At 72.8% G+C, this 55366-nt stretch carries 53 protein-coding genes, 1 tRNA gene and 1 pseudogene (2 of these 55 cut by a window edge); 25 read left to right on the plus strand and 30 right to left on the minus strand.

Annotated features, from left to right (window positions below; genetic code table 11):
* Positions 1-591, plus strand: the 3' portion of a protein-coding gene (locus tag ACFVXG_RS32550) for a hypothetical protein (protein WP_387932667.1). The gene continues 504 nt to the left of window position 1, outside the view; 591 of the gene's 1095 nt are visible here — the last part of the coding sequence; its start codon lies beyond the left edge, outside the window; its stop codon occupies positions 589-591.
* Between the two features lie 15 nt (positions 592-606).
* Here the strand turns inward: ACFVXG_RS32550 and ACFVXG_RS32555 are convergent, their stop codons facing one another.
* Positions 607-1128 carry an SRPBCC family protein gene (locus tag ACFVXG_RS32555; protein ID WP_387932669.1) on the minus strand — a complete coding sequence of 174 codons (522 nt, stop codon included), beginning with the start codon at positions 1126-1128 and terminating at the stop codon, positions 607-609.
* Between the two features lie 351 nt (positions 1129-1479).
* On the opposite strand from ACFVXG_RS32555, the gene ACFVXG_RS32560 reads away from it, so the two are divergent.
* Positions 1480-2433, plus strand: coding sequence for a PAC2 family protein (locus ACFVXG_RS32560; protein ID WP_387932671.1), 954 nt, complete (start codon positions 1480-1482; stop codon positions 2431-2433).
* Between the two features lie 104 nt (positions 2434-2537).
* Here ACFVXG_RS32560 and mshC read toward each other — a convergent pair whose 3' ends face one another.
* The 6 genes from mshC to ACFVXG_RS32590 form a co-directional block, all read right to left on the minus strand.
* Positions 2538-3767 (minus strand): cysteine--1-D-myo-inosityl 2-amino-2-deoxy-alpha-D-glucopyranoside ligase, encoded by a 1230-nt coding sequence (mshC, locus tag ACFVXG_RS32565; RefSeq protein WP_387932673.1) that lies wholly within the window; start codon positions 3765-3767, stop codon positions 2538-2540.
* Between the two features lie 216 nt (positions 3768-3983).
* Complete coding sequence (locus tag ACFVXG_RS32570; RefSeq protein ID WP_387932675.1) at positions 3984-4826, minus strand: carbohydrate-binding protein; 843 nt, start codon at positions 4824-4826, stop codon at positions 3984-3986.
* A gap of 127 nt (positions 4827-4953) precedes the next feature.
* Positions 4954-5883, minus strand: a complete 930-nt coding sequence (locus tag ACFVXG_RS32575; protein WP_387932677.1) for an AraC family transcriptional regulator — start codon at positions 5881-5883, stop codon at positions 4954-4956.
* A gap of 83 nt (positions 5884-5966) precedes the next feature.
* Positions 5967-6839 (minus strand): SCO1664 family protein, encoded by an 873-nt coding sequence (locus ACFVXG_RS32580; protein ID WP_387932679.1) that lies wholly within the window; start codon positions 6837-6839, stop codon positions 5967-5969.
* On the minus strand, positions 6809-7378 hold the full coding sequence (locus ACFVXG_RS32585; RefSeq protein ID WP_387932681.1) for a DUF3090 domain-containing protein: 570 nt from the start codon (positions 7376-7378) through the stop codon (positions 6809-6811). Before ACFVXG_RS32585 ends, ACFVXG_RS32580 begins: the two co-directional genes overlap by 31 nt.
* A gap of 266 nt (positions 7379-7644) precedes the next feature.
* Positions 7645-8337, minus strand: a complete 693-nt coding sequence (locus ACFVXG_RS32590; RefSeq protein ID WP_350507068.1) for an MSMEG_4193 family putative phosphomutase — start codon at positions 8335-8337, stop codon at positions 7645-7647.
* A 170-nt stretch (positions 8338-8507) separates the two neighbouring features.
* Here ACFVXG_RS32590 and ACFVXG_RS32595 point away from each other — a divergent pair, with 170 nt between their 5' ends.
* Positions 8508-9497, plus strand: a complete 990-nt coding sequence (locus ACFVXG_RS32595; RefSeq protein WP_387932683.1) for a magnesium and cobalt transport protein CorA — start codon at positions 8508-8510, stop codon at positions 9495-9497.
* A 52-nt stretch (positions 9498-9549) separates the two neighbouring features.
* Here the strand turns inward: ACFVXG_RS32595 and ACFVXG_RS32600 are convergent, their stop codons facing one another.
* Positions 9550-10596 carry an LLM class F420-dependent oxidoreductase gene (locus ACFVXG_RS32600; protein WP_387932685.1) on the minus strand — a complete coding sequence of 349 codons (1047 nt, stop codon included), beginning with the start codon at positions 10594-10596 and terminating at the stop codon, positions 9550-9552.
* Between the two features lie 305 nt (positions 10597-10901).
* Between ACFVXG_RS32600 and ACFVXG_RS32605 the strand changes: the two genes are divergently transcribed.
* Together ACFVXG_RS32605 and ACFVXG_RS32610 are read left to right on the plus strand one after the other, a co-directional pair.
* Positions 10902-11882 carry an aldo/keto reductase gene (locus ACFVXG_RS32605; RefSeq protein WP_387932687.1) on the plus strand — a complete coding sequence of 327 codons (981 nt, stop codon included), beginning with the start codon at positions 10902-10904 and terminating at the stop codon, positions 11880-11882.
* A 101-nt stretch (positions 11883-11983) separates the two neighbouring features.
* Positions 11984-14161, plus strand: coding sequence for a helix-hairpin-helix domain-containing protein (locus ACFVXG_RS32610; RefSeq protein WP_387932688.1), 2178 nt, complete (start codon positions 11984-11986; stop codon positions 14159-14161).
* Between the two features lie 73 nt (positions 14162-14234).
* Here the strand turns inward: ACFVXG_RS32610 and ACFVXG_RS32615 are convergent, their stop codons facing one another.
* Complete coding sequence (locus ACFVXG_RS32615; protein ID WP_387932690.1) at positions 14235-14834, minus strand: hypothetical protein; 600 nt, start codon at positions 14832-14834, stop codon at positions 14235-14237.
* A gap of 363 nt (positions 14835-15197) precedes the next feature.
* On the opposite strand from ACFVXG_RS32615, the gene ACFVXG_RS32620 reads away from it, so the two are divergent.
* Entirely contained in the window at positions 15198-15407 is a 210-nt protein-coding gene (locus ACFVXG_RS32620; protein ID WP_033350848.1) for a DUF5703 family protein, read from the plus strand.
* 234 nt (positions 15408-15641) lie between these two features.
* On the opposite strand, the gene ACFVXG_RS32625 is transcribed toward ACFVXG_RS32620, so the two are convergent.
* From ACFVXG_RS32625 to ACFVXG_RS32635, 3 genes are all read right to left on the minus strand, one after another.
* Positions 15642-16496 (minus strand): chaplin family protein, encoded by an 855-nt coding sequence (locus ACFVXG_RS32625; protein WP_387932692.1) that lies wholly within the window; start codon positions 16494-16496, stop codon positions 15642-15644.
* 343 nt (positions 16497-16839) lie between these two features.
* Positions 16840-17082, minus strand: a complete 243-nt coding sequence (locus ACFVXG_RS32630) for a chaplin (RefSeq protein ID WP_387932693.1) — start codon at positions 17080-17082, stop codon at positions 16840-16842.
* Between the two features lie 268 nt (positions 17083-17350).
* Positions 17351-18682 carry a M20/M25/M40 family metallo-hydrolase gene (locus tag ACFVXG_RS32635; RefSeq protein ID WP_350507060.1) on the minus strand — a complete coding sequence of 444 codons (1332 nt, stop codon included), beginning with the start codon at positions 18680-18682 and terminating at the stop codon, positions 17351-17353.
* 291 nt (positions 18683-18973) lie between these two features.
* On the opposite strand from ACFVXG_RS32635, the gene ACFVXG_RS32640 reads away from it, so the two are divergent.
* Positions 18974-19058, plus strand: a tRNA-Leu gene (locus tag ACFVXG_RS32640).
* Between the two features lie 144 nt (positions 19059-19202).
* On the opposite strand, the gene ACFVXG_RS32645 is transcribed toward ACFVXG_RS32640, so the two are convergent.
* From ACFVXG_RS32645 to ACFVXG_RS32655, 3 genes are all read right to left on the minus strand, one after another.
* Complete coding sequence (locus ACFVXG_RS32645) at positions 19203-19871, minus strand: ScbR family autoregulator-binding transcription factor (protein WP_387932696.1); 669 nt, start codon at positions 19869-19871, stop codon at positions 19203-19205.
* Positions 19872-20167: 296 nt separating this feature from the next.
* The gene (locus ACFVXG_RS32650; protein WP_387932797.1) at positions 20168-20854 is read right to left on the minus strand and encodes a TetR family transcriptional regulator; all 687 of its coding nucleotides are present in this window, start codon (positions 20852-20854) and stop codon (positions 20168-20170) included.
* A 144-nt stretch (positions 20855-20998) separates the two neighbouring features.
* Positions 20999-22150 carry an acyl-CoA dehydrogenase family protein gene (locus ACFVXG_RS32655; RefSeq protein ID WP_387932698.1) on the minus strand — a complete coding sequence of 384 codons (1152 nt, stop codon included), beginning with the start codon at positions 22148-22150 and terminating at the stop codon, positions 20999-21001.
* Between the two features lie 227 nt (positions 22151-22377).
* Between ACFVXG_RS32655 and ACFVXG_RS32660 the strand changes: the two genes are divergently transcribed.
* Positions 22378-22812: a hypothetical protein gene (locus ACFVXG_RS32660; protein WP_387932700.1), complete on the plus strand. Its 435-nt coding sequence runs from the start codon at positions 22378-22380 to the stop codon at positions 22810-22812.
* A gap of 180 nt (positions 22813-22992) precedes the next feature.
* Here the strand turns inward: ACFVXG_RS32660 and ACFVXG_RS32665 are convergent, their stop codons facing one another.
* Both ACFVXG_RS32665 and ACFVXG_RS32670 read right to left on the minus strand, forming a co-directional pair.
* Complete coding sequence (locus tag ACFVXG_RS32665; RefSeq protein ID WP_387932702.1) at positions 22993-23955, minus strand: electron transfer flavoprotein subunit alpha/FixB family protein; 963 nt, start codon at positions 23953-23955, stop codon at positions 22993-22995.
* Positions 23956-23994: 39 nt separating this feature from the next.
* Entirely contained in the window at positions 23995-24780 is a 786-nt protein-coding gene (locus ACFVXG_RS32670; protein ID WP_387713836.1) for an electron transfer flavoprotein subunit beta/FixA family protein, read from the minus strand.
* Positions 24781-25153: 373 nt separating this feature from the next.
* On the opposite strand from ACFVXG_RS32670, the gene ACFVXG_RS32675 reads away from it, so the two are divergent.
* Entirely contained in the window at positions 25154-26422 is a 1269-nt protein-coding gene (locus ACFVXG_RS32675) for a hypothetical protein (protein ID WP_387932704.1), read from the plus strand.
* Positions 26419-26982: a hypothetical protein gene (locus ACFVXG_RS32680; protein ID WP_387932706.1), complete on the plus strand. Its 564-nt coding sequence runs from the start codon at positions 26419-26421 to the stop codon at positions 26980-26982. The genes ACFVXG_RS32675 and ACFVXG_RS32680 overlap by 4 nt, the downstream gene beginning before the upstream one ends.
* Here ACFVXG_RS32680 and ACFVXG_RS32685 read toward each other — a convergent pair.
* Positions 26939-29077 (minus strand): tetratricopeptide repeat protein, encoded by a 2139-nt coding sequence (locus ACFVXG_RS32685; RefSeq protein ID WP_387932708.1) that lies wholly within the window; start codon positions 29075-29077, stop codon positions 26939-26941. The two genes, ACFVXG_RS32680 and ACFVXG_RS32685, sit on opposite strands and share 44 nt — an antisense overlap.
* Positions 29078-29371: 294 nt before the next feature.
* On the opposite strand from ACFVXG_RS32685, the gene ACFVXG_RS32690 reads away from it, so the two are divergent.
* Complete coding sequence (locus ACFVXG_RS32690; protein ID WP_387932710.1) at positions 29372-32446, plus strand: BTAD domain-containing putative transcriptional regulator; 3075 nt, start codon at positions 29372-29374, stop codon at positions 32444-32446.
* A 314-nt stretch (positions 32447-32760) separates the two neighbouring features.
* Here the strand turns inward: ACFVXG_RS32690 and ACFVXG_RS32695 are convergent, their stop codons facing one another.
* The 3 genes from ACFVXG_RS32695 to ACFVXG_RS32705 form a co-directional block, all read right to left on the minus strand.
* Entirely contained in the window at positions 32761-33771 is a 1011-nt protein-coding gene (locus ACFVXG_RS32695) for a Dyp-type peroxidase (RefSeq protein WP_387932711.1), read from the minus strand.
* Between the two features lie 167 nt (positions 33772-33938).
* Positions 33939-34565 carry an FMN reductase gene (locus ACFVXG_RS32700; RefSeq protein ID WP_387932713.1) on the minus strand — a complete coding sequence of 209 codons (627 nt, stop codon included), beginning with the start codon at positions 34563-34565 and terminating at the stop codon, positions 33939-33941.
* On the minus strand, positions 34562-35659 hold the full coding sequence (locus tag ACFVXG_RS32705; RefSeq protein WP_387932715.1) for an LLM class flavin-dependent oxidoreductase: 1098 nt from the start codon (positions 35657-35659) through the stop codon (positions 34562-34564). The genes ACFVXG_RS32700 and ACFVXG_RS32705 overlap by 4 nt, the downstream gene beginning before the upstream one ends.
* Before the next feature lie 175 nt (positions 35660-35834).
* Between ACFVXG_RS32705 and ACFVXG_RS32710 the strand changes: the two genes are divergently transcribed.
* Complete coding sequence (locus tag ACFVXG_RS32710) at positions 35835-36611, plus strand: PP2C family protein-serine/threonine phosphatase (RefSeq protein WP_387932717.1); 777 nt, start codon at positions 35835-35837, stop codon at positions 36609-36611.
* A gap of 88 nt (positions 36612-36699) precedes the next feature.
* On the opposite strand, the pseudogene ACFVXG_RS32715 reads toward ACFVXG_RS32710, so the two are convergent.
* A pseudogene (locus ACFVXG_RS32715) lies at positions 36700-38979 on the minus strand (collagenase).
* A gap of 318 nt (positions 38980-39297) precedes the next feature.
* Positions 39298-39879 (minus strand): DoxX family protein, encoded by a 582-nt coding sequence (locus ACFVXG_RS32720; protein ID WP_387932719.1) that lies wholly within the window; start codon positions 39877-39879, stop codon positions 39298-39300.
* A gap of 220 nt (positions 39880-40099) precedes the next feature.
* On the opposite strand from ACFVXG_RS32720, the gene ACFVXG_RS32725 reads away from it, so the two are divergent.
* Both ACFVXG_RS32725 and ACFVXG_RS32730 read left to right on the plus strand, forming a co-directional pair.
* The gene (locus tag ACFVXG_RS32725; RefSeq protein ID WP_387932720.1) at positions 40100-40696 is read left to right on the plus strand and encodes a TIGR03086 family metal-binding protein; all 597 of its coding nucleotides are present in this window, start codon (positions 40100-40102) and stop codon (positions 40694-40696) included.
* A gap of 131 nt (positions 40697-40827) precedes the next feature.
* Positions 40828-41304, plus strand: coding sequence for a hemerythrin domain-containing protein (locus tag ACFVXG_RS32730; RefSeq protein WP_387932722.1), 477 nt, complete (start codon positions 40828-40830; stop codon positions 41302-41304).
* Positions 41305-41358: 54 nt separating this feature from the next.
* Here ACFVXG_RS32730 and ACFVXG_RS32735 read toward each other — a convergent pair whose 3' ends face one another.
* Positions 41359-42147 (minus strand): VOC family protein, encoded by a 789-nt coding sequence (locus tag ACFVXG_RS32735; RefSeq protein ID WP_387932724.1) that lies wholly within the window; start codon positions 42145-42147, stop codon positions 41359-41361.
* A 291-nt stretch (positions 42148-42438) separates the two neighbouring features.
* Here ACFVXG_RS32735 and ACFVXG_RS32740 point away from each other — a divergent pair, with 291 nt between their 5' ends.
* The 4 genes from ACFVXG_RS32740 (at position 42439) to ACFVXG_RS32755 (ending at position 47144) form a co-directional block, all read left to right on the plus strand.
* Positions 42439-43119, plus strand: coding sequence for a TetR/AcrR family transcriptional regulator (locus ACFVXG_RS32740; protein WP_387932726.1), 681 nt, complete (start codon positions 42439-42441; stop codon positions 43117-43119).
* Positions 43120-43304: 185 nt separating this feature from the next.
* Complete coding sequence (locus tag ACFVXG_RS32745) at positions 43305-44846, plus strand: MFS transporter (protein WP_387932728.1); 1542 nt, start codon at positions 43305-43307, stop codon at positions 44844-44846.
* A gap of 199 nt (positions 44847-45045) precedes the next feature.
* A complete protein-coding gene (locus tag ACFVXG_RS32750) occupies positions 45046-46674 on the plus strand; it encodes a cytochrome bc complex cytochrome b subunit (protein ID WP_387932730.1) in 1629 nt (542 codons plus the stop codon).
* Positions 46675-46703: 29 nt separating this feature from the next.
* Complete coding sequence (locus tag ACFVXG_RS32755; protein WP_387932732.1) at positions 46704-47144, plus strand: PPOX class F420-dependent oxidoreductase; 441 nt, start codon at positions 46704-46706, stop codon at positions 47142-47144.
* 160 nt (positions 47145-47304) lie between these two features.
* On the opposite strand, the gene ACFVXG_RS32760 is transcribed toward ACFVXG_RS32755, so the two are convergent.
* Together ACFVXG_RS32760 and ACFVXG_RS32765 are read right to left on the minus strand one after the other, a co-directional pair.
* Complete coding sequence (locus tag ACFVXG_RS32760; RefSeq protein WP_387932734.1) at positions 47305-47508, minus strand: hypothetical protein; 204 nt, start codon at positions 47506-47508, stop codon at positions 47305-47307.
* Positions 47505-47774: a DUF1876 domain-containing protein gene (locus ACFVXG_RS32765; RefSeq protein ID WP_387932736.1), complete on the minus strand. Its 270-nt coding sequence runs from the start codon at positions 47772-47774 to the stop codon at positions 47505-47507. The genes ACFVXG_RS32760 and ACFVXG_RS32765 overlap by 4 nt, the downstream gene beginning before the upstream one ends.
* Before the next feature lie 157 nt (positions 47775-47931).
* Between ACFVXG_RS32765 and ACFVXG_RS32770 the strand changes: the two genes are divergently transcribed.
* Genes ACFVXG_RS32770 through ACFVXG_RS32785 form a run of 4 tightly spaced genes read left to right on the plus strand, consistent with a single transcriptional unit; the run spans position 47932 to position 50665 of the window.
* Positions 47932-48774, plus strand: a complete 843-nt coding sequence (locus ACFVXG_RS32770; protein WP_387932737.1) for a YndJ family protein — start codon at positions 47932-47934, stop codon at positions 48772-48774.
* Positions 48771-49301, plus strand: coding sequence for a DUF1990 domain-containing protein (locus ACFVXG_RS32775; RefSeq protein ID WP_387932739.1), 531 nt, complete (start codon positions 48771-48773; stop codon positions 49299-49301). The genes ACFVXG_RS32770 and ACFVXG_RS32775 overlap by 4 nt, the downstream gene beginning before the upstream one ends.
* A 51-nt stretch (positions 49302-49352) precedes the next feature.
* Positions 49353-49961, plus strand: coding sequence for a hypothetical protein (locus ACFVXG_RS32780; RefSeq protein ID WP_387932798.1), 609 nt, complete (start codon positions 49353-49355; stop codon positions 49959-49961).
* Entirely contained in the window at positions 49958-50665 is a 708-nt protein-coding gene (locus tag ACFVXG_RS32785; RefSeq protein ID WP_387932741.1) for a hypothetical protein, read from the plus strand. The genes ACFVXG_RS32780 and ACFVXG_RS32785 overlap by 4 nt, the downstream gene beginning before the upstream one ends.
* A 12-nt stretch (positions 50666-50677) precedes the next feature.
* Here ACFVXG_RS32785 and ACFVXG_RS32790 read toward each other — a convergent pair whose 3' ends face one another.
* From ACFVXG_RS32790 to ACFVXG_RS32800, 3 genes are all read right to left on the minus strand, one after another.
* A complete protein-coding gene (locus tag ACFVXG_RS32790; protein WP_387932743.1) occupies positions 50678-51418 on the minus strand; it encodes a zf-HC2 domain-containing protein in 741 nt (246 codons plus the stop codon).
* The gene (locus tag ACFVXG_RS32795) at positions 51415-51969 is read right to left on the minus strand and encodes a sigma-70 family RNA polymerase sigma factor (protein ID WP_387932800.1); all 555 of its coding nucleotides are present in this window, start codon (positions 51967-51969) and stop codon (positions 51415-51417) included. Before ACFVXG_RS32795 ends, ACFVXG_RS32790 begins: the two co-directional genes overlap by 4 nt.
* A gap of 100 nt (positions 51970-52069) precedes the next feature.
* Entirely contained in the window at positions 52070-52687 is a 618-nt protein-coding gene (locus ACFVXG_RS32800; protein ID WP_387932745.1) for a hypothetical protein, read from the minus strand.
* A 160-nt stretch (positions 52688-52847) separates the two neighbouring features.
* Here ACFVXG_RS32800 and ACFVXG_RS32805 point away from each other — a divergent pair, with 160 nt between their 5' ends.
* A complete protein-coding gene (locus tag ACFVXG_RS32805; RefSeq protein WP_387932747.1) occupies positions 52848-53237 on the plus strand; it encodes a thioredoxin family protein in 390 nt (129 codons plus the stop codon).
* Between the two features lie 71 nt (positions 53238-53308).
* On the opposite strand, the gene ACFVXG_RS32810 is transcribed toward ACFVXG_RS32805, so the two are convergent.
* Positions 53309-54310, minus strand: coding sequence for a helix-turn-helix transcriptional regulator (locus ACFVXG_RS32810; RefSeq protein ID WP_387932749.1), 1002 nt, complete (start codon positions 54308-54310; stop codon positions 53309-53311).
* Positions 54311-54410: 100 nt separating this feature from the next.
* Between ACFVXG_RS32810 and ACFVXG_RS32815 the strand changes: the two genes are divergently transcribed.
* Together ACFVXG_RS32815 and ACFVXG_RS32820 are read left to right on the plus strand one after the other, a co-directional pair.
* On the plus strand, positions 54411-55145 hold the full coding sequence (locus tag ACFVXG_RS32815; protein ID WP_387932751.1) for an alpha/beta fold hydrolase: 735 nt from the start codon (positions 54411-54413) through the stop codon (positions 55143-55145).
* A gap of 129 nt (positions 55146-55274) precedes the next feature.
* Positions 55275-55366: the 5' portion of a dihydrolipoyl dehydrogenase family protein gene (locus ACFVXG_RS32820; RefSeq protein WP_387932753.1), read on the plus strand. 1354 nt of this gene lie beyond the right edge of the window; only the first 92 of its 1446 coding nucleotides appear in the window; it begins with the start codon at positions 55275-55277; the stop codon falls past the right edge of the window.

The raw sequence follows: 55366 nt of genomic DNA on the forward strand, positions 1-55366 counted from the left end.
GACCGGATCACCGCCGCCGCCGGCCAGGTGCTGGACCAGGGCTTCGACGGCGTGCACTTCGACATGGAGCCGATCCGCCCGGGCAACGCCGGCTGGCTGGCCCTGCTCGACCAGGTCCGCCCGGTGACGGCCGCCCGCGGCGCGAAGCTGTCGGTCGCCGCCCCGCAGATCGACCCGGTGCCCGGCCTGCACACGGCCGGCATCCTGCTCACCGGCCACGGCAAGTGGTGGGACCAGGAGTACTTCCGCGCCACCGCCCGCCGGGTCGACCAGATCGCGGTGATGACCTACGACACCTCGATGCCGACCGAGCCGCTGTACGGCGGCTACGTCGCCCAGCAGACCGAACTGGCCCTGGAGGCCACCCCGGCGGACGTCGACCTGCTGATCGGGCTGCCGTTCTTCTGGGACGACAAGCCCGGCCACCACGGCGACGCCGAGACCGTCCCGGCGGCCGTCCGCGGCGTCCGGCTGGGCCTGGGCCGCCAGGACCTGAACCGGGCCGACTTCGGGGTCGCGCTGTACGTGGACTTCGCCGCGACGCCGGAGAACTGGGCAGCGTACCGCCGGGGCTGGGTGGACGCCTCGTAGGCCCTGCTGGGGCGCTCAGGCGGCCATCCGGTGGGCCAGGGCGCCCAGGTAGCGGTGCACGGTGGCGTCCTCGCCGGACAGGTAGTGGGCGACGGCCCGGTACAGCGGCTTGCGGACCTCGCCGTGCTCGGTGACGGTCAGCGAGCAGCCGGGCCCCGCCGGGGTGAGCCGGTACGTCCAGGTGCCGCCGTAGGGCAGGTCCGGGTCGGCAATGCCGGTCACCAGGCGGTGCGGGGCCTCGCTGGCCACCACCTCGTAGGTGGTGTGCCCGTGCCGGTCGTACTCGCGCCAGCGCGGTCGGCCGCCGGCCCCGGCGGGCAGCCGCTCGACGTGGGTGAGGCCCGGGCGCCAGGCCGGGTACAGGTCGATGTCGGTCAGCACCTCCCAGACCGCGCCGGGCGGCTGGGCGAGTTCCAGCCCGCCCTCGGTGACGTGCTCGACCGGCAGCCGGCGCCCGGCCCGGTCCGCCGCCAGCAGCGCGGTCCCGGCCAGCGCCGCCGCGCCCGCACCCGCGCCGATCCACAGCCATCGGTTCATCGGTCGGCCCCTTCCGCCCGGCCCCCGCCCCCATCATCGCGCCGCCGCGCCCGGCACGCCCCCTGACCCTGCGTGCCCGGTCAGGCACCGTGGGTCCGCCCCGGGCCGCCTGACGCTCGGTCAGCCGTCGCGGGCCGGATATCCGCTGGATCATGGCGGCCCGCTCCCCCAGACTGTCCCGGTGCCCGGCCGCCATGCGCATCAAAGCCCGTAGGCTGGGCAGGTAGGGACCATGGAGCGAGCCGTTCCATGGGAGACGAGAGGTTCGACAGGCGGGTGCCGGCCCGTCGTTGCCCCGGCAGGCCAGCCGAGGCGGTGCCGGTCCGACCGCCGACCGGAGGGAGACGCTGGGTGATCGAGTTGGAAGATGTTCCCGAGTTGATCGACCCGGTGATGGTCTGCGCCTTCGAGGGGTGGAACGACGCGGGCGACGCCGCCTCCGCGGCCCTGGCGCACCTGGACGACACCTGGGGCGGCAAGGTGTTCGCCGCCCTGGACGCCGAGGACTACTACGACTTCCAGGTCAACCGTCCGACGGTCTGGCTGGACGGCGGCGTCCGCCGGATCACCTGGCCGACCACCAGGCTCTCGGTGGTCCGGGTGACCGAGCCGGTGACCAGGGACGTGGTGCTGGTCCGCGGGATCGAGCCCAGCATGCGCTGGCGCTCCTTCTGCAACGAGCTGCTCGGCTTCGCCCACGAGCTGGGCGTCGAGCTGGTGGTGATCCTGGGCGCACTGCTCGGCGACACCCCGCACAGCCGCCCGGTGCCGGTCAGCGGGGTCACCTCGGACCCGGACCTGGCCCGTCGGCTGGACTTGGAGGAGAGCCGCTACGAGGGCCCGACCGGGATCGTCGGGGTGCTGCAGGAGGCCTGCACCCACGCCGGGGTGCCGGCCGTGACGCTGTGGGCCGCGGTGCCGCACTACGTCGCCCAGCCGCCCAACCCCAAGGCCACGCTGGCGCTGCTCAACAAGCTGGAGGACCTGCTGGACCTGCGCATCCCGCCGGGCGAGCTCGGCGAGGACGCCCGGGCCTGGCAGTTGGGCGTGGACCAGCTGGCCGCCGAGGACAGCGAGGTGGCCGAGTACGTCCAGCAGCTGGAGGAGGCGCAGGACACCGCGGAGCTGCCGGAGGCCTCCGGGGACGCGATCGCGCGCGAGTTCGAGCGCTATCTGCGCCGCCGGGAGAACGTCGGCCCGACCGGCGAGAAGCCGGTGTCCGGGCACGCGACGGCGGAGCGGCCGGCCGAGCCGGAGGGACCGGGCACGACCCGGGAGAGCCAGGAGGGGGCCGAGGAGGAGTAGTCCTCACCGACTCCGCCCCCGGCCCTCGCGGGCCGGGGAACGCCGAAGGGGCGCCGGGACTCGAAGTCCCGGCGCCCCTTCGGCGTTGCTGTGCTCGACCCGACCTACAGCGCGACGCCGAGCAGGGCGTCCACCGTGCGGGACACCAGGCCGGGCGCGCCGATGTCGGTGCCGCCCGCGGTCTCCTGCTGGGCGGCCCAGCGGTCGACGGCGGCCAGCGCGGCGGGCGCGTCCAGGTCGTCCGCCAGCGCCGTGCGGATCTCGGCGAGCAGCTGCTCGGCGGCCGGGCCGTCCGGCCGGGAGACGGCGGCCCGCCAGCGGGCGAGGCGCTCGACGGCCTCGTCCAGGACGGCCTTGGTCCACTCCCAGTCCGCGCGGTAGTGGTGCGAGAGCAGCGCCAGGCGGATCGCCGCCGGGTCGACGCCCTCGCGGCGCAGGGCCGAGACGAAGACCAGGTTGCCGCGGGACTTGGACATCTTCTGGCCGTCCAGCGCGACCATGCCGGCGTGCACGTACGCCTTGGCGTACGGGTGCGAGCCGGTGGCGGTCTGGGCGTGCGAGGCGCCCATCTCGTGGTGCGGGAAGGACAGGTCGCTGCCGCCGCCCTGGATGTCGAAGGTCATGCCCAGGTACTGCAGGGCGATGGCGACGCACTCGATGTGCCAGCCGGGGCGGCCGTGGCCGAGCTCGGTGTCCCAGGCGGGCTCGCCCGGGCGGGCGGCCAGCCAGAGCAGGGCGTCCAGCGGGTTGCGCTTGCCGGGGCGGTCCGGGTCGCCGCCGCGCTCGGCGAAGACCGGGCGCATGGCCTCGCGGGTGAGGCCGGAGACCTCGCCGAAGTGCGGGTCGGCGTCGACCGAGAAGTAGATGTCCTCGTCCACCTTGTAGGCGGCGCCGGAGGCCAGCAGCTTCTGGACGATCGGGACGATCCACGGGATCGACTCGACGGCGCCGACGTAGTGGGCCGGCGGGAGCAGCCGCAGGGCGGTCATGTCCTCGCGGAACAGGGCCGTCTCGCGCTCGGCGAGGGCCACCCAGTCCTGGCCGGTCTCGACGGCACGCTGCAGCAGCGGATCGTCCACGTCGGTCACGTTCTGGATGTAGAGGACGTCGTGGCCGGCGTCCTTCCAGACCCGCTGCACCAGGTCGAAGGCGTTGTAGGTGGCGGCGTGGCCCATGTGGGTCGCGTCGTAGGGAGTGATGCCGCAGACGTAGATCCGGGCGGTGCCGTCCTGCGGCACCACCTCGCGGACCGTACCCGCTGCGGTGTCGAAGATACGGAGGGGAAGCCCCTGACCAGGCAGGGCGGGAACCTCGGAGGCGGGCCAGGCATGCATGGGATCGACTTTAACCTTGAGAACATTTGAAAGCCTAACCAGTAACAAAGATCGACTGGATTCGCTTCCTGTCATTGCCCGACCGCTTCCCGACTGATAAAGCGCGTTCCGTTCCGGGCTTATGACTCGATCTGTTCGTTTGCGGACACGGGTGAGCGCCCGGTCGACCCTGCCGCCGACCGGGCGCCCGGCTCCCCTGGCAAACGACCGGAGCCGCTACGACCGCTGCCAGAGGGCCGGCACGTTCGGCGGCTCCCAGCCCGCCATGGCGGTGTGCGCCTGGAGGCAGACGTAGGAGGCGCCGGAGTAGGTGACGCGGTCGCCCGCGTTGTACGCCCGGCCGGCCGTCCAACTGCCGCCCGGCGGCGTGCTGGGCCCGCCGGTCGGGGTGGCGGTGGGCGTGGGCGTGGGCGTCGGGCTCGGGGTGCCCGGGGTCTGGGGCACGTCCAGGACGAAGTCGTAGGTGGCGGTCTCGCCGGGCCCGTTCTGCTGGACGTTCATCAGCAGCCGGGCGTCGAAGATGGTGTCGGTGTTGTTGCGCGGCTCGCCCGGGAAGTAGAGCTGGGTGGTCAGGATCGGGCGGCCGGGGGCCTGGAGCTTGACGTGCAGGTGCCGGGTGCGGCCCGGGTAGAGGCCGGGGGCGATGGTGTCCAGCCGGTACGCGCCGTTGGCGTCGGTGAACTGGTGGCCGCGGAAGGTGTAGCCGGCGTTGTCGTAGTTCCCGCCGTCGTCGGCCTGCCAGAAGTCCAGCAGCACACCGGAGATGGGCCGACAGGCGCGGCCGAAGACGTAGCCGCTGACGCTCAGCCGGGTGCCCGGGCCGTCGTCCACCATCGAGCTGCGCAGCGGGGAGTCGGGTTTGAAGTACGGCCCCTCGGTCTGCTCGATGGTGGGGTCGTCTCCGTCGTGGCACTCGGGGGTCAGGCCGGGGGTGCGGCCGGTGCCGGCCTGCTCCCGGGCCAGGGCGACTCCGCCGCCGACCAGCAGCGGCGCGACTCCGAGCGCGGCGGCGGCCTTCAGGACGGTCTTGCGGCTGATCATGCCGTCGGACGGGGGCATGCGCCGTCTCCTTCCGGTGGATCCTTCGCTGGGGGTGGGGGTGGCCCTTGCCTTGGTGGGGGCATGACAAGGGCCGAACCGGCCGCCGTCCGCGCGCTGGCCCGACCGCCGGTGGCCAGTAGTGACGTTACGGACCGTCCGGAGCGACGGCGATGGACATGATCCGGGGATCGTGGTGATTTCCGTCGACCCGGGCCCGGAACTCCCCCGGGGTCATCCCGGTCTCCCGCCGGAAGAAGCGGCAGAAGTACGCCGGGTCCGCGAAGCCCGCCTCCTTGGCGACCTGACGTATCGTCAAATCCGTGCAGGCGAGCAGCCGTTTGGCCTCCAAGGTCTGCTGCCGGCGGATCAGTCCGCCCGGGGTGCGGCCGGTCGCCTGCTTGACCAGGGTCTGCAAGTGCCCCGGGGAGACGCCGAGTTCCTGGGCGGTGGAGGCGACCGAGTGCCGCACTCCGCCCGGCTTGGCGATCAACCGGGTGAAGGCGGCGGCCAGTTCGGCCGGCCGGGTCGGGACCGCGGGCCGGTCGTCCGGGGTGCAGGCGCGCAGCGCCCGGACGATCAGGATGTGCAGACTGGCCCGCAGCACGCCCTGGTAGCCGGGCGCCCTCGTCAGGTACTCCTGCTCCATGTCGGCGAGCAACCCGGCGATGGCACCGGCCTGTTCGCCGAGCACGATGGCGGGGCGGGTGGCCAGGGCGCGCAGCGCGGCGAGGTCCTGCGGGTGGCCCAGCAGGAAGTCCTCGTTGAACAGGACGACCCGGCCGGCGAGCCCTTCCAGGTCCGCCCAGTGGTGCACCTGGCCGGGTGTGATCACGCACAACTGCGGTGGCGCCAGCGGCCGGTGGACCAGGTCCAGGACGTGGGCGCCGTGGCCGCCGGTGACCAGGACGATCTCGTGGAAGGAGTGGCGGTGGGGGAAGGTGGCCCGGGAGAGCGGGCCGATCGCGTCGAAACTGCCGATCGCGAAGGGCAGTACGTGGGGCAGTGGGACCTGCAGGCGGTGCAACGGCAGGTCCGGCGCGGTTCGGGGGGTGGGGGTGGTCCGTCGCACGTCCATCGGAGCAGTGTGCGACCTGTTCCGGCGACAGGTCCAGACCACCGGCCGCCGTGCCGTCCTGCACCGCCCCGTCGGAACCTCTGTCACACCGGCGGCCAGGGGATCGCGGGCCAGTCCTGCGACGGCAGCGGGTGCCGGCCCGAACCGCGCAGCCCGGCCACCCGGGCGCGGGTGGCGTCCAGTTCGGCGGCGGTCAGGTGCGGGGCCAGCCGCTCGGCCAGCGCCCCCTCCAGCTGCTCGGCCAGCCCGGCCAGCACCTCCAGCGCCTCGGCGGGCAGCGGGTCGCCCGCCCAACCCCAGAGCAGGGTCCGCAGTTTGCCCTCGGTGTTGAAGGTGACGCCGTGGTCGATGCCGTACACCCGGCCGTCGGCGGCCGGAATCAGGTGGCCGCCCTTGCGGTCGGCGTTGTTGAGCACCGCGTCCAGTACGGCGAGGCGGCGCAGCCGCCGGTCGTCGTGGTGCACCAGCAGCGCGGTGCGGCCGCCCTCGACCTCGGCCCGGACGATCGGCAGCCAGCCCTCCTCCGGGCCCGCCGGGTCCTGGAGCGCCAGCAGCGGCTCGGCCTCCGGGTCCGGCTCGACCCACAGCTGCACCATGCCCGGCCCGTGCGGCCCGTCGCGCAGCACGGTCGGCGGGATCAGCCCCCAGCCGGTCGCCGCGGACACCTCGTACGCGGCGACCTCGCGCCCGGCCAGCGTGCCGTCCGGGAAGTCCCACAGCGGGCGCTCCCCGGCCACCGGCTTGTAGACGGCCTGGGCGCTCAGCCCGTCGTGCTCGACGGTGCAGTACAGCGCGGCGTTGGAGGCCTCGGTGAGGCGGCCGTGCACGGTCAGCCCGCCCCGGCGCAGCAGGGCGAGGGCGGTGGGCACGTCGGCGGCGAGGGCGGCGGCCGCGGCCGGGTCGGCCTGCGGCGGGGTCTCGGTGTTCAGCGCCGGTAGCCGTTCGCGCGCGGGCACAGGTGGCCCTCCGGGTCGAGCGGCAGGTTGCAGAACGGGCAGGGCTTGCGGCCGGCCGCGACCAGGTCCAGCGCACGCTTGGCGAACACCCGGGCCATCGCGCCGGAGAGCCGCACCCGCAGCATGTCCGGGCCGTTCTCGTCGTCCTGGAAGACCGGCTCCTCGCCGTCCTCCTCCTCGTCCGCCTCCACCAGCGCCTGGGCCTCGACCACCAGGCAGGCGTCCACGCTGTCCCAGGCCAGGGCCATGGTGCCGACCCGGAACTCCTGCTCCAGCGGGAGGTCCAGCGGGGCGGTGTCGAGCAGGTCCTTGGGCGCGGCGGCCGGGATGGCGGAGTCGCCCCCGCTGCGCCGCAGCGCCTCGTCCAGGACCTCCTCGATCCGCTCGGCGAGGGCGGCGACCTGGTTCTTCTCCAGCAGCACGCTGGTGATCCGGCCCCGGGCGCTGGCCTGCAGGTAGAACGCCCGGGCGCCGGGCTGGCCGACGGTGCCGGCCACGAACCGTTCGGGCTGGTCGTAGAAGAAGACCTGACGGGGCACGCTCTAGCTCCGGATCGTGTCGGTCGGTGCGGATCCGCCATGGGGGATCGCGGGGTTGTCCAGCTGGGCGGGTGGTCGAGCGGGTGGTCCAACTGCGGGGCACTCACCAGTCACCCTACGACCTCCGGGCCCCGGTCGGGGAGCCGAGCCGGGGGCCGCGGACGGGGTGGCACCCGCGGGCCCGGGCGGTGTCGCGCGCCGTCCGGGCGGGGTGTGCGGGGCGGTCCGGGGGTGCCGGGCGGGGCGTGCCCGGCGGGCGGCGCCGCTCAGGCCGTGCCGCCGACCACCGCATCGCCGGCCGGGGTGGCCGGGGCGGCGGAGGGCTTGGGGGCCAGCGAGGAGAGGTCGCCGGTGTCGCCCATTCTGAGCACGAAGGGCCGGTGCGGGGTGTAGCGGATCGCGGTGACCGAGCAGGGCTCGACGCTGATCCGCTGGAAGTGGTCCAGGTGCAGGCCGAGCGCGTCGGCCACCACCGCCTTGATCACGTCCCCGTGCGAGCAGGCCAGCCAGACCGCGTCCTCGCCGTGCTCGGCGGCGATCTTCGCGTTCCACTCCCGGACCGCGTCGACCGTACGGTGGCTCAGTTCGCGCAGCGACTCGCCGCCCGGGAAGGCCGCCCCGGCGGCGTGGTCCTGCACCGTGCGCCAGAGCGGCTCCTTGGCCAGCTCGGCCAGCGGGCGGCCGGTCCACTCGCCGTAGTGGCACTCCCCCAGCCGCTCGTCCTCGGCGGGTGCGCCCAGCTCGGGGCGGGCGGCGAGCAGCGGCTCCAGGGTCTGCCGGCAGCGCTCCAGCGGACTGCTGACGGCGCGTGCCAGCGGGACCCCGGCCAGCCGCCCGGCCAGCGCGGCGGCCTGCGCGCGCCCGGTGTCGTCCAGGTCCACGCCGGGGGTCCAACCGGCCAGGATCCCGGCGGTGTTCGCGGTCGAGCGGCCGTGACGGACGAGCAGCAGGGTGGGCATGGGGCTTAGCCTACGGCCTCCGGAGTCCGCCGTGGAGTGCGGTTGGGCGACCGGTGGCCGGGGTCCGTACGCGGGGTTCGTCGCGCGAAGCCCGTCGCGCGGGGCTCGCCTCCGCCCGCCAGCCCGGCTCCCGGCCCGCATCCCGGCCCGGCGGGCGCCCCCGGGTGACAATGGCCCGCATGATCGTCCACTGCGCCGCGTACCGGGACGGCCGCCGGCTCGGGGCCTCCGAGGACCTGACCGACTCGCTCACCGCCGCCCGCGAGGCCGGGCCCGGAGCCTTCGTCTGGATGGGCCTCTTCGAACCGACGACCGAGGAACTCGACCGGGTCGGCAAGGAGTTCGCGCTGCACCCGCTGGCCGTCGAGGACGCCGTCAGCGCCCACCAGCGCCCCAAGGTCGAGGCCTACCAGGGCTCGCTGTTCGTCGCCCTCAAGACCCTCGGCCACCACGCCGACACCCGCGCCGTCACCTGCGGCGAGGTGATGGTCTTCCTCGGCCCGGACTTCGTGATGACCGTCCGGCACGGCGAGGACACCCCGCTCAGCGGCCTGCGGGCCCGCCTCGAACAGCAACCCGAACTGCTGCGCTACGGGCCCAGCTCGGTGCTGCACTCGGTCTGCGACACGGTGGTGGACGGCTACGTCGAGGTGGCCACCGCGCTCCAGGTCGACCTGGACGAACTGGAGGCGGACGTCTTCGCCCCCGGCCGGGTCGGCCGCGACACCGCCGGGCGGATCTACGGCTACAAGCGCCAGGTGATGACCGTCCGCCGGGCCGTCTCCCCGCTGCTGGAGCCGATGCTGCGGCTGGAGCGCGGCGCCCCCTTCGTCCAGCCGGAGACCGCCCCCTACCTGCGGGACGTCGCCGACCACCTGGCCCGGGTGAACGACCAGGTGGACGGCATGGACCGGCTGCTGTCCGACATCCTCGGCGCCAACCTGGCGCAGGTGAGCGTGCAGCAGAACAACGACATGCGGAAGATCTCGGCCTGGGCGGCGCTGGCCGCCGTACCGACCATGATCGCGGGCGTGTACGGGATGAACTTCGACGACATGCCCGAACTCCACGAGCCCTGGGGGTACCCGGCGGTGCTGTCGCTGATGGCGCTGGTCTGCGTGGTGCTGCACCGGGTGTTCAAGCGACACGACTGGCTGTAGTGCCGCTCGGCCCCGTCCGGCGGATCAGGCGAGTCCGGCCCGCTTCATCGGATCAGGCGAGTCCGGCCCGCTCCAGCGCCTCGACGCCGGTGCGCAGCGCCTGGATCCGCTCGTCCAGGGTGAAGCCGGACGGGGCCAGGGTCAGCGTGGTGACGCCGGCGTCGGCGTAGGCCTGCATCCGGTCGGCGATCCGGGCGGTGTCGCCGATCAGCGAGGTGGCGTCGATCAGGTCGTGCGGGACGGCGGCCGCGGCGCCCGCGTAGTCCTTGGCCAGGTACTTCTCCTGGATCTCGTCGGCCGCCTGCTCGTAACCCATGCGCCGGGTCAGCTGGTTGTAGAAGTTCTTCTCCTTGCTGCCCATGCCGCCGATGTAGAGCGCGGCGTAGGAGCGCAGGCCGTCGACCCCGGCCTTGATGTCCTCGCCGACCGCGATGTTCACGGTCGGGCAGAGGTCGAAGCCGTCCAGCGTCCTCCCGGCCTTGGCCCGGCCGGCCGTGAGCGCGTCGAGGGACAGCGCGGAGTGCTCGGGCGAGAAGAAGATGCCGAGCCAGCCGTCGGCGATCTCGCCGGTCAGCTCCAGGTTCTTCGGGCCGATCGCGGCGATGTACAGCGGGATCTGCTCGCGCACCGGGTGCACGGTCAGCTTGATCGGCTTGCCCGGCCCGCCGGGCAGCGGCAGGGTCCAGTGCGCGCCCTCGTGCACCAGGCGTTCGCGGGACATCGCCTTGCGGATGATCTCCACGTACTCGCGGGTGCGGGCGAGCGGCTTGTCGAACTTCACGCCGTACCAGCCCTCGGAGACCTGCGGGCCGGAGACGCCGAGGCCGAGCCGGAAGCGGCCGCCGGACAGGGTGTCCAGGGTCGCGGCGGTCATCGCGGTCATCGCCGGGGTGCGGGCCGGGATCTGGAAGATGGCCGAACCGACGTCGATCCGCTCGGTCTTCGCGGCGACGAAGCTCAGCACCGTCGCGGCGTCCGAGCCGTACGCCTCCGCCGCCCAGCAGACCGAGTAGCCGAGCCGGTCGGCCTCCTGGGCCACCGCGATGTTGTCGGCGTCCATGCCGAGTCCCCAGTAGCCGAGGTTGATGCCGAGTCGCATGTGCCGAACCTTCCAGTCGGGTGGGCCCGGTGGCCAGTCGGGCGGGCGTCGTGGCCGGTCGGGCGGGCGTGCCAGCACGTCGGGCGGGACCTGCCGGCGAGCGTAACCGCGTCCGCACCGGTCATGCTACTGACGGGTAGTGGTGGTCTGGGTCACACCGGCCGCATTGATCGTTCTGCGGGTCTGCGCCCCTGCCCGGGGACCGGCCGCTACGCTCAGCCGACGTGGGGAGCGCACTCCCCACCTGCGCGTTTACCGGGGCTACCGGGGCCACCGGTACCACCGGCCAGTGGAGGGCCCGTCCGATGGAAAAGCGTCACCTCGGCCGTACCGGCCTACAGGTCTCCCGCCTCGGTCTCGGCACCATGACCTGGGGCCGTGACACCGACGAGCACGAAGCCGCCGAGCAGCTCAAGGAGTTCGTCGACGCCGGCGGCAACCTGGTCGACACCGCCGACGTGTACGCCGACGGCGGCGCCGAGTACCTGATCTCCCGCCTCACCGACAGCCTCGTCCCCCGCTCCGAACTCGTCATCGCCACCAAGGCGGGCAGCGTCCCGGAGTCCGCCCGCCGGTTCGACTGCTCCCGCGGCCACCTGCTCGCCGCCCTGGACGCCTCGCTGCGCCGGCTCGGCACCGACTACGTCGACCTGTGGCAGGTGCACGCGTTCGACCCGACGACCCCGGTCGAGGAGACCCTCAGCGCCCTCGACATCGCCGTCTCCTCCGGCCGCGCCCGCTACGCCGCGGTCTGCGACTTCAGCGGCTGGCAGCTGGCCAAGGCCGCCACCTGGCAGCGCGCCCACCACGACCGGATGCCGCTGGCCGCGGCCCAGTTGGAGTACTCGCTGCTCCAGCGCGGCATCGAGCGCGAGGCGCTGCCCGCCGCCCTCGACGCCGGGGTCGGGATCCTGGCCGGCTCGCCGCTCGGCCGCGGGGTGCTCACGGGCAAGTACCGGCACGCCGTCCCGCAGGACTCGCGCGGCGCCTCGCCCTACCTGTCCGGGTTCGTCCAGCCCTACCTGGGGGAGCGCTCCCGGCGGATCGTGGACGCCGTCGCCACCGCCGCGGACGGGCTCGCCAGCAGCCCGCTCGCGGTCGCGCTGGCCTGGGTCCGGGACCGTCCCGGGGTGGCGAGCGCGCTGGTCGGGGCGCGCACGGTGGCACAGCTGCAGGCGGCACTGTCAGTGGAGGCGCTTACGCTTCCGGGTGAGATCCGCGGCGCGCTGGACGACATCTCGTCGCCGGTGCACCGCTACCCGGACCAGGGGTGGACGGAACTGTAGCCCCGGGGTCGGGTGGTCGAGCGGAACGTGCAGCGCAGGACATGCGGTGCAGAACGTGCGGTGCAGAACGTGCAGTGGAGTGAGCTTTGGAGCGGACGACGATGAGTGGCACGGGCAACGGCGCTCCGGAGGAGGCTGCGGCGGCGCCCGACAAGGCGGCGATCGCGGACATCGTGGCGCGGATCCGCCGGATCGAGCAGCAGGAGGCGAAGCCGGGGGCGCACCGGCTCGGGCCCTCCGCGCCGAAGACTGCCGAGCCGGCGGAGGCTGAGTCGGTGGAGTCGGAGTCGGCGGGGTCCGAGCCCGAGGGCTCTGAACCCGAGGGTGCTGGGCCCGACGCGGGTGAGGTGCCGGCGGTTCCTCCGGCCGCCGCCCCGGCGGCTCTGGCTGCCCCGGCCGCTCCCCCGGTCGCCCCGCCGATGCGAACCGCCGCGCCGAGCGAGGACGTGCTCCAGGAGACCGTCGAGGTGCTGACCGCCGGTGGCGCCCCCGCCGATCTGGCGGCCGCCGCGGTGGCCGCCTTCGGCGACGGCGCCGCCGAGCGGCTGCGCGCCGACCCGTGGGCGGTCCTCGGGCTGCCCGGGGTGCGCCCCGAGCACGCGGACCACTTCGCCCGCGGGCTGCTCGGCGCCGAGGCCGGCCCGGACGACGCCCGCCGGGCCCAGGCCCTGGTGGTCTGGCTGCTGGAGCAGGCGGCGCTGCGCGGGCACTCCGCCCAGGAGTTGTCCGAGGTGGCCGCCGGGCTCGAACGGCTCCGGATGCCGGAGCCGGCCGCCGCGGTCCAGCACGCCGTCGCCGACGGGCGGGTGCTGCCCTTCCAGGAGGAGCTGAGCGGGCCCGAGGCGCAGACGGCCGGCGGCGACGAGGACGAGCCGCCGACCCGGACGCTGCTCGCGCTGGAGGGGCTGGCGATGGCGGAGGACAGCCTCGCCGAGAAGCTGCTCCAGCTGATGGCCACCTTCGTACCGGGCGAGGACGTCGAGGAGCAGGACACCGAGGAACCGTCGACGGAGACGGATTCGGAGCCTGATTCGGAGGCGGGCGCCGAGTCGAGCCCGGAGTCGGGCGCGGAGGCTGAAGCGCCCGCTTCCCCCGGCCCCGCCGCCTGGGCGGCCGCCGCCGAAGCGGCCCCATCCTCCTCGGCGACCGCCCTGATCCGGGCCGTCGCCGAGAGCGCCCTGGTGCTGCACACCGGAGGTGAGGCCGCCCGGGCCGAACCGGCCGCGCTGCTCGCCGCCGCCCAGGGGCTCGGGCTGCGCGCCTGGGGCGCCACCTGGACCGACCAGGGCCGGGACTCCTTCGACGCCCTCGTCTCGGCCGAGACCCCGGTGGTGACCCTCGCCGAGCTGCTGTCCGGCACGGCCGGCCCCGGCCGCGCCACCGACGGCACGCTCGCCCTGGACCTGCTGGTCGTGCTGGACGCGCCGCTGCTGGACGTCGAACTGGCCGCCACCGTCCTGGAGTCGCTCGCCGACGGCACCCGACTGGTACTCAGCGGGGATCCCGGGCAGCTCTGGTCGGCCGGCCCCGGCCGGTTCTTCGCCGACCTGCTGGCCGCCAAGGCCTGCCCGGCGGTGGCCTCCCGCACCCCGGACTTCGGCCCGATCGGCGAGCTGGTCTCCGGCGTCGGCGTCGGCGAGCTGCAGCCGGTCGAGGCGCCGGAGAAGGAGGTGGTCATCCTCACCGCCAAGGACGGCGGCGAGGCCGTGCACCGCGCCGTACAGCTGCTCACCGACTCCATCCCGCGCGCGCTCGGCATCCCCGCCGAGCAGGTGGTGCTGCTCACCCCGGGCCACGGCGGCCCGGCCGGCACCCGCGCCCTGAACGCCGCCGCGAAGGCCCGGCTGAACCCCGGCCCCGGCCGGTTCGGCGGGTTCGACCCGGGCGACCGGGTGGTGGAGTCCCCCGCCCCGGGGATCACCCGCCCGGCCCGGGTGCTGGACGGCGACGCCACCGGACTGCACCTGGAGTACCCGGACGGCTCCCGCCGGACCGTCCCGCCCGCGGAGGCCGGCCGGCTGCGGCACGGCTGGGCGCTGACCGTCCACCAGGCGCTGGGCCGCCGCTGGCCCGCCGCGGTGGTCGTGGTCCCGGAGGACGCCGGGCCGGCGCTCTCCCGGCAGTGGGTCTACACGGCCTTCGGGCGCGGCGAGCGGCACCTGTCGGTGGTCCACGCGGCGGGCCCGGCGCTCGCCCAGGCCGTCGCCGAGCGCCCGGCGCAGCCGCGCACCACCCGGCTGAGGGCGCTCCTCGCGGAGAACGCGGTCGTCGAGGACTGATCCGCCCTACTAGCGGACGCGTGAAGGGCGGGCCCGGAGTCCCCGGGCCCGCCCTTCGCGCGTTCGTCCGATGTCAGTCGTCCGGGTCCTCGTCGTCGTAGACCTCGCTCACGTCGAACCGGCAGATCAGCAGCTGCGGGTCGGCGTGCTCGAAGGGCTCCGGCAGCCACTCCCCCGGATCGGTCGGCTCGGTCGCCGCGACCCAGAGCGTCGAGTCCGCCTCCTCCAGGCCGAACTCCTCGCTGCGGGCGGCGATCTCGTCCGGCTCGTACTCGCCGAACAGCACGCCGATCGCGGCGTTCACGCCGCCGGCGCCGCCCGGGGTCAGCGACTCGTCCAGCCGTTCGGCCTGCGCGCGCAGCCGCTCGGGGTCGACCACGTGGTAGTCGCGGCGGATCAGCACGCTGATCGCCTCGGGCTGTTCCGGGCCGTGGTAGCCGCCCGGCCCCTCGTCACCGGGGATCTCGAAGGGGGTGACCTCGTCGTAGACCTCGTACAGGAGTTGGTCGTAGGCGATGGCCGCCGTGGCGAGCTGCTCGTAGGCAGTCGTCACGGCGGGATCATCAGCTGCGTTGGGGCTTGACACCGCTTCCAGATGACGGTCGATGGCGGCCTTGACCGCCTCAGCGGCGGCGCGTACCTCGGCAATGGTGGGCTGCGCGGCATCAGACATGGTGCAGACGCTATCTCCCCGCGGCGCCGGTACGCACAGCGGTTGTCACCTACACCCGCGATTTCACCGCAACTTCCCCCCCGATGTCCGATTTCGTGCGGTCTGTCCACCGGCAGAACCGGCGCGGGGCGGGCGCAGAGGGCGCGCAGCCGGTCCGGCGGGGCCGTCCGGGTGCCGCTTCGCGCGCCGGTATCGGGGTATCCCCTCCACAGCAGCAACAGAACTGATGCACTGTCAGACGAGCGTCCGGGCCGGGAGCCGTCGAACCGCCGCACCGGAGCGGGAGGTCGGCCGGAAATACCCGGGCCGAGTGTCCGGGGCAGGCCGTAGGCTTGCGTGCAGGTGATCCTCAGGAGGAGCGTTTTGACCCCACCGAAGCCGGTCCGGCAGCCGGAGTACGAGTACCAGTCGCTGCGCATGCCGCGCGGCACCACGCGCAACGCGGCACGCCAACTGCTCACCGAGCACGCCGAGTACGGGCACTGGGAGCTCGACCGGCTGAGATTGTTCCCCGACGGCAGCCGGACTGTCCGGTTGAAGCGGCGGATCATCCGGCAGGTCCGGAGCTGGTGACGGGCGGCGGCGCCTCGTCCCGAGTCGAACGCACGCCGGGCTTTCACGCACCCGCGGCCACCCGATCACCGGGCGGCCGCGGGTGCTTCTGTTCGTCGGCGGGTCGCTTCACCCACGGGGGCCGCTGAGCGGTCGGGGGGCACAGCGGGTGGGTTCGGCCCGCGGGCTCAGCTCACGGACGCAGCTCGCATGCTCAGCTCGCGTGCTCAGCTCGCGGGGGTCGGACGAGCCGACTCAGCGGGCGCCGGCGCGGGCACGGCGGTAGAGCACGCCGCCGCCGATCAGCAGCGCGAGCCCGGCGGCGCCGAGCATCTCGACGTCACCGGCGCCGGTGTGGGCGAGCTCGCTGTTCGCGGCGACGTTCTGCGCGGCGGGCGCGGCGGGCGCGGCCGGGGCGTTGGTGCGGGCTGCGGCCGGCACGGCCTGGGTGCCGCCGTTGCTCGACGGCTGGGCGGCCGGGGCGCTCGGGGTGGCACTGGTGGACGAGCCGCCGTTGCGCGGGTTGCCGGCGCCGGTGTCACCACCGGTCGACGGCGGGGTGGAGGGGGCGTGACCCTCGGGGCAGTCGTCGGTCGGCTTCGGGGCGGCATGGGTCGCGGTGACGCAGTCGTTGCCGAAGGCCGGGTTGCCGACGCCGACCACGTTCACGGAGTTGCCGCAGGCGTTGACCGGGACGTGCACCGGGGCCTGGACGCTGTTGCCGGCGATCACGCCGGGCGAGCCGGCCGCGGTGCCACTGGCGGCGGCCCCCGAGGCGGAGGAGCCGCGGGTGGCACCCGCGGCGGAGCCGGCACTGTCACCGGAGTGGCCGCCCTGGGCCGGCCGCGGGGCGGCGTGGCGACCGCCGCTGACGTTGGCGCAGTGGTTGCCGAACGACGGGTTCAGCGCTCCGATCACATCGACCGTGTTGCCACAGGCGTTGACCGGCACCTCGATCGGCACCTGTACCGAGTTGCCCGAGGCGACACCCGGTGATCCCGCGGCTCCCCCCTGCGCCTCGGCGGCCGCGTAGGCGTAGCCGGCGGTCGAGGCCAGCACGCTGCCGGTGGCCACGGCAGTGAGGATCCCCTTCTTGGCTACATTCCTCATGATTTCCCCTGACGTATTCGAGACGGCGTGGCGACCTTGGCATGAACCCGTATGAAAGTCGGAATTTCCGTATATCCGGAAATCGCGCAAGGCCTTTGACTGCACAGGAGTTAACGAGGGGCAAACGGGGAGGTTGAGCCGAACGACGCAGCTTCACCCGATCGAGCGATCGTGGCGTTCGAACGTTGTCGAGCCCTCCGCCGTGCCCCTGAACCGCCGTGCCCCTGAACCGCCCCGCCCCTGAACGGAGCCCGGGCACGCGAAGGCCCCCGGTGCGGCGCGTCCGCCGCCCGGGGGCCGTACCGAGCCGGGCTCAACGGGCCTCAGCGGCCCGGAGACCGACTCAGACGTTGGCGCAGTGGTTGCCGAACGCCGGGTTCAGCACGCCGATCACACTGACGGTGTTGCCGCACAGGTTCAGCGGCACGTGGACCGGGACCTGGATCTGGTTGCCCGAGACGACACCCGGGGAACCCGCGGCCACACCCTCGGCACCGGCACCGCCGTGAGCGGACGCGACACCGGCGGCGGCGAGCACCAGGCCACCGGTGGCGGCGGCGACAGCGGCGATCTTCTTGACCTTCATCATTCCTCCTGTATGGACAACGCAACCCGTTCGGCGGGCTGCACAGGGATGAACGACGCTGCGGCAAACGGGGTACGGAGTGGATTTCCCATTCACCCTCAACGGTGATGCTTCGCACAGACGACCGGCTTGGAATTACGGGAAGAATCGTTTCTGTTGATCGCTTTCCACCCGTCCCACAATCATGCGCTCCGACAATGCGGTCGGCCCGCCCCCGGCACTACGGGAGCGGGCCGACCCAGTCGCCTGATCAGCGGGCCGCTGAGGTTCAGCAGGCGTCGATGAAGCGGTCCAGCACCCGGACGCCGAACTTCAGCCCGTCCACCGGCACCCGCTCGTCCACACCGTGGAACATCCCGGCGAAGTCCAGCTCCGGCGGCAGCTGCAGCGGCGCGAAGCCGAAGCAGCGGATGCCGAGGTCCTGGAAGGACTTGGCGTCCGTCCCGCCCGACAGGCAGTACGGCACCGCGCGGGCGATCGGGTCCTCCGCGCGCAGCGCGGTCTGCATCGCCTCGACCAGCGCGCCGTCGAAGTCGGTCTCGATCGCCCGGTCCGAGTGCAGGCTCTCCCGCTTCACGCGCGGGCCGAGCACGCTGTCCAGCTCGGCGAGGAACTCCTCCTCGTAGCCGGGCAGGAAGCGCCCGTCCACGTGGGCGGTGGCCTGACCGGGGATCACGTTCACCTTGTAGCCGGCGCCGAGCATGGTCGGCTGGGCGGTGTTGCGGAACGTGGTGCCGATCATCTTGGCGATGCCGCCGAGCACCCGGACCACCTCGTCCATGTCCTCCGGGTCCAGCCGGTACCCGAGCACGTCCGACAGCTCGTCGAGGAAGGCCCGCACGCTGGGGGTGATCCGCAGCGGGAACTTGTGGCGGCCGAGCCGGGCGACGGCCTCGCACAGCTCGGTGATCGCGTTGTCGTCGTTCGCCATCGAGCCGTGGCCGGCCCGGCCCTCGACCGTCAGGCGCATCCAGTGCATGCCCTTCTCGGCCGTCTCCACCAGGTAGAACCGGGCCTGGTCGTTGACGGTGAAGGAGAAGCCGCCGACCTCGCCGATGCCCTCGGTGACGCCCTCGAACAGCTCCGGGTGCTTGTCCACCAGGAAGCGGGCGCCGTACGTGCCGCCGGCCTCCTCGTCCGCGAGGAAGGCGAGCACCAGGTCGCGCGGGGGCTTGCGGCCGGTGCGCAGCCGGTCGCGGACGACCGCGAGGGTCATCGCGTCCATGTCCTTCATGTCGACCGCGCCGCGGCCCCAGACGCAGCCGTCGGCGATCTCGCCGCCGAAGGGGTCGTACGTCCAGTCCGCGGCGTTGGCCGGCACCACGTCGGTGTGGCCGTGGATCAGCAGGCCCGGGCGGGACCGGTCCTCGCCCTCGATCCGGACGACGGTCGAGGCCCGCCCCTTGGCCGACTCGAAGATCTGCGGCTCGATCCCGAACTCGGCGAGCTGCTCGGCCACGTACTCGGCCGCCTTGCGCTCACCCGGGCCGGACCCGTCCCCGTAGTTGCTGGTGTCGATCCGGATCAGATCGCGACAGATCTCGGCGACCTCCGACTCAGCCGTCACCTTCGGCGCCGCCGACTCGCTCCGCTCGCTCACGGTCACTCCTCGTCTTGGGCCCGCACCGACGCACCAGCGCGCCACCCCCGGGATCTGCTCCCGGGCCGTACGAGCACGTCCGCCCATCCTCCCCCAGCCCTCGATCCCGATCCACCCCCCGCACGCCCTCGAAACCCGCTGGTCACACCCCCGCCACAGGCCGCCCCTTGCCCCCGCCACCAGCCCGGCTGTCCGCTCCGGAGCCGTTTTGGGACCCCAAGCCGATCTTTGCTACAGTTACATCTGTCAGCGCGACGGACGAGAGATCGGAAGCCGCGAGGGCGACACCTAGTCCGGGTGGCGGAATGGCAGACGCGCTAGCTTGAGGTGCTAGTGCCCTTTATCGGGCGTGGGGGTTCAAGTCCCCCCTCGGACACCGACGAGAGAACCCCAGTTGATCTGGGGTTCTCTTTGTTTTCCGGGGCTTCGCGCGACTGCCTCGGCCATTGCGGCCACCCGTGACACACCGCAGCGGGGCCGTCACGCCGAGGGGCAGGATCGGCTCGGGATGGTGGGCCGCTCAGGGGCGGGCGCGCAGTGCGGGGAAGAGGGTGTCGCGCACCTCGCGCCAGCGCTCGGTGAAGTCGGCGCGGCCGTGCAGGTTGTGGGAGATGTGCTGGGCGCCGAAGAAGGCCGCGACGGCGACCCGGGCGGCGACGTCCGGATCCATGTGCGGGGCCAACTGCCCCTGGTCCCGGGCCTCGTGCATCAGGGTCGCGATCAGGTTGGTCCAGTCGACGTAGGGCAGCGGCAGTTCGACGTCGACGGCGCCGCGCTCGTTCTGCAGCCTGGTGCCGGCCTGCATGATCGGGTCGTCCAGGAACGCGACGCTGGCCGCGTTGAACATCTCGATCGCGGTGTCCAGCGGGGACAGTCCCTTGCCGCGGACCGCCTCCAGCGTCACCGGCCAGCGCGAGTACAGCTCGTCGACGACCGCGATGGCGAGGGCCTGCTTGTTGGGGAAGTGGAAGTAGACGGCGCCCTTGGTCATCGCGACCTCGTCCGCGACGTCCTTGATGCTGGTCTGCTGGTACCCGCGTTCGGCGAAGATCCGTGCCGCGCAGTGCAGGATCTGCCCCCGCGTCCGCTCGGCCCGCTCCTGGCGCAGCATCGGGCCGGTCGCCCCCGGGAGTCGGGCCGCCGGGGCGGGCCACAGCGACTCCACGGCAGTGCCCTCGTTCTGACTCACTGTTCGCCTTTCCTCTCTCACACCCCGGCACGGGCGGTCACCTGACGTGGCCCTCGCCCGCGGACGGGGTGGCACCACCTTAGGGAAAGGCGGACCGCCGGGGAGAACACACCCGTGCGTCCGCCTCCGCCGGCTTCACCGTGTGCATCGGGGCGGCTGTCGCCCCAACCCGGCGGCGGCGAGCGGAAGATGGTGGTGACGGTCCGTCAAGATGCTGTGCGGACGCGTGAGTTGTGAGGAGCGGCCGAGGCTGCGGAGGAATGGCCGAGGAGGAATAGCCGAGGCCGAGGCCGTCGTCAGGCCCGGCGGGTGTCGCCGATGGCGCTCTCGATGCCCTGGACCATCCGCCAGAGCGGGGCCCGGCGGCTGGCGACCAGCACCACCACGTCATCGGCCGCGTCCTCGCCCTCCGGGGCGGCGTCGGCCGGGCGGTCGCTCCAGGTGGAGGTGACGAAGGCCATCGCCGCGTCCACCTCGGCCACCCAGTCGCTCTCGCCGCCCGAGCGCAGCCAGGTGCGCAGGGCGTGGTTGTGCGCGGCGACCACGGCGGCGGCGATCACATCGGCGCGCAGCGGGCCGTCCGGGCGGTCGGCGTAACGGCCGCGCAGGTAGGCGGCGAGGGTGTGCTCGTAGCGCCAGACCACCGACAGCTCGTACGCGCGCAGGCCGGGGACCTTGCGGGTGAGGCGGTAGCGCTGGACGGAGAAGGAGGGCTGCTCGGCGTACATCCGCAGAACCAGGCGGGCCGCCGCGCAGGCGTGCTTGACCGGGTCCTCCTCGCCGGTGCCGGACTCCAGGAACTCGGTCATCTCGGCGAGGCTGCGTTCGTGGTCGGGGAAGACCACGTCCTCCTTCGCCGGGAAGTAGCGGAAGAAGGAGCGCCGGCCGACACCGGCGAGCGAGACGATGTCGTCGACCGTCGTCTGCTCGAAGCCGCGCTCCAGGAAGAGCTCGAAGGCGGCGGCCACCAGCGCCTCGCGCATGGCCGGCTTCGAGGGCCCGTCGTTCATGGGCAGGTCCTGCTCTTCCTTCTCGCTCATTCTCCGGAACTTAGCATCGGCACGACGCGTCGGCCCCGACGGCCGGTCGGCTGAACCGGCCGGCCGTCGGGGCCCGTCGGACCGTCGTTACGGCAGGTTGCGGGCCATCACGATCCGCTGGACCTGGTTGGTGCCCTCGTAGATCTGGGTGATCTTCGCGTCCCGCATCATCCGCTCCACCGGGTAGTCCCGCGTGTACCCGTACCCACCCAGCAGCTGCACCGCGTCCGTGGTCACCTCCATCGCCACGTCCGACGCGAAGCACTTCGCCGCCGCACCGAAGAACGTCAGGTCCGCGTCCCCGCGCTGCGACTTCGCCGCCGCCACGTACGTCATCTGCCGCGCGGCCTCCAGCTTCATCGCCATGTCCGCCAGCATGAACTGCACACCCTGGAACTCCGCGATCGCCTTCCCGAACTGCTTGCGCTCCTGGACGTAGCCCTTCGCGTAGTCCAGCGCGCCCTGCGCGATGCCCACCGCCTGCGCCGCGATCGTCACCCGGGTGTGGTCCAGCGTCTTCATCGCCGTCGCGAAGCCCGTGCCCTCCGCACCGATCATCCGGTCCGCCGGGATCCGCACGTTGTCGAAGTACACCTCACGCGTCGGCGAACCCTTGATCCCCAGCTTCTTCTCCGGCGCCCCGAACGACACACCCTCGTCGCCCTTCTCCACCACGAACGCCGAGATCCCCTTCGAGCGCATCGAAGGGTCGGTCACGGCCATCACGGTGTAGAACTCCGAGACACCCGCGTTGGTGATCCAGCGCTTCACACCGTTCAGCACCCAGAAGTCACCGTCGCGCACCGCACGGGTCTTCATCCCCGCCGCGTCCGAACCCGCCTCCGGCTCCGACAGGCAGTACGAGAACATCCCCTCGCCCCGCGCCAGCGCCCCCAGGTACTTCGCCTTCAGCTCCTCCGAACCCGACAGCTGCACCGGCAGCGACCCCAGCTTGTTCACCGCCGGGATCAACGACGACGAGCCGCACACCCGCGCGACCTCCTCGATCACGATCACCGTCGCCAGCGCGTCCGCCCCCGCACCACCGAACTCCTCCGGCACGTGCACCGCGTGCAGATCGTTGCCCGTCAGCGCGTCCAACGCCTCCTGCGGGAACCGACCCTGCTCGTCCACCTCCGCCGCGAACGGAGCGATCTTCGCCTCGGCCAGCGAACGCACCGTCTCACGGAGCATCTCGTGCTCCTCGGAGATGCGGAAGAGATCGAAGTCCTGGCTCATGATCGCCACTCCTGTTTCACGACGGTACTCAGTACCCTTCATTATGCACGTGCACGGCAAAAAGGGAACTCAGTGCCTTCACAGGGCGGCACTGAGTTCCCTATCCTTTTCCTGCCGAACTACAGCCGAACCACCGCCGAACACCAGGCGCACGTCCGCCGCGGGTCGGCCGTGCGGCGGCCGTACTTCCGCCGCCAGAGCCGGTCCGAGTGCAGGGAGAAGACAGCGTGGTCCACTCAGCCATCGATGCCGACACCCGGAGTACGACGCTGTACTTCCAGCGCTGTACCTGGTGCAACAACCCGACCTTCCAACGGCTGCTCTGCCCCACCTGCGGCTCCACCGAGCTGCGCCTGGAGCCCAGCGAGGGCACCGGCGTCGTCCGGCGCTGCGCGGTCGAGCAGGCCCGGACGCCGCTGGTCCGCCAGAAGTCGCTGATCCGGATGGAGGAGGGGTTCGACGTCTGGTGCATCGTGGACGGGATGCGCAGCACCGTCCCGGTCGGCACCCGGGTGCGGCTGTACTCCTCCCCCGACTCCGAGCAGCCCGAGCTGCGGCTGCTGCCGATGGAGGAGCCGCCGCCGGTGCAGGACCTCGAACCGCGCCCGCTGCCGCCGACCAAGGGCGGCTTCACCCAGCACCTCGCGGCCTTCGCCGAGTAGTCGGCGGGCGGTCGGCGGGCACTCGCCGGGCGGTCGGCGGGCCTGGGGCGGGCGGTCGGCGGGCCGTCGGCGCGCCTGGGGCGCCTGGGGCGGAAACACGGAAACGCCGGAGGGCGTGGCACTCGGTACCGGGGTACCGAGTGCCACGCCCTCCGATCGTCGCGGGGTCGTCGCGGGGGATCAGCCCTTGCGGGACTTCACCTCGGCGGTGAGCTGCGGCAGCACCTCGAAGAGGTCGCCGACCACGCCGTAGTCCGCCAGCTCGAAGATCGGGGCCTCGGGGTCCTTGTTGACGGCCACGATGGTCTTCGAGGTCTGCATGCCGGCCCGGTGCTGGATCGCGCCCGAGATGCCGTTGGCCACGTACAGCTGGGGCGAGACCTGCTTGCCGGTCTGGCCGACCTGGGAGCTGTGCGGGTACCAGCCGGCGTCGACGGCGGCGCGCGAGGCACCGACGGCGGCGTCCAGGGCGTCCGCGAGCTCCTCGACCACGCCGAAGCCCTCGGCGGCACCGACGCCACGACCACCGGAGACCACGATGGCGGCCTCGGTCAGCTCGGGGCGGCCGGTGGAGACGCGCGGGGTGCGCGAGGTGACCTTGGCGGCGTTGCCGGTGAACTCCACCGACACGTTCTCGACCGCGCCGGCGGCCGAAGCGGCCTCCGGGGCGACGGCGTTCGGCTTGACGGTGATGACCGGCACGCCGTTGCTCACCCGGGACTCGACGGTGAACGAGGCGGCGAACACCGACTGGGTGGCGACCGGGCCCTGCTCCCCGGCGCGGACGTCCACCGCGTCGGTGATGATGCCGGAGCCGAGGCGCAGCGCCACGCGGGCACCGACCTCCTTGCCCTCGCCGGACGACGTCACCAGGACGGCGGCCACGTCGTTGGCCTTGGCGATCTGGGCCAGGGCGTCCACCTTCGGGACGACCAGCAGGTCGGCGAACTCGGCGCCGTCCGCGACGTACACCTTGGCGGCGCCGAACTCGGCGGCCTTGGCCGCGATGTCGGCGGCCGCGGCACCCGCGCCCAGCACGACCGCGGACGGCTCGCCGATGCGGCGGGCCAGGGTCAGCAGCTCCAGGGCGGGCTTGCGGACCGCACCGTCGGCGTGGTCCACCAGGACGAGAATCTCAGCCATTGCTCTATGTCTCCGTGTTTCGCTGGGTCGGGGGCGGGACTAGATGAACTTCTGGTCGGCGAGGAAGGCGGCGAGCTGCTTGCCGCCCTCGCCCTCGTCCTTGACGACCGTGCCCGCGGTCCGCGCCGGACGCGCCGCCACCGAGTCGACCGCCGTCCACGAACCCGCCAGACCGACCTCGTCCGCCTCGATGCCCAGGTCGTCCAGGTCCAGCGACTGCACCGGCTTCTTCTTCGCCGCCATGATCCCCTTGAACGAGGGGTAACGCGCCTCACCCGACTGGTCGGTCACCGACACCACCGCCGGCAGCGCCGCCTCGACCAGCTCGGTCGCCGCGTCACCGTCCCGACGGCCCTTCACCACGCCACCCTCGACCGACACCTCGGACAGCAGCGTCACCTGCGGCACACCCAGCCGCTCCGCCAGCAGCGCCGGCAGCACACCCATCGTGCCGTCCGTCGACGCCATGCCACCGATCACCAGGTCGAACCCGGTCTTCTCCAGCGCCTTCGCCAGCACCGCCGACGTCCCGATCACATCCGAACCGTGGATGTCGTCGTCGTTCACGTGCACGGCCTTGTCCGCACCCATCGACAGCGCCTTGCGCAGCGCGTCCTTCGCGTCGTCCGGACCCACCGTGAGCACCGTCACCTCGGCACCCTCGTTCGCCTCGGCGATCCGCAGCGCCTGCTCGACGCCGTACTCGTCCAGCTCCGACAGGAGGCCGTCCACACCCTCCCGGTCCGTGGTGTGGTCGTCCGCGAAACGACGGTCACCCGTCGCGTCCGGCACGTACTTCACACAGACGACGATCCTCAAGCTCATGAGCGGTTTCTCCTGTCACGGGTGCACGGATGCACTGGATCCATGGCCTCAGGTCAGGCCGAGGGTACTGAGTGCCAATCCCGTCCCGGCCGCGGCCCGCGTGCCGCAAGCGCCACCTGGACCGGCATGCCGGGTCGGCTGTCTTCGACTGGCATCAGAGGCTCCACGGAGAGAATACGGCACTCAGTACCCCTGGTAAAGGCACTCAGTACCCTACCCGCTGTCCCGGGGCCGCTCACCGGGGCGGCAGACGGCCACAAGGTTTCCGCAAGGCCCCGCCAGGTCTCGTCAATGAATCCGCCAACCCGCCCGGGGAACATCGGCGGCGGGGCTCGTCGACGGCCCCGACCTGCGATCAAGGAGGGGGACCGGAATGACCTTGGTGCACGGGGAACAGGACATCACGACCACCTACGGGACGCGAGACAACCCGGCCTGGAGCAACAACGGGCCCTGGGAGACCATGCGGGACCGCAAGCGGGTGCTGGTCGTCGCCCAGACCGTGGTCTACGCCCAGCGACTGCACGACTTCTACTCACTGCTCGCCTCCGACCTGCGGATCCACGTCCAGTTCACGGTGGCGCCGCATGTGTTCAACCGCGGCGCGGCGGAGGGCCTGCTCGCCCTGGGCGCCACCGTGCTGCCCTGGGAGCAGGCCGTCCGGCGCGAGTTCGACCTCGTCCTGGCGGCCGGCTCGCAGGGGATGGAGCAGCTGAACGGGCCGGTCGTCCGGCTCCCGCACGGGGCGGGCAACATCAAGCTGTCCCGGCGCAGCGGACCGGACGGCGGACGGCCGGCCGGCGGGCTCGGCCCGGACCACCTGTGCTGGGAGGGCAGAGTCGTGCCCAGCTCGTTCGCGCTGGCCCACCGGGAGGAGCTGGACGAACTCGGCCGCAGCTGCCCGGAGGCCGTACCGATCGCCGAGGTGGTCGGCGATCCCTGCTACGACCGGATCGCCGCCGCGCTGCCGCACCGGGCGCGCTACCGGGCGGCGCTGGGACTGCGGCCGGAGGAGAAGTTCGTCCTGGTCTCCTCCACCTGGGGGGCCGGCTCGCTGTTCGCCCGGCTCGACGCCGTCCTGCCCCGGCTGACCTCCGAGCTGCCCCGGTCGGGCTATCGCGCCGCACTGCTGACCCATCCGAACGTCGCGGCCGCGCACAGCCCCTGGCAGGTGCGGTCCTGGGCGACGGCCACCGGGCGCGGGGCCGTCGCGGTCGTCCCGCCCGAGGCGGACTGGCGGCCGCTGCTGGTCGCCGCCGACTACGTCATCGGCGACCACGGCTCGGTCACCCTGTACGCGGCGATGACCGGCGCGCCCGTCCTGCTGGCCGAGTATCCACACGGCGACGTCAACCCGCGCTCGCCCTCCGCCCAGCTCGCCCGGACCGCGCCGGCACTCGCACCCGGGCACCCGCTCACCGACCAACTCGCCTACGCTGCCGAGCAGTACCGCGCCGAGGACTACACCGCCATCGCCGACCGGATCAGCTCCGAACCCGGCCGCTTCGACCGCAACGCCCGACGACTGCTCTACCGGGTGCTCGGGCTCGGCCAGCCCGCGCACAGCCCGGAGCCGGCGCCGCTACCGTTGCCGACTCCGCTGGACGCCCCGTTGGTGCCGGACTCCCGGCGGGCCGGATGACCGCCGGCCTGCACACCGTGCGGCTGACGCCGGTCGCCGACCCGCCGGACGGCGGGGCCCCCGCAACGTTGTTCGACGCCCGGGTGGTGTCCCCGGCCGGCGCCTGCCACGGGCTGCTGGCCACGGCCCCGCCCGTCGCACTCCACGACCGGCCCGGGCCCGCCTTCGAGGACGAGCACCTGGTGCTCGACCTCACCGAACCGACCGGGCTGTGCCGGCGGCGGCAGGCCGACGTGCTGCACGTCGGGTTCCTCCCGACCGGCGACGACGGCGCGCGGCTCACCGGGGTGCTGTCCGCGTACCCCGGCTGCGCCGTCGCCACCGCCGAACGCCGTGGCGGAGCGGTGCTGCTCCTCGCCCGGACCGGGGGCCGGCTCATCCTTCGCCCCGCCTTCGGGGCGCACCGCACCGGCGGCGCGCCGACGCTGCCGCTGGCCCTCGGGTCGCTGGCACACGCCTGGCTGGCGGCCGGGCGGGCGCTGACCGAGCTCGACTGGTTCGGCCCGTGCGACCGGTTCAGACGGACGGGCCGCCAGGACGTCCTTCGGGAACGGGGGTAGCGAGGTCGTACGCGGCGAGGCGGTCCGCCAACCGGGCCGCCTCGGCCGTAGCGCCCACGTCCTGGTAGCGGGCGCGCGACTGCTCGAACCGGGCACGCGCCGCCTCCGGCCGGCCGCGCAGTTCCTCGACCTGACCGGCGAACTCCAGCGTCCGCGCCTCCCAGTGCACCGACAGCCCGGCCCGGAAGCCCGTGAGGGCCGATTCCAGGCAGGCTTCGGCGCGCTCGTACGCACCCAGCAGGCCGTGCGCCAGCCCCAGGAAGGCCATCGCGCGAGCCACCTCGTAGTCGTCCCCGATCGACGACAGCTCACGGCCCGCCCGCTCCACGGGCTCCACCGCCTCGGCCGCCCGGTCTGCCGACAGCAGCACCTCGCCGTAGGCCAACCGGGCCAGCGCCGAACCGCGGAGGTGGCCCTGGGCCTCTCGGAGCTCCACCACCCGGTGCAGGCACTCGGCCGCCTCCTCCAGCCGCCCTGCCATCCGATGGGTCTGGCTCAACCCGTACAGCGCGTTCGCCTGGACCAGCGGCTGGTTCCACTCCCGGGCCAGGGCGAGGGCTGCGGCGAACCAGTCGGCTGCCTCCTCCCCCTCGCCCGCGTTCCGCAGGCCGTTCCCGCCCGAGGTCAGCATCCGCAGCTCGCCGCTGCGGTCACCGACGGCCCGGGCAGCCCGTAGACCGATCCGGTGGGCCTCCACCCACAGCCGGGCCGGGCGCAACCGCAGGAACATCGGCCACATGGCGTCCGCGAGTTGCCAGGCGGCGACGGGCCGGCCCAGCTCCTCGCACCAGCGCAGGACGTCGGCCAGCCGGTCACGCTCCTCGTCCAGCCACTCCAGCGCGCGGGTGGTGTCCGCGAACTCCCGCGCCGGGTGGACGGGTCGGGTGAGGTAGTCGCGGGCGAGCGTGCGGTGACTCGGCGAGACGACCGCCTCGGCAGCCGTGGTCGAGGCGAGGTACCAGTCGACGATCCGGTCGAGGGCGGCCCCGGTGGGTGCGGTGCCCCGGGCCTCTGCGCCGCGCGCCTGGGCGTGCAACCGGACCAGGTCGTGGAAGCGGAAAAGCTCCGGCCCCTTCTCCTCCAGCAGGTGCACATCGATCAGACCGTCCAGCAGCCGGTCCGCCCCGGACAGGTCCGTACCCGCCAGGACGGCGGCGTTCTCCAGGGTGAACTCGGCGAACGGCAGCAGGCCCAGCAGTCCGTACAGCCGGGCGGCCTCCGGCTCCAGCACCCCGTAGGAGGCGTCCAGCAAGTCCCGCACCGTTTCGCCCTCCACGTTCAGCACCGCCAGCCGGTCCGTCCCGCGGCCCAGCATCTCGGCGGTCGCCGCCAGCGACTGGGCGGGCCGGGCCGCGATCCGCGCCGCCGCCAGGCAGATCGCCAACGGCAGCCCGGCACAGGCGTCCACCACCACCGCCGCGGCGGCGCTCTCGCCCGCCACCCGGGCCCCGCCGACCCGCTCGGCCAGGATCTCCGTCGACGCCTCCGTGGCGAGCGGCGCCAACGGCCGGAACACCGCACCGTCGATGCCCAGCCCGGTCAACCGGCGCCGACTCGTCACCACGACCACCGTGCCGTCCGAACCCGGCAGCAGCGGCCGCACCTGCGCGGCCGTCGAAGCGTTGTCCAACAGCACCGCGATCCGCCGCTCGGCCGCCAGGGAGCGCCACAGTGCGGCGCCCTCCGCCAGGCTGCGGGGCACCGGCGAGATCCCGAACGCCCGCAGGAACGCGCCGAGCGCCTCGGCGGGGTCGGCGGGCCCGCCCGGGGCGTAACCGCGCAGATCCGCGTACAACTGGCCGTCCGGGAAGCGCCCGGCCAGCCCGCGCAGCCACTGGGCCGCGAGCGCCGTCTTCCCGACCCCGGCCGGGCCGGTCACCACGACGGTGGCGTCCGCCGCGCCGACCTCCTCGCTCAACGACCGGTCCAGTGCCGCCAGATCGGCGTCCCGACCGATCAACCGCCGCGGACAGGGCGGGAGCTGACGTGGCGTCGGCAGCTGCGGCCGGGCGACCAGGTGCACCCCGCCGTGGATCGTGCCCGCCTGCACCACCGAGCCGCCGACCCCTCCGCCGCCGGTCAGCGTGTTGCGCACGCCCCCCGGAGGCAGGTTGGCGTCCGTCACCGGCGACCACCCACCACGGCCGATCCTGTCACTGGCTCCCCCTGCCTTCGACGAATTAACCGTGCCGCATTAACAGATGACATGTCGTCAAGTCGAGAACGTTCCCAAAGGACCACCGCCCGAACCCCATCGTGGTATAGCCGATCGCCCCGAACGCATGCCATGCTCGCCCGCGACACGGCAAGCTGGTAGCCAACCGGCGGGGGGCGTCAGATGCGGATCCATCTCCTGGGTTCAGTTGAACTGTCGGTGAACGGAGAGCCGTTGGCACTCCACTCCGACAAACGACGGCAGTTGCTGGCCACTCTCGCCCTGGAGCTCGGGAGGCCGCTCTCCCATACGTCGCTCGTACACCGACTATGGGACGAAGAACCACCACCCAGCGCGCTGACCAGCCTGTACAGCCACATTTCCCACCTCCGTGCCCTGCTGAGACGCGCAGCCCGCGCCACCGGGACGGATAACCCTGGGGAAGCGCCCTCGATCGACACCCGATCGCACACGTACACCCTGCGGGCGGATCCCCAACTCATCGACTGGCACCGATATCTGGACCTATCCCAACGAGCCGGACTACTCGCCGGGAACGGCCAGGACCACCAGGCCAGAACCGTCCTCAGCCGCGCCGAGGAACTGTGGGGCGGAGAAGCCCTCGCCGGTCTGCCCGGCACCTGGGCCCGCTCCACCCGCGCCACCATGGCCGACCAGCGCTTCGCCACCACCCTCCAGCGGATCGAGATCGACCTGCGGATCGGCCGCCACCACGAGCTGATCCCCGAACTCACCGCCCTGCGCAAGGACCGCCCCACCGACGAACGCCTGGCCGGCCACCTGATGACCGCACTCCACGCAGCCGGCCGCCAGGCCGACGCCCTGGCCGTCTACCCGGCCGTCGTCCGGCTGCTGCGCGCCCACCTCGCCACCGAACCCGGTGAGGCGCTCACCCGGCTGCACCGGCTCATGCTCAACGGCGAACCGCTGCCGGGCACACCCGGGCGGGTGAAACTCGTCCGGGCCGCCGATCCCCCCACCGAGGCCGCTACGTCCACCCCCGGCACCCCCGGAACCTCCGGCGCTCCCGGACGGCACCGGATGATCGGACGACGGGACGACCTGCTCCGCGTACTGCCCGGCGCCACCGCCGCCCGGGGAGGGGTCGTCACCGTCTCGGCGATCCTCGGCATGCCCGGAGTCGGCAAGACCACCCTCGCACTGCACGCCGCCGACCTGATGCGCGAGCACTTCCCCGACGGGTACGTCCACCTCAACCTGCGCGCCCACGTCGGCAACCAGCCACCACTCACCCCGGAGGCCACCGGCGCCCTGCTCCTGAGACGTCTCGGCGTACCCGCCACCACCATCCCGCTCGACGCCGACGAGGTGTTCGCCCTCTGCGCCGAGACCCTCGCCACCCGCCGGGCTGTCCTGGTCCTCGACGACGCCTCCAACGCCGCCCAGATCCGCCCGCTGCTGCCACCCGCGCCGGCCGCCCTGATCATCATCACCAGCCGCCAGCGGCTTGCCGAACTCCCCGGCTCCCGGCCGGTGTTCCTGGACGTCCTGCCGGTGGACGACGCCGTCGCCCTGTTCACCGACCTGGTCGGCCCCGAGCGCTCGGCGGACCGCGAACGCGTCGTCGAGATCGTCAACCGCTGCGGCCTCCTCCCGCTCGCCGTCGAACTCGCCGCGAGCCGCCTCAGGGCCCGTCCCTCCTGGACCCTGGACCACCTCGCCCGACGCCTGTCCCGCAAAGGCCGCCTCGCCGAGATCCGCAACGGCTCGGACAGCATCGCCCGCGCCTTCGAGGTCTCCTACCAGTACCTTCCGGCCGGCCAGAGATCGGCATTCCGGCTGCTCGGGCTGTACCCCGGACCGGATTTCGGCGTGCACGCGGCGGCCGCGCTGCTCGGCCGAACAGTGGACGAGACCGATCAGGTGCTGGAGGCGTTGTTGAACTGCCACCTCCTCATCGAGATTTCGCCCGAAAGGTACCAACTGCATGATCTTTTAAGGGAGTTCGCGGTGGCATTGGGCGTGGACGCGACACTGCGGGATTCGGCGGTCGACCGACTGCTCCGCTTCGCACTGCACGCGGCCGACCAGGCTGATCGCCTGCTCTATCCACGCCGATCGAGAACCCGGATTCCGGCAGGCCGCCTATTCGATGACATGAACGATTTGTTGGGAGATATCGAGATCAACTCTCCCACCTCGGCACGGACTTGGCTGGAGACCGAGCACGCCGCCCTGATCGCCCTGACCACCCACGCCCACCGCACCGGGCACGCCGAGACCGGGGCCTGGCTCGCCCACGTGCTGGCCGGCCACCTGGACGCCGAGGCGTACTGGAGCGAGGCACAGGACATGCACCGAGCCGCCTCCTCGCACTGGCGATCGGAGGCGAACGACCGCTACGAAGCACGGGCGCTGATCGACCTCGGCGCGACACTGGCGAACGCCGCGCGCTACGAGTCCGCCGTCGAGGCGCTCGATCGCGGACTGACCCTCGCGCGGGCGGAGGGAGACCTGGACGCGGCAGCGAACGCGCTCAACCTCCTGGGGCAACTGCGGTGGAACCAGAGCAGGCTTCACGAATCCCTGGCGATCCAACGCGAGGTGCTCGCCATTCGAAAGGAGCAGGAGGACCAGTGGAACGTCGCCCGCTGCCTCGCCAACATCGGCATACTGCACCGATCGATGGGGGATTCGGAATCCGCACTCACCGCCTACGACAGCGCCCTGCCATTGGCGCGGAAATTCGATGACAGGATCCTCGAACTCCGAATACTGAACAACATCGGGGAGCTCCATCTCATCGCCGGGCAGAATTCAGTGGCGCGCGACACCTTCGAGCTGGTGCTGAATATCGGCGACGGGGTCATGTCCCAACTCGACCTGTCCGTGATCCGCACCAATCTCGCCAAAACGCTGACAATCCCCGCCGAACTCGAAAAGGCACTGTCCCTGCACCGCTCCGCCCTGGACACGTTCCGCGAACTCGGCAGCATTCGCCACGAGGCCGACGCCCGCAACGCACTCGGCGAGACCCTGCTGGTCGCCGGCAGAGCCGAGGAAGCACTGGGCCAGCACGCGATCGCCCTGGAGCTGGCCCACTCCATCGGCGCCGCCCGCGAAGCGGCGGCTGCCCTGCGTGGTCTAGGCCTATGTGAGGCAGCAGTCGGAAACCCGTCGGCCGCTCGCACCCACCTCATGGCGGCCGTCGCCCTCGCAGAAGAAGTCGACATCGCGGACGAAGCCGCACGAGTGCGCTCGGCGCTCCATGACCTCGAATCAAACTCCTCAGATAATCGCTCCAATCGAAGCGACGTACGACCCTAGGACATAGATTTGATCATCCGATGCGGCTATGCAAAACTCTGCGCATCCCGGCAGTGATGCTTCCCCATCGGATCAGAAGGCCAAAGCACAATGAACATGTTCATGCACATAGCCCTTTTCGTCGCTTCGATGCCGATCTGGTGCTAGCCAGCCGCGTAGCTCGACGGCCACCTCTCCCGTGCGAACGTGGAAAGTCAGCGACTCCCGGAGATAGCGCCGAATCGCCTCGGCGTCGAGGGAGAGGCAGCCGACGGAAACGTCCTGGCCGAGGGAGAGCTGTCCATGGTGCGGGTCCTGTTCGGGAGGCGGGCCGTTCAGGTGGTCGGCTTGAGGCTGCCGATGCCGAGGGAGCCGTCCGGGCGGGCCGGGGCGGGTTCGGAGGGCGTCGCCGAGGCCGGGGGCGGGGCGGCCAGGAGGTCGGCGGTCGGGACGAAGAACAGCGAGCCGGTGACGGCGGTGGAGAAGTCGAGCAGCCGGTCGGTGGTGCCGGGCGGCCGGCCGAGGAACATGTTGCGCAGCATCTCCTCGGTCACCCCGGGGTCGCGCGCGTAGCCGATGAAGTAGGTGCCGAACTCGCCCCTGCCCTCGAAGGAGCCGAAGGGCATGTTGAAGCGGACGATCTTCTGCTCGGTGCCGTCCGGGCCGGTGATCACGGTGAGGGCCACGTGCGAGTCGGCGGGTTTGACGTCGTCCTCCAGCTCGATGTCGGCGAGCTTGGTGCGGCCGACCGCCCCCTCCTGCTGTTCGACGCTCAGCGCGTTCCACTTGTCGAGGTCGTGGAGGTACTTCTGGACGATGACGTAGCTGCCGCCGGCGAAGTCCCGGTCCTCCTCCCCCACCACGGCGGCGTTCTCGGCCGCCCGGCCCTCGGGGTTCTCGGTGCCGTCGACGAAGCCGAGCAGGTCGCGGTCGTCGAAGTACTTGAAGCCCTGCACAGAGTCGACCACGGTGGCCGCCCCGGTGAGCCGGTCGACGAGACGGGTCGCGAGTTCGAAGCAGAGGTCCATCCGGTCGGCCCGCAGGTGCAGCAGCAGGTCGCCGGGGGTGGCCGGGGCGCGGTGGCGGGGGCCGACCACCTCCTGGAAGGGGTGGAGGCCGGCCGGGCGGGGGCCGGTGAAGAGCCGGTCCCAGAGCTCGGAGCCGATGCCGGTGACGCAGGTGAGGCCGCCCTCGGGGGCCCGGAAGCCGACGGCCCGGCGCAGTCCGGCGAGTTCGGGCAGCAGGGCGCGGACAGTGTCCTCGCCGCCGGCTTCGACGGTGAGGACCAGGAAGACCGCCGCGCTGGTCAGCGGAGAGAGGACGGCTTGGGGTTCGGGTCGGCTCACCACGGTCGCCGTCGCGGGGGTGTAGGCAGGGTAGAACGAATAAGGCCTAATCCGATCATGCCAATAATTACATCGCATAGCGGACCATTCGGCGCGGTCGGCGAGCAGTCGGACGGCCCCGTCGGAGGGTGTTCCGACGGGGCCGTCCGGGTGAGCCGCAGAGGGTCCTATACCCGCAGCGCCGCCAGTTGCTCGGCGAACGGGACCACCTGCTCCGGCAGCGCGGCCCCAGCCGCCGGGGTGCGCCCGGCCAGCAGGGCCGCCAGCTCGCCCGCCGCGCGGTCGATCCGGCCCGGCAGGCCGTCGGTGAGCGCGTCGCCCGCCGTGCCCCAGTCGTCGGTGGCGGCGTACACGGCGGTCGGCAGCACCACCGCGCGCAGGTAGCTGAACAGCGGCCGGACGGCGTGCTCCAGGGCGAGCGAGTGCCGGGCCGTGCCGCCGGTGGCGGCGATCAGCACCGGCTTGCCGGTGAGCGCGTCGTGGTCGATCAGGTCGAAGAAGGACTTGAACAGGCCGCTGTAGGAGGCGGTGAAGATCGGCGTCACCGCGATCACCGCGTCCGCCCCCGTCACCGACTCGATCGCCCCGCGCAGCGCGGCGGCCGGGAAGCCGGTGACGAAGTTGTTGGCGATGTCCACGGCGAGGTCGCGCAGCTCGACCACGGTGACCTCGGCCTCCCGCCCCTCCAGGGCGAGCCGGCGCACGGTCGACTCGGCGAGCCGGTCGGCCAGCAGGCGGGTCGAGGACGGCTTGCTCAGCCCGGCGCTCACCACGGCCAGCTTGAACGCGCTCACTCGGCCACCTCCAGGGTCTTCTCGTCGCGGGCCGCGACCAGCGCGGCGTGGGTCGGCCCGTCCGGGACCTCGGCCGGACGGCCCTTGGCGAACTCCTCGCGCAGCACCGGCACGACCTCCTCGCCCAGCAGGTCGAGCTGCTCCAGCACGGTCTTCAGCGGCAGGCCGGCGTGGTCCATCAGGAACAGCTGGCGCTGGTAGTCGCCGAAGGTCTCGCGGAAGGTCAGCGTCTTCTCGATGACCTCCTGCGGGCTGCCCACCGTGAGCGGGGTCTGCTCGGTGAACTCCTCCAGCGAGGGCCCGTGTCCGTACACCGGCGCGTTGTCGAAGTACGGGCGGAACTCGCGCACCGCGTCCTGGGAGTTCTTCCGCATGAACACCTGCCCGCCGAGGCCGACGACCGCCTGCTCGGGGGTGCCGTGGCCGTAGTGGGCGTAGCGCTCGCGGTAGAGCTCGATCAGCTTCTGGAAGTGCTCCTTGGGCCAGAAGATGTTGTTCGCGAAGAACCCGTCGCCGTAGTAGGCGGCCTGCTCTGCGATCTCCGGACTACGGATCGAGCCGTGCCAGACGAACGGCGGGACGTCGTCCAGCGGGCGCGGGGTGGAGGTGAAGGACTGCAGCGGGGTGCGGAAGCGGCCCTGCCAGTCGACGACCTCCTCGCGCCACAGTTGGTGCAGCAGCGCGTAGTTCTCGATCGCGAGCGGGATGCCCTGGCGGATGTCCTTGCCGAACCAGGGGTAGACCGGGCCGGTGTTGCCGCGGCCCATCATGAGGTCCACCCGGCCGTCGGCCAGGTGCTGGAGCATCGCGAAGTCCTCGGCGATCTTCACCGGGTCGTTGGTGGTGATCAGCGTGGTCGAGGTCGAGAGGATGATGCGGTCGGTCTGCGCGGCGATGTAGCCGAGCATGGTCGTCGGCGAGGACGGGACGAACGGCGGGTTGTGGTGCTCGCCGGTCGCGAAGACGTCCAGGCCGACCTCCTCGGCCTTGCGCGCGATGGCCACCATCGCCTTGATCCGCTCGTGCTCGCTCGGGGTGCGGCCGGTGGTCGGGTCGGGGGTGACGTCGCCGACGGTGAAGATTCCGAACTGCATGCTTCTCACCACACTCCAGAGGGGCCAGATCGTTCAACTTTCAACCACCTTAGCACGAGGGCGCGGCTCGGTATTCCCGCCGGTTCCCACCGATTCCCGCCGGTTCCCACCGACAGCCGGGCCGGTTCCCGCCGACAATGGAAGGCGGGGTCCGAGCACGGGAGGCGGCCGACCGATGGCGCCGTACATCGCGGTGAGCGCGCTGAGCCACGAGGGCCTGGTGCGCGAGCACAACGAGGACAGCCTCACGGTCGGCCCGTGGACGCTCTGCGCCACCGTGACCACCAACCCGCAGACCCTGCTCTTCCCGCTCGGCCCGCCCTGCGTGGTCGCCGTCACCGACGGCCTCGGCGGCCACCCCGGCGGCGAGGTGGCCAGCGCCCTGGTCGCCCGCCGGCTCGCCGCCGCCGGGGGCGGACTGGACGGCGAGGAGGCCGTCCGGGAGGAGCTGCAGGACTGCAACCGGGCGGTCTACGCGGCCGCCGCCGGGGAGCCGGAGCTGGCCGCGATGGGCACCACCGTCGCCGGGCTGGTGCTGCTGCCCGACCGGGCCGTGGTCTTCAACGTCGGCGACAGCCGGGTCTACCGGATCACCGGCGACGGGCCGGACGGGGCGGGCCTGGAACGGGTGAGCGTGGACGACAGCCCGCCGCTGCCGCCCGGCCGGCGCACCACCTCGGTGGTCACCCAGACCCTGGGCGGCTCGCTCGGGCTCACCTTCGTCGAGCCGCACGTACGGGTCGTCCCGCTCGCCGCCGGCGACCGCTACCTGGTGTGCAGCGACGGACTGACCGACCCGGTGCCGGACGAGGAGCTCGCCGGACTGCTCGCCCGCGCGGACGGCGCCTCCGACCGGGCCGACGGCAAGGCCGCCTTCGAGCTGTGGCGGGCGGCCGTCGAGGCGGGCGGGCCGGACAACATCACCCTGGCCCTGGTGCGGATCGGCGCGTGACGCCGCCCCGGAGCGCTCGGGCGCTCCGGGGCGGGGTCCTCGGGGGACACGGGTCCCCACGGGGACGCGCATCCTCACACGGGGGCGATCAGAACTGGCTGGTGACGCTCACCCCGTTGAAGCCCTGCTGGGCGTAGAGGCTGAAGTAGACGTAACCGGCCGGCGGGTTGGTGACGGTCAGCGTCTCGGAGTTGTCCGGGCCGGCCGAGCGCGCCGCGTAGGCGTTGGTGTACGCCCAGCTGCCGGGGTTGTAGTAGAGGTCGGCGTTGCCCGTACCGCCGCTGGTGGTGATCTTCACCTGCTGGGTGCCGGCCGGCACCTGGAGGTAGAAGTGGGCGTAGTTGCCGGTGGTGGCGGCGACGTTGCTGCGGCCGCAGTTCGCGCCCAGCTGGCGGGTGTCCGCACCGGTGCACTCGGGCACCTGGGGCACGGTCGGGGTGGTGGCGCAGGCGCCGTTGGCGCAGGCGGTCAGCCAGCTGTCGAAGTCGGCGTCGTAGCGGGTGCCGATGGTGGTCTTGAGCAGGGTGCGGGCGCCGTTCCAGTCGCCCACCCGGTGCTTGGCCAGCACGGCGTCCATGTCGGCGCGGTGCTGCTCCAGCATGTAGCGGACGGCGAGGTAGCCCCAGCGGTAGACCCGGTCCTGGTCGCCGTAGACGGTGTCGAACAGGTCGCTCAGCTTGTAGGTGTGCTTGGCCGCGGCCGCGATCGCGCCGTCGTTGACGACCTGGCGGTACGAGTAGGAGACGTACTCGGCGAAGCCCTCGACCCACCAGACGGTCGGGGTGGTCATGCCGGCGTTGAAGTCGCCGTACATGTCGAAACGGCCGTCGAGGTAGTGGGTGTACTCGTGGTTGAGGTTCCAGATCTGGAAGGCCGGACGGACCCACTCGGCCTCGTAGCAGAGGAAGCGCGGCTGGTTGCCGACGGCCGCCGGGTCACCCTCCAGGTACATGCCGCCGTTGTCGGTGTTGATGCCGTAGATGGCCGCGGCCAGCACCTGGTAGTCGAAGGAGGAGTGGAAGACCACGACCTCGATGGTGGTGTTGTGGTCGTCCTTGACCGGGCCGTCGTCCCGGACCACCGAGTGGAAGTAGGCGTCCTGACCGGTCAGGCTGGTGCAGGTGGTGGCCAGTTGGGTGCCGTCCAGGGCCTGGGCGATCAGCTTGATGCTCGGGCTGCAGGTGTAGTTCGCCGTCAGCACACCGGACTTGAGCCGGTCGGGGGCGTTGCAGGTGCCGTAGTACGAGCAGTTGGCGGCGTCGTAGGAGCCGACCGCCTCGGCGACCGCGGCCCACTGGTAGACGGTGCGGCCGTTCGGCGCGGACTGCGCGGCCAGCGCCGCGGTGAGCGGGCGGACCTTCGCCTGGAGCCCGGGGTACTGCAGGAAGCGGCCCAGCTCCTTGGTGGCGTTGTACTCCAACACGCCTTAGTCGCCGCCGACTTGGTCCTGATTGCGGTTCACGAAGGCGGACAGCGCGTCCAGCACGGACGGGTCCGCCTCGACGGCGGGCTCGAAGCCGGTCAGCTGGTGGCCGCGGAACAGCACGGTGAACACCGGGTTCACCGCGTTGGCCATGCCCGCCGGGTTCCAGGTCGCGCCGACGTAGTCGTTCAGCAGTTGCTTGACCACCCACAGGTAGCGGACGTTCTCCTGGGCGCTGTCGATCAGGGTGACGGCCTCGCCCAGGATGGCGGCGTTGGCCGAGGTGACGTCCTCCCGGTGCGCGCTGCCGAAGAAGGCGTCCAGCGCGCCGCGGATCGCGGTCTGCAGGGTGGTGCCGTACGTACCGACGTCGGCGGAGTGGTACCACTGCGCGAAGTACCCGGCGCGCAGGTAGAGCACCAACTGCTCGACGGCGGTGCTGTCGTCGCCCGGGTAGGCGCCGGACGCGTCGCGCAGGGCGTCCGCGACGGTGGCCATCTGCGCCTCGCGGAAGGCGCCGTTGGCGTCGGTGCCGGTCAACTGGAACAGCTGGTTGATGCAGCCGGTGTCGACGGAGGTGATCTGCTGGACCAGTGCGCTGCCGGTGCGGCCGGTGAAGTCACTGACGTTGCACATGACTTGGGCCGCGAGCTTGGACGAGGCCGTGGGCTTCGCGGAACTCGCGGAACTCGCGGAACTCGCGGGCTCGGCCGCCGCGCGGACCTCGGCCGGGCGGGTGTCCAGCGGGAGCGGGGAGCGCTGCTCGGCCGGGGTCGACTTGCCTTCGCCGGCGTCGCGTTGGGGCGCACCGGTCGCGGGCTGCGGGGCCGGGCCGGTCGGGGCGGGTGCGCCGCCGCGGGTGGGGGCGGGGGCGGCATGGCTGCTCGGGGTGAACAGGCCGACCGCCAGGACCAGGGTCAGGACGAACGTCAACAGTCGTGCCAGCTGCGGGAGTCGCAGCAGACGTGCGGAACTCACGTGGGGGCCTCCGGGCCGTCGTCGGCCGCGATCGGGGGTGCGGCCGGTGGGGGTGGCGAGGACCGTTGGCGACGGCGCCGCGTGGGGGCGGTGCTGTCGTGGACACGGTGGGGAGTGTGACATGTGCCATGGCACACATCACATACCTTGGGAAGCCTCCGGGTTGTGCGCAGTTCGCGCGGGAAATGCGCGGAGCACGCGCGGGAGAACGCGAAGAGGCCGTGGTGACGGTTCGTCACCACGGCCTCTTCGCAGGCTGATTGGGCCGCCGACGGCGGCGCCGGGCTACTTGCGCAGCAGCAGGATCACCCCGGCCGTCGCCAGGCCGACCACCAAGGCGGCCGCGCCGTACGCCAGGCGGTGGGCCTTCAGCACCGGCAGGAAGCGGTCCGCCGCATAGCGACCCGGACCGGTGAGCGCCAGGGCGGCGGCGCCCGCCGTCAGCAGCAGCTCGTATTCGTTGCCCTTCGGGAGGAAGAAACCGCCGCCCCAGGTGACGGCGATCGCGTTGACCATCGTGCCGACGACCGCGGCGCCCGCCAGCGGGGTCAACAGGCCGACGGCGAGGCCGAGTCCGCCCAGGACCTCGGTCAGGCCGGCGACCACGGCCATGGCGTTCCCGGCCGGGTAGCCGCTCATCGTGAAGAACTGACCGGTGCCGTCGATCCCGCCGCCCCCGAACCAGCCGAACAGCTTCTGACTGCCGTGCGCGGCCATGGTCAGGCCGAGCACCAAGCGCAGGAGCAGGAGTCCGGCGTCGTAGGCGTGCGGGGAGGTCGTCGCGGACCCGGAGCCGTCCCGCGCGGAGCGGGCGGTGGGGTCGGTGGGACTGGTGGCGGCGGTCGTGCTCGGGCTGCTGCTCGGCATGCGCGTCTCCATCGATCGGGGTCGGTCGTAGGGGTGTGTGGTGATGCGGCCGGGCGGGGTGGGACACGCCGCGCCTTTTGTTCAAATTTGAACCGGCCGCTCCTTGACCGTACCTTGAAGTTCGAATTTGAACAACTGGCGGTCCATGAACAAGTGGTCCGCGAACAAGTGGTCCATGAACGACTCGCGGGCCCCACCGGGACCGGGGCAGGGTGGAGACATGGCTCACCGCAGGCAACACCAGCCGGCCACCCGGCCCGGCACGCCCTACCCCGAGGCGCTCGCCGCCTTCGACGAACGGGTCCGGCTGATCACCCCCGGCCACTGGGACTCCCCCACCCCGTGCGCCGACTGGACGGTCCGCGACCTGGTCAACCACCTCACCGGCGAACAGCTGTGGGTCCCCGACCTGCTGATGGGCGCCACCATCGCCGAGGTCGGCGGCCGCTACGACGGCGACGTGCTCGGCGACGACCCGGTCGCCGCCTGGACCTCCGCCGCCGAAGCCGCCCGGCAGGCCTGGGAGGTGCCCGGCGCCACCGGACTCACCGTCCACCTCTCCTTCGCGGACGTCTCCGGGCAGTACTACCTGGACCAGCTCACCACCGACCTGGTCGTCCACACCTGGGACCTCGCCGAGGGCATCGGCACCCGCACCCGGCTCCCGGCCGCCCTGGTGGACTTCGCCCTCGGCGAGGTCGGCGGCTACGGCGACCTCTCCGGCAGCGGACTGTTCGACCCGCCGGTGCCGGTGCCCGAGGGCGCCGGCCCGCAGACCCGGCTGCTGGCCCTCACCGGGCGGCGGGACGGCGGCTGAACCGGGTGTCCGCGCGGTGCCCGCGCGCTGCCCGCGCCCGGCGGCGGCCCGGACCACCGGTTCCGGGCCGCGGCGCCGGATACTGGACAGTACGGGGGCGAGTCCTGATCCCGGACGAGAGGCGGACCGCCATGAGCCGCAGGCCGGACATCCTCGGCGAGTTCACCGCCGACCACAAGGCGGCCACCGAGCTGCTCGACCGCGCCGAGAGCGCACCGGCCGGTTCGGCCGAGCGCGGCGAGCTGGTGACCAGGCTGACCGACCTGCTGTTCAGCCACTGCGCCGCCGAGGAGGAACACCTCTTCCCGCTCGTCCAGCACGACGCGCCCGAGGGCGGGGCGCTGGTGTTCAGCAGCATCCACGACCACCTCGCGATCGGGCAGTACCTCGCCGACCTGCAAGGAGTCGACCCGGACGACCCGGCCTTCGACACCCTGCTGCGCGGTCTCGCCGACACCCTCCGGCGGCACCTCACCGGCGAGGAGGAGGTGCTCTTCCCGGCCGCCCGCAAGGCCCTGCCCGCGGCGACCCGCGCGGCGCTCGGCGAACGGCTCCGGGCGCAGCGGGCGGACGTCGAAGCCCCGGGCCCCTCGGGTCCGTCGAGCTGAGGCCTCCCAGGCCCCTCGGGCCCGTCGAGCCGAGGCCCGTCGAGCCGAGGCCGCTCAGCCCTTCGGGCTGATCACCGCGAAGCGGGCGCCCTCACGGTCCCGCAGCCGGGCCACCCGGCCGTACGGGGAGTCGAAGACCGGGCCGATCCCCGCCCCGCCCAGCTCCACGGCCCGCGCCAGCGCCCGGTCGGCGTCCGGGACGGCGAAGGACACCTCCCAGTGCGGCGGCGGGCCCGCCGGTCCGCCCGCCTGCTCCTTGGCCAGCGCCGCGACGCTGTGGCCCTCCGCACGCAGCACCACCCGGTCGTGCTCCCAGCGGACCTCGAAGCGCTCCGGGTCGCGGCCGTCCCAGCGGAACACCTCGCCGTAGAACAGCGCCGCCGCGAACGGGTCCGGGGTGCGCAGCTCGATCCAGACCGGCGCGCCCGGCAGGTCCAGCCTCCGGGCCCGGCCCAGCGGGCCCTCCCAGATGCCGAACACCGCCCCGACCGGGTCCGCCGCGAAGGCCACCCGCCCGGCGTCGAAGGCCAGCGGGCCGACCGCCAGGGTCGCGCCGCGCTCGCGCACCGCGTCGGCGACGGCGTCGGCGCTCTCCGTCCCGAAGTAGCTGGTCCAGGCGAGCGGCACCGCCCCGAGGCCCGCCACCCCCAGCCCGGCCACCGCCTCCCCGCCGGTCACCGCGTGCACGTAGGGGCCGAAGCGCTCCGGCCCGGGCTCGAACTCCCAACCGAGCAGCGGACCGTAGAACCCCTTGGCGACCTCCAGGTCCCGGGCCATCAGGCTCACCCAGCACGGAACGGCCGCCACGCAGCGCACCCTGGCGGCCGTCTCCTCGCTGCCCATAGCGAACCTCCTCGCCCACCCGGCCGCCGGGCCCCTCCCGACTCCCACGACCCACCGGCCGCCCGGGACGCCCACAGCCTAGGGCGGCGGGGGGAGCCCGTCCGGGAAGGCACGACCGGGCTCAGCGCACCCAGTTCTCGCGCGGGGGCCGACGCCTCCACCAGCGCCGCGACCTGGCAGATGTGACGCAGGTCACAGCGGGGGAGGAAATTGCGGGGACAGATTCCCCGTTTCCGAGTACGTTGGAGAAAGCGGGGAGAACTTCCCCGGTATCCTGGAGGAGCAGTCGCCATGACCACCGTCGCCGCAGAGCCGGCCCGTTCCGCGGGGAGCGTGCGTACGCCGAAGTTGCGTGCGGACGCGAGCCGGAACCGGGAGCGGATCGTGTTGGCGGCCCGGGACGCGTTCGTCGAGCACGGTGCCGAGGTGCCGCTGGACGAGATCGCGAAGCGGGCGGGGGTCGGCAATGCCACGCTGTACCGGAACTTCCCGGACCGCACGGCGCTGATCCAGGAAGTGGCGCTGCTCGTCAAGACCCGCATCCTGGCCCTCGCCGAGACGGCGACGGCCGAGGCGGACGCGGGAGTGGGCGGCGGTCCGTTCGAGGCTCTGCAGCGGTTCGTGCACGCGACCGTGGCGGAGAAGGTCGGCGGGCTCTGCGCCCTCTTCACCAGTACCGTCGATCCGGACGACCCGGAGCTGACCGAGACCCGGGAACGCCTGCGGTCCGCCGTGAGCGGACTGATGGAGCGCGCCCGGGCCACCGGAGAGCTCCGGCCGGACGTCGACCACGGGGACCTCTTCGTCGCGATGAGCCAGCTGACCCGGCCACTGCCGGGCACCTCCTGCGGGCTGCTCGACGAGTTCGTCCACCGCCACCTGCAGCTGTTCCTGGACGGCCTGCGCGCGCCGGCCCGCTCGACGCTGCCCGGCCGGGCCGCGACCTTCGAGGACTTCCGCCGTCGAACCTGACCGACCACCTGGACCCGTCACCACTGATCCGACCCTGATCCACTCCTGATCCGCTCCACCCGCACCCCGCATCCGCGCGACTGACCGGCGCCGTTTCCGGACGCATCCGCGCGCCCTCGCACCCGTACGGCAACCTGCCGTTCCCGTACGGCAGTTGACCGTTCTCGCACACCACGCACCGTGAAATGGGTACCCCCGTGTCTCAAACCGACGCCCCGCAGGCGACGATCCCCGATCCCCGGCGCTGGAAGGCGCTGATCTTCATCGGCCTCGCCCAGCTGATGGTCGTCCTCGACGCCACCATCGTGAACATCGCCCTGCCGTCCGCCCAGACGGACCTGGGCATATCCGACGGCAACCGCCAGTGGGTGATCACCGCCTACGCGCTGGCCTTCGGCGGTCTGCTGCTGTTCGGCGGCCGGATCGCGGACCTCTGGGGCCGCAAGCGGACCTTCATCGTCGGCCTGACCGGCTTCGCCCTCGCCTCCGCGCTCGGCGGCATGGCGGTCAACACCGCGATGCTGCTCGGCGCCCGCGCCCTCCAGGGCGTGTTCGGCGCACTGCTCGCCCCGGCCGCGCTGTCGCTGCTCGCCGTGACCTTCACCGAGGCCAAGGAGCGCGCCAAGGCCTTCGGCATCTACGGGGCGATCGCCGGTGGCGGTGGCGCCATCGGCCTGATCCTCGGCGGCGCGCTGACCGAGTACCTGAACTGGCGCTGGACCTTCTACGTCAACATCCCGTTCGCCATCGCGGCCATCGCCGGCGCCGTCCTGGTGATCACCGAGCCCGCCGGGGGCCGCAACCGCAACAAGCTGGACATCCCCGGCGTGGTGCTGGTGACCACCGGTCTGGTCTCGCTGGTGTACGGCTTCACCCGCGCCGAGTCCAGCGGCTGGACCGCCGGCAGCACCCTGGCGCTGTTCGCCGCGGCCGTCGTGCTGCTGACCGCCTTCGTGATCGTGGAGCGCGCCGTGGCCGCCCCGCTGCTGCCGCTGCGCGTGGTGCTGAACCGCAACCGCGGCGGCGTCTACCTGTCGCTGGGCATGGCCGTGATCGGCATGTTCGGTCTGTTCCTCTTCCTGACCTACTACCTGCAGGTCGTGCGCGGCTACAGCCCGGTGCTGACCGGCGTCGCGTTCCTGCCGATGGTGGCGGGCATGATCACCGGCTCGACCCAGATCGGCGCCCGGCTGATGACCCGCGTCCCGGCGCGCTACCTGATGGCGCCCGGCTTCCTGACCGCCTCGGTCGGCATGTTCCTGCTGACCCACATCGGCCTGGACACCTCGTACCCGGCGCTGATCCTGCCCGGCCTGGTCCTGATGGGCCTCGGCATGGGTACGGCCTTCATGCCGGCCATGAGCCTCGCGACCTACGGCGTCCAGCCGCGTGACGCGGGCGTGGCCTCGGCCATGGTCAACACCTCGCAGCAGGTCGGCGGCGCCATCGGCACCGCGCTGCTGAACACCATCGCGGCCAGCGCCACCACCGCGTGGATGACCTCGCACCACGCGGCCATGGCCGCCGCCACCACGCCGGAGGCCGGCAAGGCCCTGCAGTTCCAGGGCATGGTGCACGGCTTCTCGACCGCGATCTGGGTGTCCTTCGGGATCCTGGTGACGGCCGCCGCCGTCGCCTTCACCTTCATCAACGCCGGTCGCCCCGACACCGCCGGTGCCGGCTCGGGTGCGGCGAAGAACGACGAGGTGCCGGTGCTGGTGCACTGACCCTCGACCCCCTCGGGGGTGCGCGCGGGTGCGTACGCGGCCCGTCCGGTGTCCTGACAGGACACCGGGCGGGCCGCTCGCGTTGTGCCGGCGGCGGCCGGGCACCCCTCCGAGAGAAGTGGGGATCAGTCCCCGGTATGGTGGCCCCAGTGCGAACCGGGGAACTATCCCCGCTTCCTTCGGACCGAGGTGCGTACACATGACCCGGAATCAGAGCCCAGGACGGGGGCGGCGGGCCGCCGACTGGGCGGACGGCCGACTGGGGATCTACACCCTGGCCAGGACCAACCTGCGCAAGATCTTCCCGGACCACTGGTCCTTCATGCTGGGCGAGATCTGCCTCTACACCTTTCTGATCATCATCCTGACCGGTGTCTGGCTGACCCTGTTCTTCAAGCCGAGCATGGGCGAAGTGGTCTACAGCGGCTCGTACGTCCCGCTCAAGGGCATCCGGATGTCCGAGGCCTACGCCTCCACCGTGGACATCAGCTTCGAGGTCCGCGGCGGACTGCTGATCCGGCAGATCCACCACTGGGCGGCGATCGTCTTCGTCGCGGCCATGTTCGTGCACATGATGCGGGTGTTCTTCACCGGCGCGTTCCGCAAGCCGCGCGAGATCAACTGGGTGTTCGGCTTCCTGCTGCTGTTCCTCGGCATGCTGGACGGCTTCTTCGGCTACTCGCTCCCGGACGACCTGCTCTCCGGCACCGGCATCCGGTTCATCGAGGGCGTGCTGCTGGCCGTGCCGCTGGCCGGCACCTACATCCAGATGTTCCTGTTCGGCGGCGAGTTCCCCGGGCACGACATCATCCCGAGGTTCTTCACCATCCACGTGCTGCTCGTCCCCGGCATCATGCTCGGACTGCTGGTGGCGCACCTGATCCTGGTCTTCTACCACAAGCACACCCAGTGGGCGGGCCCCGGCCGGACCGAGAAGAACGTCGTCGGGATGCCGCTGATGCCCGTCTACATGGCCAAGGCCGGCGGGTTCTTCTTCCTGGTCTTCGGGATCGTCGCGCTGATGTCGGCGATCGCCACGATCAACCCGATCTGGGCGTACGGCCCGTACCGGCCGGACCAGGTCTCCACCGACGCCCAGCCCGACTGGTACATGGGCTTCGCCGAGGGCCTGATCCGGGTGATGCCCGGCTGGGAGATCAGCCTGTGGGGGCACACCCTCAACCTCGGGGTGCTGATCCCGTTCACCCTGTTCCCGGTGATCCTCGGCGCGATCGCGGTCTACCCGTTCATCGAGAGCTGGGTGACCGACGACGGACGGGAGCACCACCTGCTCGACCGGCCGCGCAACGCGCCGGTGCGCACCGCCCTCGGCGCGGCCTGGATCAGCGTCTACCTGGTGATGCTCGCCGGCGGCGGCAACGACCTCATCGCCACCCATCTGCACCTGTCGCTCAACGCCATCACCTACGCGGTGCGGATCGGATTCTTCGTCGTCCCGGTGGCCGTCTTCAGCGTCACCAAGCGCTGGTGCCTCGGCCTGCAGCGGCGGGACAGGGAGAAGGTGCTGCACGGGCGGGAGACCGGCGTCATCACCCGGCTGCCGCACGGCGAGTTCACCGAGGTGCACGCCGGGCTCGCGCCCGCCGAACTGCACCGGCTCACCTCGCACGAGCAGCCCCGCCCCCTCGAACTGCCGGCCGCGGTGGACGAGAATGGAGTGGCCCGGCCGGCGGGTGTGCTCACCCGCACCCGGGTCCGGCTGTCCCGCGGGTTCCACGGCGAGCACGCCCGGGTCGCCGCGCCCACCGCCGAGGAGTACCGCGAGCACCGCGAGATCACCGAGGGCGAAGGCCACGGTCACCACTGACCCCGCCCCCGCGGGAGAGGGAGGAGATCATGCACGACCGAACCGACCAGCTCGCCGACAGCAGGTACCTCCTGCTGACCACCTTCGGCGAGGACGGCAGCCGGCTGGACTCCCAGCTGTGGGTGGTCCCGGACGGCCGAGCGCTCGGCGTCTGGACCCCGGCCCACTCCGGCGAGGCCGAACGGATCCGCCGCCACCCCCGGGTGCTGATCGGCCCCTGCGACGCCCACGGGCGCCCGACCGGCCGACAACTCCCGGCCCGCGCACGGCTCTGCGACGCCGACGCGACCGCGCGCTACCGCACCTCGCTGATCAACAAGTACGGCCTGACGGCGCTGCTCGTGCTGGCCCGCAGCCGGTTCCGGGTCGGGCTGGCGGGCACGGTCGGGATCCGGATCACGCCGAACGAGCTGGAGCAGCGGCTGGTCGGGCCGGAGTGGCGGCCGCCGGGGACGTACTGCGCCAACTGACCGGCGTCAGCCGCTTCGTGGAACTCCGAGCCCGCCGAGTGCCGGGACCCGTGGGGACGGGGGCCCGGCGCTCGGCGTTTTCCGGCGCTCGGCGTTTCCGGCGCTTCATGCTCTCCGGTGCTCGGCGTTTCCGGCGCTTCATCCCCAGGAGCGTCGTGGGTCAGTCCCCGTCCTCCGGCGCCACGGCCAGGTCGCCGGGCTCGCAGGCCTCCCGGCCGGTCCCCAGGTGCACGACCCTGACCGCCCGCTCGGGGCCGCCGGGGACGACCCGCTGCTCGTGCCCGCAGCGCGGGCAGATCAGCGGGATGCGCGGCCGGTTCGGGTCCCGTCCGGTCCGGTCGCCGTCCGGGTGCGGCGCGGTCACGACAGCGGGTGGGTCGGGATCGGGCTGACGTCCTGGATCTCGCCGTGGGCCTTGGTGAGGAGTTGCGAGGCGAGCTCGTTGAGCGCGCGGGCGCCCGCGATCTCCTCGCCCACCCGCAGCTGCTCCGGATCGGAGGGGTGGCGGCTGCTGTAGCCGTGGGCGCGCAGTTCGCTCCCGTCGCCGAGTCTGAGCAGGGCGGCCGCGGACGTCCGCGGGCCCTCCTCGCGGAACTCCATCTCGATGTGCCAACCGACCAGAGTCTTCATGGCGGATCACCTCCATCGGTTACTCCTCCAGAGTGCGCCGCACCCAGCGTGAACACCAGGCAGGCCGGATCGGGGTCGAGTTGAACATGTTCAACTCGACGACGTAGAGTCGCCGACGAAGGGTAATTGAACGCGTTCAAGAAGGGGTGTGCCGGCCATGGGCAAGGGCACGACCGAACTGGTCGACCTGCTGGTCCTGCTCGGCATGGGCGCCGTCCTGCCGCTCGGCCTGGCCCTGATCGACGAACCCGGGCTGGCCCGGATCCGCCGACTCTGGCCGCTCGCCGCCGTCCCCGGGGCGCTCTCGCTCTGGCTGCCGCGCGGCGGCCTCGCCACCGGCACCGCGGTCGTCTACGCCCTCGGCACCCTGGCCGTCGCCCTGCACGCACCCCGGCGGCTGGCCCGGACCCGCTCGCTCGCCCCCGCCGAGATCGCCGTGCTGACCGCGCTCGCCGCGCCCTCGGTGGCCGGGGTCGCGCTGGTCGCCGAGCGCTCCGGCTACCCGCTGTTCGGCTTCGAGCCGCACATCCTGGCGCTGACCGTCCCGCACTTCCACTACGCCGGCTTCACCGCCGCCCTGGTCGCCGGGCTGGTCTGCCGCGCCTCGGCGCCCGGCTCGGCAGCGGCCCGCTGCGCGGCGCTCAGCGTCCCGGCCGGCACCCTGCTGGTGCTCGCCGGGTACTTCCTCGGCAACTGGTGGCAGTTCGCCGGAGCCGTCGTCCTGAGCACCGGGATGTGGCTGGTCGGCCTGGTCAGCTGGCGCGAACTGCGCCCCCGCGCGGCCGACCCGGTCACCGCCCGGCTGCTCGCCGTCTCCTCGGCCGTACTCGCGCTCACCATGCTGCTCGCCCTGTGGTGGGCGCTCGGCCGGGCCGCCGGACTCCCCCACCCCACCCTGGCCTGGATGGCCGCCACCCACGGCCTCGGCAACGCGCTCGGCTTCGCCCTCTGCGCGCTCCTCGCCTGGCGCCGGATCACCACCACGGAGGACGCCCGATGAACGACTACAGCTACCCCGAGCAGGGCGCCAGCCGCACCGGCCCAACCGGCGAACTGCCCGCCGGCTACCGCCACCTGCGGCACCGGGCACCGATCGGCCACGGCCGCGCCGCCCTGGAGGTCGCCGGGGCCGCGCTGCTCGGCTGGCGGATGCACCGGCTGGCCGGCGTCCGGATCGACGCCGAGGCCGAACAGGCGGCCCCCGGCGTCGCCGTGCGCTGCGCGATCGGCGTCGGCCCGCTGCGGGCGGGCGCGCCCAACCGGGTGCTGGCCGCCGACGACGGCCCGGACCGGTACGGCTTCACGTACGGGACCAGGCACGGGCACCTCGGCCGGGGCGAGGAGACCTTCCTCGTCGAGCTCGCGCCCGACGGGACGGTCTGGTTCGGCGTCACCGCGTTCACCCGGCCGGTCGCCTGGTGGGCCCGGCTGGCCGGTCCGCTGTTCCCGCTCCTCCAGGCCGCCTTCGCCCGGCGCTGCGGGCGGGTGCTGGCGTCGATCGCGGCGGACGCGGCGTACGCGGCGTAAACCGGCTGGTCGGGCGGCGCGGGCCTGCGGCATCATCGCCGGGTGATATCGATGCAGCCCGCCCTGGAGATGGACGCCCCCGACGAGGACTTCGCGCTCTGGCCGACGGGCACCTTCGATCCGTACGGATTCCTGGTGCTGGACGGCCGGATGGCACCGCAGGACGTCGGCTCGGCGGTGTGGCGGATCGCCGGGTCCAACGGGGACGTCCCCGAGGACGGCGAACTGCCCGACCCGCTCGAGGCCTTCCTGTACGGGCTGCTCACCGGGGAGTACCTGGTCGCCCCCGGCGGCTTCCGGGTGACGGACGACGCCACCGGCGCCGTCTTCGAACCGGGCTGCTGCAACGGCCTGGAGGAGTGGCGCGACTGGCTGGAGGTGACGGACGGCACCGGCGAGGGCTGGTTCGGCCACGACCCCTACGCCGCGGCCGAACGCGTCGGCGACACCGTGCGGTTGACGGCGAACACCAAGGTCGCGCACAGCCCGGTGATCGAGGTGTCGGTGGACGAACTGCGCCGGCTGCTCGCCGCCGCCGAGCAGGACCTGCGCGACTTCGTCCGGCTGGCGGGCGGTTGGGCCGAACGGCGACTCCCGGGGCACGCCGCCGCCGTCACCGCCGCGCTGGCCCGGGCACTGACCCTGGAGACCTCGCCGTGACCAGCTTCCTGACCCACCGCGCCCTGGTCCACGACGCCGACCTCCCGCTGTTCCGGCGCCACCGCGCCCTGCGCACCTGCCTCACCCGGTTCGCCCCGTACGGCTTCCACGCCACCTACCACCACCTCACCGTCCGCGCCCGCATCCCCCGGCTGCTGCTGGTCGACCCGGAGTCGCTGGGGCGGGCGGTGGAGGAGCTGCACGAGGCCCGGACGCTGTGGCTGGCCCGGGCGGAGGAGTACGCGGCGCAGCGCAAGGTGGAGAAGCGGACCAGCCCGAGGGCGGCGGCGCCGGTGTGGTGGAACCTGTCCTGGCGGGGCTCGCCCTACTGTCGCGGGGGCCACGACCCCTTCCTGCACCCGCAGTTGAGCCTGCCCGACTACGTCCGGCGGCAGAACGCGCTGATGGACGGCGCCGAGCTGCCGGGCTGCCCGGCCTGCGGGGAGGAGGGGCCGGCGGTGGAGGTGTCGACCGGCCACGACCGGGCCGAGCTGTGCCGCTCCTGCTCCCGGGTGCTGGTGCCGTGCCCGTGCGACCGGCAGCACACCTTCGAATCGACCCTGCCGGCCGGCGCCGGGAGCATCTGGCGCCGGGCGCACATGACCAACAGCGGCGAACCCAATCCGCACTGGCCCACCGACCTGGGCACGGCCCGGGTCGAGCGGCTGGTCGCGTACGAGGTGCTGCACCTGCCGCCGCCCTGAGCGCGGTGTCCGTCAGGCGTGGTGCGTGGGGACGGAGACCAGCAGGGCGTCGGTGTTCTGGACCCGGACCTCGAAATGGTCGATGTCGCCGGGTTGCATGGCCGCGCCGCCGGTGGTGCGCAGCACGCCCGGGGCGCCGGGTTCGCCGTAGCCGTCCGACGGGACGCTCCAGGTGGTGACCGTCTGGTGCTCGCCGTTGTGCGCGACGGCGATCAGGCGGCAGGTCAACGGGCCCTGCACGCCGGAGAGTTGCAGGCTGATGTGGCTGCCCCACGTCTTGCCGTCGACGCCGACGGTGGCCTTGGCGCCGGTGGCCCGGTCGGTGGCGCTGAACTGCTCGGCGACGGCGACCACGGCGGGCGTCGTGTCGGCGGTGATCACCGCTGCCGTCACGGCCGGGCCCGCCGCGACCATCGCGGTCGCGGCCAGGGCGAGCACCAGCCGCCGTACCCGGCCGCGGCGCCGGCCGGCCGTGACCTCGGCGACCAGCCGGTCCAGGAGCCGCCCGTCCGGGGCCGGCGCGGGTTCGGCCGGGTCCAGCCCGGCGGCCCGTGCCGAGCTCACGTAGTCGGCCAACAGCGGTTCGACGAAGCCGAGTTGCCCCACCTGCCCGACGCACTGCGGGCAGTCCGCCAGATGGCGTTCGAAGGCGACGCGCTCGGCGGGCTCCAGCAGGCCGAGGACGTACGCTCCGACGTCCAGGTGGTCGGGGCCACCGGACGGGCCGGGGCCGCGATCGGGCCGCTCGGTCACGATGTCACTCCCCGTTCCTCCAGCGCCAGCCTGAGCGAGCGCAGTGCGTAGAACACCCTCGACCGGACGGTCCCGGCCGGGATGCCGAGGGCGGCGGCCGCCTCCTTGGCGGTGCGGCCCTTGAGGTAGGTCTCGACGATGATCTCCCGGTGGGCGGGCGAGAGGTCGGCGAGCGCGTCCGCGACGGTCATCATCCGCAGTGCCCGGTCGATCTCGTCCTCGGCGGGCAGCTGCTCCAGGGCCGTCGCGTCCACCTCGCGCGGGCGGGCGCCGGCGCTGCGGTGGTCGTCGATGACGATCCGGCGGGCGACGGTGACCAGCCAGGGCCGCAGCGAGCCGGCCCGCGGGTCGAGCCGGTGGATGTTGCGCCAGGCTCGGACCAGCGTCTCCTGGACGACGTCCTCGGCGCGCTGCCGGTCCCCGGCGACCAGGTGGAGCACGAAGCCGAACAGCGGGCCGGCGTGCTCGTGGTACAGGGCCCGCATCAGCTCCTCGTCCGCGGCCCCCGTGCCGTGCGGGGACTCGCCGCCGACGGGGTGCTCGGTCACCATTTCATCGTTGCGCACCCGGGCCTCCCGGTCGAGGGCGGTGATCGGCGGTGGTCGAGTGATCGGCCGTGGGCAGGTGATCGGCAGAGGCCAGCGACCTCGGTCAGTAGCCCGGCGTGCTGGGCGCCGGGGTGGGCTTGGCAGGTGCCGGCGTGCTGGGTGCCGGAGTGGGGTTGGCGGGTGCGGGGGTGCTGGGCGCCGGGGTGGTGCTCGGCATCGCCTTACCGCCGGTCGGGGTCACCGCGAACCACTGGCCGAACAGGCCCTCGCCCTTGGTGTCACCGGGCTTGGCGTCCGGCGAGTAGCGGTAGACCGGCCAGCCGTTGACGGTGACCTGCTTGGTGCCGTCGTCCCGGGTGAAGGTCCCGACCAGCTTGCTGTCGATGCCCTTGACGGTCACGTTGCCGTCGGGGTGCTCGGGCGGCCAGAGGCTCGCGCAGCTACCGTTGCAGTAGGAGTCAGAGGGGTTGTTCTTGTCCTGGTCGAAGCGGTAGAGCGTGAAGCCCGCGCTGTCGGTGACGATCGTGCCGAGCTTGGGGTCGTTGGCGGTCTGCAGGGTGGCAGCGGCCGGGGCGGCGGGGCTGCTCGACGTGCTGGGCGGGCTCGGCGGGCTCGACTTGCTCGATCCGGACGACCCGCAGCCGGCGATCAGGGCCGCCGCGGCGAGGCCGGAGGCGGCGAGCACAGCGGCCCGGCGGGTGCGGGGTGTGGTGCTGCGCATGGGGTGCCTCCCGCGTCGGTGGACGGACTGGACACTCCTCTGTACGGACGGTGGCCGCCGTGTGCTCAATCCGGGCCGGTCCGGAATACCCCGGCGGGCATCACCGTTGTCGCGGGCGCATGATCCGCACCGGCACCTTCGGAAGGGAAGGATCCGCGAGATGAGCAACATGGTCGAGCTGACCAAGGAGAACTTCGACGACATCGTCCCTGGCCCGGAGGGCAAGGACTTCGTCTTCATCGACTTCTGGGCCGGGTGGTGCGGGCCGTGCCGCCAGTTCGCCCCGGTGTACGAGAAGGCCGCGGAGCGCCACCCGGACCTGGTCTTCGCCAAGGTCGACACCGAGGCCCAGCAGGAGCTGGCCGCCGCGTTCGGCATCCAGTCGATCCCGACGCTGGCCATCATCCGCGAGGGCGTGCTCGTCTTCTCCCAGGCCGGCGCGCTGCCGGAGGCGGTGTTCGAGGACTTGATCGGCCAGGCCCGCAAGCTGGACATGACCGAGGTCAAGCGCAAGGTGGCGGAGGAGCAGGCGGCCGAGGGCCAGGCCTGAGCCGTCCGACCCCGCGGCGAGCGGACGCGGACGAGTGCGGGGCCCGGGGAGCTGCGGCTCCCCGGGCCCCGTCATGCCGGTGGCACCGGTGGCTTCGGTGGCTCCGACGGCTCCGGCGGCTCCTCGCCCCAGACGGCGAGCCGGGCCGCGAGCGCCCGGACCTCCGCCCGCAGCTCGGCGGGCTCCCGGACGGTGAAGGGCCGGCCCAGACCGGCCAGCATTACCGCGACGCCGTCCAGGTTCTGTGCCCGGGCCCGCAGCAGCACCCGGTCCGCGGCGAGCTCGGTGAGCGTACCGACGGCGGGCGGCAGCCGGCGACGGGCCTCGGCCAGGGTCATCCCCAGCTCCACCTCCACCCGGTGCCGCCAGGGCGCCCCCGCCAGCGACTCCACCACCCGCTGCACCGGGTCGAAGTCCTCCGGCGGCTCGAAGCCGGTCTCACCGGGCACCACCCGCTCGATCCGGTCCAGCCGGAAGGTGCGCGGCTCGCCGCTACGGTGGTCGAGCCCGGTGGTGTACCAGCGGCCGGAGTGGAAGACCAGGCCGTACGGGTCGAACTCCCGCTCGCTGGGCCGGTCTTCGCGGTCCCGGTAGGCGAGCCGCACCCGGCGACGGCGGCGGGCCGCCTCGGCCAGGGCGAACAGCGCGGCAGCGGCCGGACCGGGGCCGGGTGCGGGCGCGGCCGACAGCCCGAGGGTCTGCTCGACGGCCGCGATCCGCTCCCGCAGCGGCGCGGGCAGCACCCGCTGGATCTTGGCGAGCGCGGTCTCGGCGGCCCGCTCCCCCACCGACAGGCCGGAACTGCGCCCGGCCCGCAGGCCGAGCACCACCGAGGCGGCCTCGTCCTGGTTGAGCATCAGCGGCGGCAACCGGTAGCCGGGCAGCAGGCGGTAGCCACCGTAGCGGCCGCGCTCGGCGCTCACCGGGATGCCGAGTTCGGCGAGGCGGGCGGTGTAGCGGCGGATGGTGCGCTCGTCCACATCCAGTCGGGCGGCGAGTTCGGCGCCGGTGAGGCCGGGGCGGTCCTGGAGCAGCTCCAGCAGGGCGAGCACGCGGCTGACCGGGTGTTCCACGGGGATGCTCCTTCCGGGTCGGCGAATCCGGGCGGGTTCCGCCCGGATTCGATCCTAGAGTCGCCGGTGACGGGTCCCCATCGTGAAAGGACGGTCCACCATGAGCACGTTCGTACTGGTTCCCGGATTCTGGCTCGGCGCCTGGGCCTGGGACGAGGTGGCCGCGCCGCTGCGCGCGGCCGGGCACGAGGTCCACCCGGTGAGCCTGCCCGGGCTCGCCGAACGGGCGGGCGAGAAGGGCGACTTCGGGCTGGAGGAGCACATCGCGGACCTGGCCGGCCTGCTTGTGCGCGAGGACCTGTGGGACGTGGTGCTGGTCGCGCACAGCGGCGCCAGCGCCCCGGTCGGCGGGGTCGCGGACCGGATGCCGGAGCGGATCCGGCGGGTGGTCTACCTGGACAGCGGTCCGGTGGTGGACGGCGGTTCGCTGTACGACCTCTGGCAGCCCGACTACCGCGAGGCCGCCGACGCCTCGGTGGTCGACGGCCGCCTGCCGATGCCGCCCTGGGACGTGATCGCCGCCGACGGCGCCAGCATCGAGGGCCTGGACGAGGCCACCCTGGCCCGGGTCGGCGCGCGGGTCACCCCGCACCCGGCCGGGGCCTACCGGGACCGGCTCCGGCTGACCGGCGCCGGGGCCGCCCTGCCGCAGACCCTGGTCTCCTGTTCCTTCCCGCTCGACCGGGTGCGGGAGATGATCGCGGCCGGCCACCCGTGGTTCGTCGGGATGGACGGGCCGAACTGGGAGCTGCGCGAACTGCCCACCGGGCACTGGCCGATGTTCTCCCGCCCGGCCGACACGGCCGCTCTGCTCGCGGAACTCGCGGCAATCTGATCACGGTTGGCGTGTTCGCCCGCGCGCGGGCCCGTCCGCGTCGCAGGATGGGCCCACGCCTGCGGCGCCGCCCGGAGCGGCCAACCCGGGCGGTACCGCGCGAGGCCCGCGAGACCACGGAGGACGGACATGACCAGCAGCACCGCCGAGGAGTACGACGTCATCGTCCTGGGCGCCGGACCGACCGGCGAGAACGTGGCCGACCGGACCGTCGCCGCGGG

Origin of the sequence: Kitasatospora sp. NPDC058162, assembly GCF_042884005.1 — a bacterium.
In the GTDB taxonomy this organism is placed as follows: domain Bacteria; phylum Actinomycetota; class Actinomycetes; order Streptomycetales; family Streptomycetaceae; genus Kitasatospora.

What these genes read in the sequence shown, in the direction of transcription:
- ACFVXG_RS32725 (WP_387932720.1), top strand. Translation starts at nt 40,100, where the DNA reads ATGGCTCACCGCAGGCAACACCAGCCGGCCACCCGGCCCGGCACGCCC.
- ACFVXG_RS32740 (WP_387932726.1), top strand. Translation starts at nt 42,439, where the DNA reads ATGACCACCGTCGCCGCAGAGCCGGCCCGTTCCGCGGGGAGCGTGCGT.
- ACFVXG_RS32705 (WP_387932715.1), bottom strand. Translation starts at nt 35,659, where the DNA reads ATGCAGTTCGGAATCTTCACCGTCGGCGACGTCACCCCCGACCCGACC.
- ACFVXG_RS32800 (WP_387932745.1), bottom strand. Translation starts at nt 52,687, where the DNA reads ATGCGCAGCACCACACCCCGCACCCGCCGGGCCGCTGTGCTCGCCGCC.
- ACFVXG_RS32630 (WP_387932693.1), bottom strand. Translation starts at nt 17,082, where the DNA reads ATGAAGGTCAAGAAGATCGCCGCTGTCGCCGCCGCCACCGGTGGCCTG.
- ACFVXG_RS32600 (WP_387932685.1), bottom strand. Translation starts at nt 10,596, where the DNA reads ATGCGACTCGGCATCAACCTCGGCTACTGGGGACTCGGCATGGACGCC.
- ACFVXG_RS32665 (WP_387932702.1), bottom strand. Translation starts at nt 23,955, where the DNA reads ATGGCTGAGATTCTCGTCCTGGTGGACCACGCCGACGGTGCGGTCCGC.
- ACFVXG_RS32795 (WP_387932800.1), bottom strand. Translation starts at nt 51,969, where the DNA reads ATGGTGACCGAGCACCCCGTCGGCGGCGAGTCCCCGCACGGCACGGGG.
- ACFVXG_RS32575 (WP_387932677.1), bottom strand. Translation starts at nt 5,883, where the DNA reads ATGGACGTGCGACGGACCACCCCCACCCCCCGAACCGCGCCGGACCTG.
- ACFVXG_RS32610 (WP_387932688.1), top strand. Translation starts at nt 11,984, where the DNA reads ATGAGTGGCACGGGCAACGGCGCTCCGGAGGAGGCTGCGGCGGCGCCC.
- ACFVXG_RS32675 (WP_387932704.1), top strand. Translation starts at nt 25,154, where the DNA reads ATGACCTTGGTGCACGGGGAACAGGACATCACGACCACCTACGGGACG.
- ACFVXG_RS32595 (WP_387932683.1), top strand. Translation starts at nt 8,508, where the DNA reads ATGGCCCGCATGATCGTCCACTGCGCCGCGTACCGGGACGGCCGCCGG.
- ACFVXG_RS32745 (WP_387932728.1), top strand. Translation starts at nt 43,305, where the DNA reads ATGGGTACCCCCGTGTCTCAAACCGACGCCCCGCAGGCGACGATCCCC.
- ACFVXG_RS32555 (WP_387932669.1), bottom strand. Translation starts at nt 1,128, where the DNA reads ATGAACCGATGGCTGTGGATCGGCGCGGGTGCGGGCGCGGCGGCGCTG.
- ACFVXG_RS32625 (WP_387932692.1), bottom strand. Translation starts at nt 16,496, where the DNA reads ATGAGGAATGTAGCCAAGAAGGGGATCCTCACTGCCGTGGCCACCGGC.
- ACFVXG_RS32720 (WP_387932719.1), bottom strand. Translation starts at nt 39,879, where the DNA reads ATGCCGAGCAGCAGCCCGAGCACGACCGCCGCCACCAGTCCCACCGAC.
- ACFVXG_RS32590 (WP_350507068.1), bottom strand. Translation starts at nt 8,337, where the DNA reads ATGCCCACCCTGCTGCTCGTCCGTCACGGCCGCTCGACCGCGAACACC.
- ACFVXG_RS32570 (WP_387932675.1), bottom strand. Translation starts at nt 4,826, where the DNA reads ATGCCCCCGTCCGACGGCATGATCAGCCGCAAGACCGTCCTGAAGGCC.
- ACFVXG_RS32710 (WP_387932717.1), top strand. Translation starts at nt 35,835, where the DNA reads ATGGCGCCGTACATCGCGGTGAGCGCGCTGAGCCACGAGGGCCTGGTG.
- ACFVXG_RS32730 (WP_387932722.1), top strand. Translation starts at nt 40,828, where the DNA reads ATGAGCCGCAGGCCGGACATCCTCGGCGAGTTCACCGCCGACCACAAG.
- ACFVXG_RS32670 (WP_387713836.1), bottom strand. Translation starts at nt 24,780, where the DNA reads ATGAGCTTGAGGATCGTCGTCTGTGTGAAGTACGTGCCGGACGCGACG.
- ACFVXG_RS32765 (WP_387932736.1), bottom strand. Translation starts at nt 47,774, where the DNA reads ATGAAGACTCTGGTCGGTTGGCACATCGAGATGGAGTTCCGCGAGGAG.
- ACFVXG_RS32770 (WP_387932737.1), top strand. Translation starts at nt 47,932, where the DNA reads ATGGGCAAGGGCACGACCGAACTGGTCGACCTGCTGGTCCTGCTCGGC.
- ACFVXG_RS32650 (WP_387932797.1), bottom strand. Translation starts at nt 20,854, where the DNA reads ATGCGCGAGGCGCTGGTGGCCGCCGCCTTCGAGCTCTTCCTGGAGCGC.
- ACFVXG_RS32655 (WP_387932698.1), bottom strand. Translation starts at nt 22,150, where the DNA reads ATGAGCCAGGACTTCGATCTCTTCCGCATCTCCGAGGAGCACGAGATG.
- ACFVXG_RS32735 (WP_387932724.1), bottom strand. Translation starts at nt 42,147, where the DNA reads ATGGGCAGCGAGGAGACGGCCGCCAGGGTGCGCTGCGTGGCGGCCGTT.
- ACFVXG_RS32775 (WP_387932739.1), top strand. Translation starts at nt 48,771, where the DNA reads ATGAACGACTACAGCTACCCCGAGCAGGGCGCCAGCCGCACCGGCCCA.
- ACFVXG_RS32605 (WP_387932687.1), top strand. Translation starts at nt 10,902, where the DNA reads ATGGAAAAGCGTCACCTCGGCCGTACCGGCCTACAGGTCTCCCGCCTC.
- ACFVXG_RS32615 (WP_387932690.1), bottom strand. Translation starts at nt 14,834, where the DNA reads ATGTCTGATGCCGCGCAGCCCACCATTGCCGAGGTACGCGCCGCCGCT.
- ACFVXG_RS32815 (WP_387932751.1), top strand. Translation starts at nt 54,411, where the DNA reads ATGAGCACGTTCGTACTGGTTCCCGGATTCTGGCTCGGCGCCTGGGCC.
- mshC (WP_387932673.1), bottom strand. Translation starts at nt 3,767, where the DNA reads ATGCATGCCTGGCCCGCCTCCGAGGTTCCCGCCCTGCCTGGTCAGGGG.
- ACFVXG_RS32680 (WP_387932706.1), top strand. Translation starts at nt 26,419, where the DNA reads ATGACCGCCGGCCTGCACACCGTGCGGCTGACGCCGGTCGCCGACCCG.
- ACFVXG_RS32780 (WP_387932798.1), top strand. Translation starts at nt 49,353, where the DNA reads ATGCAGCCCGCCCTGGAGATGGACGCCCCCGACGAGGACTTCGCGCTC.
- ACFVXG_RS32755 (WP_387932732.1), top strand. Translation starts at nt 46,704, where the DNA reads ATGCACGACCGAACCGACCAGCTCGCCGACAGCAGGTACCTCCTGCTG.
- ACFVXG_RS32805 (WP_387932747.1), top strand. Translation starts at nt 52,848, where the DNA reads ATGAGCAACATGGTCGAGCTGACCAAGGAGAACTTCGACGACATCGTC.
- ACFVXG_RS32750 (WP_387932730.1), top strand. Translation starts at nt 45,046, where the DNA reads ATGACCCGGAATCAGAGCCCAGGACGGGGGCGGCGGGCCGCCGACTGG.